Annotated in this window: 68 protein-coding genes, 1 pseudogene and 1 other annotated feature (1 of these 70 running past the window's edge); of the genes and pseudogenes, 4 read left to right on the top strand and 65 right to left on the bottom strand. The window is 38.8% G+C overall.

Going from position 1 to position 57,671, the window contains the following annotated elements:
* Positions 1-277: 277 nt before the first annotated feature.
* Positions 278-922: a hypothetical protein gene (locus H9632_RS10495; RefSeq protein WP_191704064.1), complete on the top strand. Its 645-nt coding sequence runs from the start codon at positions 278-280 to the stop codon at positions 920-922.
* A gap of 72 nt (positions 923-994) precedes the next feature.
* Here the strand turns inward: H9632_RS10495 and H9632_RS10500 are convergent, their stop codons facing one another.
* Positions 995-1,675: a KinB-signaling pathway activation protein gene (locus H9632_RS10500; RefSeq protein WP_191704065.1), complete on the bottom strand. Its 681-nt coding sequence runs from the start codon at positions 1,673-1,675 to the stop codon at positions 995-997.
* Positions 1,676-1,823: 148 nt separating this feature from the next.
* On the opposite strand from H9632_RS10500, the gene gerD reads away from it, so the two are divergent.
* Positions 1,824-2,429, top strand: a complete 606-nt coding sequence (gene gerD, locus H9632_RS10505) for a spore germination lipoprotein GerD (protein WP_191704066.1) — start codon at positions 1,824-1,826, stop codon at positions 2,427-2,429.
* A gap of 49 nt (positions 2,430-2,478) precedes the next feature.
* Here gerD and H9632_RS10510 read toward each other — a convergent pair whose 3' ends face one another.
* The 5 genes from H9632_RS10510 to H9632_RS10530 form a co-directional block, all read right to left on the bottom strand.
* Positions 2,479-3,534 carry a P-loop NTPase gene (locus H9632_RS10510; RefSeq protein ID WP_191704067.1) on the bottom strand — a complete coding sequence of 352 codons (1,056 nt, stop codon included), beginning with the start codon at positions 3,532-3,534 and terminating at the stop codon, positions 2,479-2,481.
* A gap of 73 nt (positions 3,535-3,607) precedes the next feature.
* Complete coding sequence (locus H9632_RS10515; protein WP_191704068.1) at positions 3,608-4,321, bottom strand: N-acetylmuramoyl-L-alanine amidase; 714 nt, start codon at positions 4,319-4,321, stop codon at positions 3,608-3,610.
* A 56-nt stretch (positions 4,322-4,377) separates the two neighbouring features.
* The gene (locus H9632_RS10520) at positions 4,378-6,186 is read right to left on the bottom strand and encodes an ABC transporter ATP-binding protein (protein ID WP_191704069.1); all 1,809 of its coding nucleotides are present in this window, start codon (positions 6,184-6,186) and stop codon (positions 4,378-4,380) included.
* Positions 6,179-7,918 carry an ABC transporter ATP-binding protein gene (locus tag H9632_RS10525; RefSeq protein WP_191704070.1) on the bottom strand — a complete coding sequence of 580 codons (1,740 nt, stop codon included), beginning with the start codon at positions 7,916-7,918 and terminating at the stop codon, positions 6,179-6,181. The genes H9632_RS10520 and H9632_RS10525 overlap by 8 nt, the downstream gene beginning before the upstream one ends.
* A gap of 32 nt (positions 7,919-7,950) precedes the next feature.
* The gene (locus tag H9632_RS10530; RefSeq protein ID WP_191704071.1) at positions 7,951-8,235 is read right to left on the bottom strand and encodes a 2-keto-3-deoxygluconate kinase; all 285 of its coding nucleotides are present in this window, start codon (positions 8,233-8,235) and stop codon (positions 7,951-7,953) included.
* Between the two features lie 167 nt (positions 8,236-8,402).
* Between H9632_RS10530 and H9632_RS10535 the strand changes: the two genes are divergently transcribed.
* Positions 8,403-9,440, top strand: a complete 1,038-nt coding sequence (locus H9632_RS10535; protein ID WP_191704072.1) for a C45 family autoproteolytic acyltransferase/hydolase — start codon at positions 8,403-8,405, stop codon at positions 9,438-9,440.
* A gap of 284 nt (positions 9,441-9,724) precedes the next feature.
* On the opposite strand, the gene rpsI is transcribed toward H9632_RS10535, so the two are convergent.
* From rpsI to H9632_RS10735, 40 genes are all read right to left on the bottom strand, one after another.
* A complete protein-coding gene (gene rpsI, locus H9632_RS10540) occupies positions 9,725-10,117 on the bottom strand; it encodes a 30S ribosomal protein S9 (protein ID WP_191701174.1) in 393 nt (130 codons plus the stop codon).
* Between the two features lie 25 nt (positions 10,118-10,142).
* Complete coding sequence (rplM, locus tag H9632_RS10545) at positions 10,143-10,580, bottom strand: 50S ribosomal protein L13 (protein WP_191704073.1); 438 nt, start codon at positions 10,578-10,580, stop codon at positions 10,143-10,145.
* A gap of 236 nt (positions 10,581-10,816) precedes the next feature.
* Entirely contained in the window at positions 10,817-11,560 is a 744-nt protein-coding gene (gene truA, locus H9632_RS10550; protein WP_191704074.1) for a tRNA pseudouridine(38-40) synthase TruA, read from the bottom strand.
* 13 nt (positions 11,561-11,573) lie between these two features.
* Positions 11,574-12,371: an energy-coupling factor transporter transmembrane component T family protein gene (locus H9632_RS10555; RefSeq protein ID WP_191704075.1), complete on the bottom strand. Its 798-nt coding sequence runs from the start codon at positions 12,369-12,371 to the stop codon at positions 11,574-11,576.
* The gene (locus tag H9632_RS10560; RefSeq protein WP_191704076.1) at positions 12,368-13,240 is read right to left on the bottom strand and encodes an energy-coupling factor ABC transporter ATP-binding protein; all 873 of its coding nucleotides are present in this window, start codon (positions 13,238-13,240) and stop codon (positions 12,368-12,370) included. Before H9632_RS10560 ends, H9632_RS10555 begins: the two co-directional genes overlap by 4 nt.
* A complete protein-coding gene (locus H9632_RS10565; protein ID WP_191704077.1) occupies positions 13,216-14,061 on the bottom strand; it encodes an energy-coupling factor ABC transporter ATP-binding protein in 846 nt (281 codons plus the stop codon). Before H9632_RS10565 ends, H9632_RS10560 begins: the two co-directional genes overlap by 25 nt.
* A 442-nt stretch (positions 14,062-14,503) precedes the next feature.
* Complete coding sequence (rplQ, locus tag H9632_RS10570) at positions 14,504-14,881, bottom strand: 50S ribosomal protein L17 (RefSeq protein WP_008406715.1); 378 nt, start codon at positions 14,879-14,881, stop codon at positions 14,504-14,506.
* A gap of 56 nt (positions 14,882-14,937) precedes the next feature.
* Positions 14,938-15,882: a DNA-directed RNA polymerase subunit alpha gene (locus tag H9632_RS10575; protein ID WP_008406717.1), complete on the bottom strand. Its 945-nt coding sequence runs from the start codon at positions 15,880-15,882 to the stop codon at positions 14,938-14,940.
* A 149-nt stretch (positions 15,883-16,031) separates the two neighbouring features.
* Positions 16,032-16,421: a 30S ribosomal protein S11 gene (rpsK, locus tag H9632_RS10580; protein ID WP_191704078.1), complete on the bottom strand. Its 390-nt coding sequence runs from the start codon at positions 16,419-16,421 to the stop codon at positions 16,032-16,034.
* A gap of 26 nt (positions 16,422-16,447) precedes the next feature.
* Complete coding sequence (gene rpsM, locus H9632_RS10585; RefSeq protein ID WP_008406720.1) at positions 16,448-16,813, bottom strand: 30S ribosomal protein S13; 366 nt, start codon at positions 16,811-16,813, stop codon at positions 16,448-16,450.
* A gap of 24 nt (positions 16,814-16,837) precedes the next feature.
* Complete coding sequence (rpmJ, locus tag H9632_RS10590; protein WP_000868344.1) at positions 16,838-16,951, bottom strand: 50S ribosomal protein L36; 114 nt, start codon at positions 16,949-16,951, stop codon at positions 16,838-16,840.
* A 37-nt stretch (positions 16,952-16,988) separates the two neighbouring features.
* The gene (gene infA / locus H9632_RS10595) at positions 16,989-17,207 is read right to left on the bottom strand and encodes a translation initiation factor IF-1 (protein WP_016839390.1); all 219 of its coding nucleotides are present in this window, start codon (positions 17,205-17,207) and stop codon (positions 16,989-16,991) included.
* Positions 17,208-17,623: 416 nt separating this feature from the next.
* On the bottom strand, positions 17,624-18,277 hold the full coding sequence (locus H9632_RS10600) for an adenylate kinase (RefSeq protein WP_191704079.1): 654 nt from the start codon (positions 18,275-18,277) through the stop codon (positions 17,624-17,626).
* A 62-nt stretch (positions 18,278-18,339) separates the two neighbouring features.
* A complete protein-coding gene (gene secY, locus H9632_RS10605) occupies positions 18,340-19,635 on the bottom strand; it encodes a preprotein translocase subunit SecY (RefSeq protein ID WP_191704080.1) in 1,296 nt (431 codons plus the stop codon).
* A complete protein-coding gene (gene rplO / locus H9632_RS10610; protein WP_191701166.1) occupies positions 19,635-20,075 on the bottom strand; it encodes a 50S ribosomal protein L15 in 441 nt (146 codons plus the stop codon). The genes secY and rplO overlap by 1 nt, the downstream gene beginning before the upstream one ends.
* A 33-nt stretch (positions 20,076-20,108) precedes the next feature.
* Positions 20,109-20,288 (bottom strand): 50S ribosomal protein L30, encoded by a 180-nt coding sequence (gene rpmD, locus H9632_RS10615; protein WP_008406936.1) that lies wholly within the window; start codon positions 20,286-20,288, stop codon positions 20,109-20,111.
* A gap of 14 nt (positions 20,289-20,302) precedes the next feature.
* Complete coding sequence (rpsE, locus tag H9632_RS10620; RefSeq protein WP_191701165.1) at positions 20,303-20,803, bottom strand: 30S ribosomal protein S5; 501 nt, start codon at positions 20,801-20,803, stop codon at positions 20,303-20,305.
* A gap of 21 nt (positions 20,804-20,824) precedes the next feature.
* On the bottom strand, positions 20,825-21,184 hold the full coding sequence (rplR, locus tag H9632_RS10625; RefSeq protein ID WP_191704081.1) for a 50S ribosomal protein L18: 360 nt from the start codon (positions 21,182-21,184) through the stop codon (positions 20,825-20,827).
* A gap of 41 nt (positions 21,185-21,225) precedes the next feature.
* Positions 21,226-21,765 (bottom strand): 50S ribosomal protein L6, encoded by a 540-nt coding sequence (rplF, locus tag H9632_RS10630; protein WP_191704082.1) that lies wholly within the window; start codon positions 21,763-21,765, stop codon positions 21,226-21,228.
* A 31-nt stretch (positions 21,766-21,796) separates the two neighbouring features.
* Entirely contained in the window at positions 21,797-22,195 is a 399-nt protein-coding gene (gene rpsH, locus H9632_RS10635; protein ID WP_008406947.1) for a 30S ribosomal protein S8, read from the bottom strand.
* Between the two features lie 30 nt (positions 22,196-22,225).
* A complete protein-coding gene (gene rpsN / locus H9632_RS10640) occupies positions 22,226-22,411 on the bottom strand; it encodes a 30S ribosomal protein S14 (protein ID WP_008406949.1) in 186 nt (61 codons plus the stop codon).
* A 21-nt stretch (positions 22,412-22,432) separates the two neighbouring features.
* Positions 22,433-22,972: a 50S ribosomal protein L5 gene (gene rplE / locus H9632_RS10645; protein WP_191701162.1), complete on the bottom strand. Its 540-nt coding sequence runs from the start codon at positions 22,970-22,972 to the stop codon at positions 22,433-22,435.
* A 28-nt stretch (positions 22,973-23,000) separates the two neighbouring features.
* Positions 23,001-23,309: a 50S ribosomal protein L24 gene (rplX, locus tag H9632_RS10650; RefSeq protein WP_191704083.1), complete on the bottom strand. Its 309-nt coding sequence runs from the start codon at positions 23,307-23,309 to the stop codon at positions 23,001-23,003.
* Between the two features lie 37 nt (positions 23,310-23,346).
* Positions 23,347-23,715 (bottom strand): 50S ribosomal protein L14, encoded by a 369-nt coding sequence (rplN, locus tag H9632_RS10655; RefSeq protein WP_008406955.1) that lies wholly within the window; start codon positions 23,713-23,715, stop codon positions 23,347-23,349.
* A 47-nt stretch (positions 23,716-23,762) separates the two neighbouring features.
* A complete protein-coding gene (gene rpsQ / locus H9632_RS10660; RefSeq protein ID WP_008406957.1) occupies positions 23,763-24,026 on the bottom strand; it encodes a 30S ribosomal protein S17 in 264 nt (87 codons plus the stop codon).
* 18 nt (positions 24,027-24,044) lie between these two features.
* Positions 24,045-24,245 (bottom strand): 50S ribosomal protein L29, encoded by a 201-nt coding sequence (rpmC, locus tag H9632_RS10665; RefSeq protein WP_008406958.1) that lies wholly within the window; start codon positions 24,243-24,245, stop codon positions 24,045-24,047.
* Positions 24,235-24,669 carry a 50S ribosomal protein L16 gene (gene rplP, locus H9632_RS10670; protein ID WP_191704084.1) on the bottom strand — a complete coding sequence of 145 codons (435 nt, stop codon included), beginning with the start codon at positions 24,667-24,669 and terminating at the stop codon, positions 24,235-24,237. Before rplP ends, rpmC begins: the two co-directional genes overlap by 11 nt.
* A gap of 1 nt (position 24,670) precedes the next feature.
* Complete coding sequence (gene rpsC, locus H9632_RS10675) at positions 24,671-25,327, bottom strand: 30S ribosomal protein S3 (RefSeq protein ID WP_191704085.1); 657 nt, start codon at positions 25,325-25,327, stop codon at positions 24,671-24,673.
* Between the two features lie 3 nt (positions 25,328-25,330).
* On the bottom strand, positions 25,331-25,675 hold the full coding sequence (rplV, locus tag H9632_RS10680; protein ID WP_191701159.1) for a 50S ribosomal protein L22: 345 nt from the start codon (positions 25,673-25,675) through the stop codon (positions 25,331-25,333).
* A 22-nt stretch (positions 25,676-25,697) separates the two neighbouring features.
* On the bottom strand, positions 25,698-25,976 hold the full coding sequence (rpsS, locus tag H9632_RS10685) for a 30S ribosomal protein S19 (RefSeq protein ID WP_004233637.1): 279 nt from the start codon (positions 25,974-25,976) through the stop codon (positions 25,698-25,700).
* A 60-nt stretch (positions 25,977-26,036) separates the two neighbouring features.
* Positions 26,037-26,867 (bottom strand): 50S ribosomal protein L2, encoded by an 831-nt coding sequence (rplB, locus tag H9632_RS10690; RefSeq protein WP_191704086.1) that lies wholly within the window; start codon positions 26,865-26,867, stop codon positions 26,037-26,039.
* 41 nt (positions 26,868-26,908) lie between these two features.
* Complete coding sequence (gene rplW, locus H9632_RS10695) at positions 26,909-27,193, bottom strand: 50S ribosomal protein L23 (RefSeq protein WP_008406966.1); 285 nt, start codon at positions 27,191-27,193, stop codon at positions 26,909-26,911.
* Positions 27,193-27,816 (bottom strand): 50S ribosomal protein L4, encoded by a 624-nt coding sequence (gene rplD / locus H9632_RS10700; protein WP_191701157.1) that lies wholly within the window; start codon positions 27,814-27,816, stop codon positions 27,193-27,195. The genes rplW and rplD overlap by 1 nt, the downstream gene beginning before the upstream one ends.
* A gap of 26 nt (positions 27,817-27,842) precedes the next feature.
* Positions 27,843-28,472, bottom strand: a complete 630-nt coding sequence (gene rplC / locus H9632_RS10705) for a 50S ribosomal protein L3 (protein WP_191701156.1) — start codon at positions 28,470-28,472, stop codon at positions 27,843-27,845.
* 54 nt (positions 28,473-28,526) lie between these two features.
* Positions 28,527-28,835, bottom strand: coding sequence for a 30S ribosomal protein S10 (rpsJ, locus tag H9632_RS10710; protein WP_008406970.1), 309 nt, complete (start codon positions 28,833-28,835; stop codon positions 28,527-28,529).
* 369 nt (positions 28,836-29,204) lie between these two features.
* Entirely contained in the window at positions 29,205-30,524 is a 1,320-nt protein-coding gene (locus H9632_RS10715) for a Na+/H+ antiporter family protein (RefSeq protein WP_191704087.1), read from the bottom strand.
* A gap of 125 nt (positions 30,525-30,649) precedes the next feature.
* A complete protein-coding gene (locus tag H9632_RS10720; RefSeq protein WP_191704088.1) occupies positions 30,650-32,632 on the bottom strand; it encodes an FtsX-like permease family protein in 1,983 nt (660 codons plus the stop codon).
* Positions 32,622-33,383 (bottom strand): ABC transporter ATP-binding protein, encoded by a 762-nt coding sequence (locus H9632_RS10725; RefSeq protein WP_191704089.1) that lies wholly within the window; start codon positions 33,381-33,383, stop codon positions 32,622-32,624. The genes H9632_RS10720 and H9632_RS10725 overlap by 11 nt, the downstream gene beginning before the upstream one ends.
* Before the next feature lie 96 nt (positions 33,384-33,479).
* Positions 33,480-34,451, bottom strand: coding sequence for a sensor histidine kinase (locus tag H9632_RS10730; RefSeq protein ID WP_191704090.1), 972 nt, complete (start codon positions 34,449-34,451; stop codon positions 33,480-33,482).
* Entirely contained in the window at positions 34,448-35,128 is a 681-nt protein-coding gene (locus H9632_RS10735; protein ID WP_191704091.1) for a response regulator transcription factor, read from the bottom strand. The genes H9632_RS10730 and H9632_RS10735 overlap by 4 nt, the downstream gene beginning before the upstream one ends.
* Before the next feature lie 102 nt (positions 35,129-35,230).
* Here H9632_RS10735 and H9632_RS10740 point away from each other — a divergent pair, with 102 nt between their 5' ends.
* A complete protein-coding gene (locus H9632_RS10740) occupies positions 35,231-36,118 on the top strand; it encodes a LysR family transcriptional regulator (protein ID WP_191704092.1) in 888 nt (295 codons plus the stop codon).
* Positions 36,119-36,157: 39 nt separating this feature from the next.
* On the opposite strand, the pseudogene H9632_RS19125 reads toward H9632_RS10740, so the two are convergent.
* The 19 genes and pseudogenes from H9632_RS19125 to H9632_RS10835 form a co-directional block, all read right to left on the bottom strand.
* Positions 36,158-36,469 (bottom strand): annotated as a pseudogene (locus H9632_RS19125) (methyl-accepting chemotaxis protein); the annotation flags it as partial.
* A 654-nt stretch (positions 36,470-37,123) separates the two neighbouring features.
* A complete protein-coding gene (locus H9632_RS10750) occupies positions 37,124-39,304 on the bottom strand; it encodes a malate synthase G (RefSeq protein ID WP_191704094.1) in 2,181 nt (726 codons plus the stop codon).
* Between the two features lie 190 nt (positions 39,305-39,494).
* Positions 39,495-40,682, bottom strand: coding sequence for an elongation factor Tu (tuf, locus tag H9632_RS10755; protein ID WP_191704095.1), 1,188 nt, complete (start codon positions 40,680-40,682; stop codon positions 39,495-39,497).
* 136 nt (positions 40,683-40,818) lie between these two features.
* Positions 40,819-42,897 (bottom strand): elongation factor G, encoded by a 2,079-nt coding sequence (gene fusA / locus H9632_RS10760; protein ID WP_191704096.1) that lies wholly within the window; start codon positions 42,895-42,897, stop codon positions 40,819-40,821.
* A gap of 82 nt (positions 42,898-42,979) precedes the next feature.
* The gene (gene rpsG, locus H9632_RS10765; RefSeq protein WP_191701146.1) at positions 42,980-43,450 is read right to left on the bottom strand and encodes a 30S ribosomal protein S7; all 471 of its coding nucleotides are present in this window, start codon (positions 43,448-43,450) and stop codon (positions 42,980-42,982) included.
* Between the two features lie 41 nt (positions 43,451-43,491).
* Positions 43,492-43,911: a 30S ribosomal protein S12 gene (rpsL, locus tag H9632_RS10770; RefSeq protein WP_191701145.1), complete on the bottom strand. Its 420-nt coding sequence runs from the start codon at positions 43,909-43,911 to the stop codon at positions 43,492-43,494.
* A gap of 100 nt (positions 43,912-44,011) precedes the next feature.
* Positions 44,012-44,263, bottom strand: coding sequence for a ribosomal L7Ae/L30e/S12e/Gadd45 family protein (locus tag H9632_RS10775; protein WP_191704097.1), 252 nt, complete (start codon positions 44,261-44,263; stop codon positions 44,012-44,014).
* A gap of 179 nt (positions 44,264-44,442) precedes the next feature.
* Positions 44,443-48,123 carry a DNA-directed RNA polymerase subunit beta' gene (gene rpoC / locus H9632_RS10780; RefSeq protein WP_191704098.1) on the bottom strand — a complete coding sequence of 1,227 codons (3,681 nt, stop codon included), beginning with the start codon at positions 48,121-48,123 and terminating at the stop codon, positions 44,443-44,445.
* Between the two features lie 152 nt (positions 48,124-48,275).
* On the bottom strand, positions 48,276-51,833 hold the full coding sequence (gene rpoB / locus H9632_RS10785) for a DNA-directed RNA polymerase subunit beta (RefSeq protein WP_191701142.1): 3,558 nt from the start codon (positions 51,831-51,833) through the stop codon (positions 48,276-48,278).
* A 253-nt stretch (positions 51,834-52,086) separates the two neighbouring features.
* Positions 52,087-52,689 (bottom strand): class I SAM-dependent methyltransferase, encoded by a 603-nt coding sequence (locus tag H9632_RS10790; RefSeq protein WP_191704099.1) that lies wholly within the window; start codon positions 52,687-52,689, stop codon positions 52,087-52,089.
* A gap of 199 nt (positions 52,690-52,888) precedes the next feature.
* Complete coding sequence (gene rplL / locus H9632_RS10795) at positions 52,889-53,248, bottom strand: 50S ribosomal protein L7/L12 (protein ID WP_191701140.1); 360 nt, start codon at positions 53,246-53,248, stop codon at positions 52,889-52,891.
* A 72-nt stretch (positions 53,249-53,320) separates the two neighbouring features.
* Positions 53,321-53,821 (bottom strand): 50S ribosomal protein L10, encoded by a 501-nt coding sequence (rplJ, locus tag H9632_RS10800; protein WP_191704100.1) that lies wholly within the window; start codon positions 53,819-53,821, stop codon positions 53,321-53,323.
* 32 nt (positions 53,822-53,853) lie between these two features.
* Positions 53,854-54,001: a sequence feature (ribosomal protein L10 leader region), on the bottom strand.
* 76 nt (positions 54,002-54,077) lie between these two features.
* On the bottom strand, positions 54,078-54,776 hold the full coding sequence (gene rplA / locus H9632_RS10805; RefSeq protein WP_191704101.1) for a 50S ribosomal protein L1: 699 nt from the start codon (positions 54,774-54,776) through the stop codon (positions 54,078-54,080).
* Between the two features lie 134 nt (positions 54,777-54,910).
* On the bottom strand, positions 54,911-55,336 hold the full coding sequence (gene rplK, locus H9632_RS10810) for a 50S ribosomal protein L11 (protein WP_008406998.1): 426 nt from the start codon (positions 55,334-55,336) through the stop codon (positions 54,911-54,913).
* Positions 55,337-55,511: 175 nt separating this feature from the next.
* A complete protein-coding gene (gene nusG, locus H9632_RS10815; RefSeq protein ID WP_191701137.1) occupies positions 55,512-56,051 on the bottom strand; it encodes a transcription termination/antitermination protein NusG in 540 nt (179 codons plus the stop codon).
* A gap of 178 nt (positions 56,052-56,229) precedes the next feature.
* A complete protein-coding gene (gene secE / locus H9632_RS10820) occupies positions 56,230-56,415 on the bottom strand; it encodes a preprotein translocase subunit SecE (protein ID WP_191704102.1) in 186 nt (61 codons plus the stop codon).
* Positions 56,416-56,456: 41 nt separating this feature from the next.
* A complete protein-coding gene (rpmG, locus tag H9632_RS10825; RefSeq protein WP_404829019.1) occupies positions 56,457-56,645 on the bottom strand; it encodes a 50S ribosomal protein L33 in 189 nt (62 codons plus the stop codon).
* Positions 56,646-56,680: 35 nt separating this feature from the next.
* Positions 56,681-57,304, bottom strand: a complete 624-nt coding sequence (gene sigH, locus H9632_RS10830) for an RNA polymerase sporulation sigma factor SigH (RefSeq protein ID WP_191704194.1) — start codon at positions 57,302-57,304, stop codon at positions 56,681-56,683.
* Between the two features lie 94 nt (positions 57,305-57,398).
* Positions 57,399-57,671 carry the 3' portion of an NYN domain-containing protein gene (locus H9632_RS10835; RefSeq protein WP_191701134.1) on the bottom strand. The gene runs 240 nt beyond the window's last position, so the window shows 273 of its 513 coding nt (coding positions 241-513); the start codon falls outside the window, past its right edge — the gene reads right to left on this strand; it ends in the stop codon at positions 57,399-57,401.

Consider the following 57,671-nt stretch of genomic DNA (forward strand, 5'->3'; position numbering starts at 1 on the left):
AGCCAGGATCAAACTCTCCATAAAAGTAGTTTGAAAGCTCATTTGCTTTGCTAGCGATTTAACTTAATTAAAAGTTAAAATCTATTGTTTGCTTCATTTAAGAAGCTTGTTTCATTAACGTTGCTTGTTCAGTTTTCAAGGTTCATTGTGTTTCGTTTGTCGCGTCATCTCTTGGCGACTCACTTATAGTAACATCCGCTTGTTATATCCGTCAACACTTTTTCATAAGTTTTTAATAGAATCATGTTTAAATCAATCGGAAAGTGGGTAATAAATCATGTTCAAAACGTTGGTATCACTAATTTTATGCTTATTTCTAGTATTCATTTATTTTGATGAAAAAAGTAGTGTTTTGCCTGTATTTCAACTAACAGAAACCCCAGCCATCATCACAAAAGGTCAGTTTGGGAAGAGTGTAATCATAGAACTCAGTTATTCTCATAAAGGGATGGAAGAATGGGTTACAAACCTTAAAGAACCTTATCCACTTATTTTAGCGGATAGTGACTGGCTATTACGAAGTCCCGATTTAGTAAAAATATTAAGAGAAAAGAATATTCGAGTTGGGTTGCTTGGTTCGATGAGTGATGAATACGTAGATGAATCGCTCTTAAAAAAGCAGCTCGCTATTTACGAAAAAACCTTTTACAAAAAGCCTCTCTGGTTTGCGACCGCCGATTACAAAGTGGATAACGCTATGCAAACAGCTTTACATGAACTTGGTATTAACATAATTGCTCCAACAGAAACCTTTCCTATAGTAGAAAGTAAAATTCCTGAAGGTTCATTTGTAAGTATTCCTTTACATCGTGAGGAGAAGGTTTCCTTTGATGCCATTAATCAATTTATAAATGAGCATATTTTTGTTTCAATTGAGCAAAATATATTTGGTTATGAAATTTCTACAAAACGCTTTCCATAATATTTATGAATCTATTATATAAAAAACAAAGGCGGTCACAAAAGTTATATCTTTTGTGATCGCCTTTTCTATTTAAGCTTTTGCCGTAGTAGTCGATTCTTTTCTTGCTTTGCGGCGTTCTTCCAATTTTTTTCGATCTGCTTCTGATTGTGAATTATATTTTGGCAACATTAAAATTTGGTATGCATTAACTGCCACTAGTGGGAACAATAATAATGCAACATATACATCAATATTATCTTGGCGTCCCATTAAAGCGATAATCCACTCTAATGAAGTTACAACAACCATAAAGAACATTGTGGAGATTAATACATGTGGCTTTTGCGTCATTTTTATTTTCTTTACTGCTGTTAATATGGCCGCTCCGACTAAAACTACAAGTAAAAATCCATAAATCAACCAATCACCCATTGTACTAGCACCTGGGGCAAAGCGGAAAATAACAATGTCGACTAAAACAATAATGATCAATAACATCTGTATCCAATTCCATAGCGTTAATGATCTAAATATATTAACACCAACTTGATGTAACGTTAAATAAGCAAAAAACCCTGCTTGGGCCATCACACTCATCGTCATGCCTAAAACGATATTCCAAATAATCGCAGCCAAAAATTCTGAAATTTCCCCGTTCGCTAAATATGGTTGGTAAAAGTCCCAACGAATAATTAACGAGGCAACTGCATTAACTAAACCACCAATTAACAATGCCCAAAAAGCAAATTTAACCCAGTTTCTTATCGTCACGAACAAATTCCCCCATTTTTTAATATACTTGTATATTTTATCAATTCACTTTGAAAAAAGCGACCTCTACTAAAAGTTGTTACATATATTTTGTTAAATTGTGAACAATAATCGAAAGCGCTTAAGTGAAGAAAGGAAGGAAGAAATAGTGAAACGTTTAATGATACTTGCCTTTTCCATCATTCTAATTGCTGGTTGTAGCGATTCAAAAGCAACGACACTTTCGTACGACGAAGTAAAGAAAATTATGGTTGATGCTATTCAAACAGAAGATGGAAAAAAGGCAATCAGACAAATATTTGAAGATAAGAGCTTCCGGGAGCTACTTATTTTAAATACCGAGGAAGTGAAAAAAGCGACCGAGGAAACAATGCTGTCAAAAGAAGCCATGGATTTTTGGGTAAAAACATTTGAAGATCCTAAGTTTAAAGAAAATTTTGCAAAGAGTATGGAGGATCAACAAAAGGATTTAATGAAAAATCTATTAAATGATTCTGCTTATCAAGAAGCATTAACATCATTTTTTGGTCAGCCAGATATGCAAAAGCAACTGGAATCGATTATGAAAGGTGCTGTAATGCGCAAGGAGCTAGAAAAAGTAGTGACGGAAACAATTGAAAATCCTCTGATGCAATCAAAATGGGAGGAACTAATTAAGAAAAGCGGTGAAGGTTCGTCTGAAAAAGAATCCGGATCTGGTGGTGGTGGGTCAGAGAAAGAAAGTGGTGGAGAAAAAAGCGGTGGCGGATCATAATAAAACAACCAGTCGTTCCATTTTGGGACAACTGGTTGAAAATATACACTTATTTATTTAACGCCGAAATAATTTCTTCAGCAATTTTTAAGTAAATCTGACCTGTTGGATGATTATCTGCATAGATGGATGGCGCAAAATCTTCTTCTGTCCAATCTGGTTGACCTAATGGAATTTGGCCGAGTAACTTTGTACGTAATTCATCAGCCAGCTTTGGACCGCCGCCTTGGCCGAATACAAATTCCTTTTCACCAGTTTTGCTTTCGTACCAAGCCATATTTTCAATTACACCTAAAATTTCATGGTTAGTTTGTAATGCCATGGCACCTGCACGAGCAGCTACAAATGCTGCTGTTGGGTGTGGAGTTGTGACAACAATTTCTTTTGAAGCCGGTAACATCTGATGAATATCAAGTGCTACATCTCCTGTTCCTGGTGGTAAGTCTAATAGTAGATAATCCAACTCGCCCCACTCTACATCACGGAAGAACTGGTCTAGCACTTTTCCAAGCATTGGACCGCGCCATACGATTGGTGCATTGTTTTCTACGAAGAAGCCCATTGAAATAACTTTTACACCAAGTCGATCAACTGGATAAATACGATCATCTTTTACGACCGGCATTTCTGTTACACCCATCATATCTGGAACAGAGAAGCCATAAATATCCGCGTCGATTAAACCAACTTTTTTTCCTAAGCGTGCTAAAGCAACTGCCATGTTGACAGATACAGTAGATTTCCCTACGCCACCTTTACCGGAAGCGATTGAAATAAATTGTACACTTGATAATGGTGATAAAATATCTTGTGCTTGTGATTCCGTCGCTTGTCCACGGAATGATTGTAAAACTTCCGCCGGCAATTCTTCAAATCGAATTCCCACCGAAGCAGCGCCATTTTCTTTTAACACTTCTACAATCTTCATTTGAAGTGTCATTTGTTCCGGTGTATTTACTTTCGCAATTGCAATACGAACACTAACATGTTCTTTTTCTGCTTTAATAGAAACGTTTGTTACACCTTTTGTTTCTGCTAATGTTTTATGTAAAAACGGATCCTGTAATTCGCCCAATAGTTCTCGAACTTGTTGTTCATTTAGCATATCAAACACTCCCCTGAATGAAATATCCATTGTTAGTATATCATACTAGTCCCGTATTGCTATTACATGTTGCCTAGTCAAATTTTACATGTATATAATTTTCAATTCCACGCGCAATGGCAAATGCCATCTTATCCTGATAACTTTCGGATGCCAGCAAGTCCCTTTCTTCTTCATTGCTTAGAAAACCCGTTTCTACCAATACTGCAGGTATTTCCACCTTCTTTAACAAATAAACATTTTTAATCGATAAAGCTTCCCTGTCCGTATTTTCCATTGTGGTACGAATTGATTGTTGAACTGCCTGTGCAAGTGCTTCACTCTTTTCATGACCTTCATGGTGATAAAACACTTGGGCTCCTCTCCATTTACTATTTGGAATTGCATTTGCATGAATCGTAATAAATAAATCCGGCTCATGTGTTTCCACTAATGTTTCGCGTAAAAAAATGTCCTGCTTCTTACGCTCACGCAGTGTTGGAAACTTCTCATTTGGTGCATGTTCACTTAATACATCTCCATCTGTTGAACGCGTTAATACTACATCTGCCCCTAAACGTGTCAATTGACGAGCTACTTTTTTTGTAATTGCCAGTGTCACGTCTTTTTCGACAACCTCACCATTTGAAGCACCACCATCAATTCCTCCATGACCAGCATCCAATACAATTTTCAACCCGCCTAATGGCTCGGGTAAAAAAAATCGCCGGTCGGAAGCATTTGTTTCATATACAACGACTAGCATTGAACAAAAAATAACGAATACAAGTGCAAGCCAACGCTTCAAAAAAACACCGCCCTTTTTGCCTACTATACGCAAAAGGGGCGGTGTTTATTACCTCATCAATTTGCCATTAATTGATTTTGAAGAGTTGCATAAAATCCTTGAGCATTTATTAAAGAATCGTGATTACCTTGTTCTAAAATTTGTCCATCTTTAATTACAAGAATTTGATCGGCATTTTCTATCGTTTTTAAACGGTGTGCAATCACGAAGCTTGTACGGCCATTCATTAAATTGTTCAGTCCTTTTTGGATATGCACTTCCGTCATCGTATCAACGCTCGATGTTGCTTCATCTAAAATTAAAATATCCGGATCTTCCAAAATTGCACGTGCAATGGCGATAAGCTGACGCTGCCCTTGACTTAAGTTTAAGCCGCCACTGGATAATACCGTATCGTATTGCTCCGGCAAGTACTTTATAAAATTATGTGCATATGCAATTTTGGCTGCTTGTTCTACTTCTTCATCTGTAGCACTCAGCTTGCCGAAACGTATATTTTCACGTACTGTCCCTGAAAATAAGTACGTATCCTGTAACACTACCCCTACGTGATCCCGTACATTATTCATTTTATAATGTACAAGCGGCTCATCGTCCAATAGTATTCGTCCTCCTGTAGCATCGTAAAAGCGCGTTAATAATTGAATAATGGTCGTTTTCCCAGAGCCGGTAGGACCAACAATAGCAATCGTTTCCCCGGCTTTCGCTTTAAAATTAATGCCGCGCAGCACTGGCTTCCCTGATTCATAGGCGAATTCGACATTTTCAAATGTGACATCCCCCTTAAATCGGGATTTTTCTATGGCATGTTCGATATCTTCTATTTCCCTTACTTCATCTAATACTTCAAATACACGTTCCGAACCAGCAATTGCCGACTGGAATGTGTTTAATAAGTTTGATAGCTGATTGATCGGCCGGAAAAATTGGCGTGTATACGTAACAAACGATGCAATGACCCCAATTGTAAGTCCGCTTGTCACGGCCATGACCGCACCTGTACCAATCACTAAACTTAACCCTAAGTTATTCATGAAGTTATTAACCGGTCCCATGAATCCAGAAATAATATCCGCGCGCATTGCAGAACCACGAAGTTTTTCGTTCGCTTCTTTGAATTCTACCAGTGTTGATTTTTCTTTACCGAAAAGTGTAATAATGTCTGCATTTGAGATTGTCTCTTCAATATAGCCATTTAAATTCCCCAGATCCCGTTGGCGTGCTTTATAATTTACACTGCTTCTTTTAATAATCTGTTTCGTAGCGTATACGATAAGTGGGATAATAATAAGTGTGACAAGTGCTAAACGCCAATCTAAATAAAATAGCGCAAATGCCGTACCTACAATCGTTAAAAAGCTCGATACAATTTGAATAACACTTTGTGACAATGCTGCATTTAAGTTTTCAATATCATTTGTCATTCGACTCATTAAATCACCCTGTTGCTTTTTATCATAAAAAGCTAATGGCAGTGACTGATATTGCTCAAAAAGCTGTTGACGTAAACGGCGAATCGTCTTTTGCGATACACGTATCATTACAAATGTTTGAATCCATGTAAGTACTGAGGATGCGATATACACTCCCGCTAAAATAAGTGCCATGCGAATTGTACCTGATATATCAAGCTTTACAATATAGTCATCAATCGTCTTCCCAATTAAAAATGGACCAACTAAACTTAAAATCGTACTTATAATGACAAAGATAACAACACTAATTAGTTCAACCTTTTGAATACGTAAATAACTCCATATACGGAGTAACGTCTCCTTTTGATTTTTCGGCTTTACAATCGGACCAGTAAACCGTCCTCCTGGATGTCCAATCGGATTTGGTGGTCTGCCTTGTTGTTTATTCACTTAAGGTCACCCCTTTTTCCGCTTGTGTTCTTGCCATTTCATTATATAATTCGCTCGTCTTTAGTAATTGCTCATGCGTCCCTTTGGCAATTATCTTTCCGTCATCCATTAAGAAAATTTGATTGGCATGGCGAACTGAGGAAATTTTAGAAGAAACGATAAATTTAGTTGCCCCATCAAACTGTTCATCAATTGCCCGTTGTATGGCCTTTTCAGATATATTATCAACAGCACTCGTTACGTCATCCAAAACTAAAATATTTGGTTTGCGTATAAATGCACGTGCCATTGCCAGCCGCTGCTTTTGTCCACCCGATAAATTCGTTGCCCCTTGTGTTAGCACATGCTCTGTCCCTGCCTCAAGTCGATCAACAAACTCTTGCGCATTCGCTGTTTGCAGTGCTTGTAAAATTTGTTGCTCCGTTGCATCTGACTTTCCATAACGGAGGTTGTCAGCTATTGTTTTTGAAAACAATGTCGCTTTTTGAGGAGCAAAACCTATGGACTGGCGTAGATGTTCAAGCCCGTAATGTCCTATTGGTAGCCCATCAATTTTTATCACACCACTATCGACATCAAACAATCTTGGAATCATCTTGACCAAAGTGGATTTGCCGCTCCCAGTCATCCCAAGAATGCCAACCGTTTCACCGGCATTTACATGGAAACTGATGTTTTTAAGTACTGATTCTGTTCCTTTTAAATAAGAGAAGCTAACATTTTCAAAACTTACACTTCCTTGAATCTTTTTCGACTCGGATACGGAAGAATTCGTTAATTCAGTTTTTTCTTCTAACACTTCTACAATACGCCCTGCACTTGGAACTGCACGGGCAAGCTGTACAAGTACCATCGAAGAACTCATCAGCCCTTGCATAACCATCATTAAATAGTTGATAAAGGCTAAAATAACCCCAACTTGCAAGGTGTTATTATCAACCTTGATTGCCCCCATCCATAATGCTGCAACAATTCCCATATTTACGACAAACATCGTCAATGGGGCTAGCACACCGATAATTTGGTCTGCTGACATAGAACGTTGCATTAATTGTGTATTTATATCAGCAAACTGATCAATTTGATGATTTTTTCGGTTGTACGCCTTAATAACACGGATACCAGCTAGATTTTCCTGTACTTTCGTATTTACTACGTCAACTACCTTCTGAACTTTATGGAAAAGCTTACCTGACAATGCTGTGAAGTAATACATACAAAACGCTAAAATCGGGACTACTACTAATAAAATGGGGAACAGCTCCCGCGCTGTAAAGAATACAATTACAATAGCCCCGACAAACATCATTGGACCACGAACAAATATTTTAAGCAGCATCGTTAATGCACGTTGAAGCATTTCAATATCACTCGTTAAATTCGTAACAAGCTTTCCGAGCGTAAATTTATCTTTACTGCTATTTGAAAAATACGTAATTGTTTCATATAAATCCTGCCGAAGATCGGTAGAAAAGTTAACGGCTGTCCGGGATGCATAAATCGAACACCCTATACCGCCGATTAAGCCGATCAAGGATGTTGCTATCATTAAGCCAAACATTTCCACTATATATGTCGTATCATTTTGAGCGATCCCATCATCGATAATATGCTGTAATATAGTAGGCTGTAGTAAGTCCATACTTACCTCAATAACCATCATTATGGGAGCTATGATTGCAAAAAGTATATATGGCTTAATATATTTTGAGAGTTTCCATACTGCTTGCATTAACCAAGTTCACTTCCTTATGTTGTGAAAAATTATTCTGCTTCTGTTGCTTGTGCTTCTTCCAACAATTCATTCAACTGAAATAAGCCTACAAAATCATTCATAATTGCTTCGGTTGCTTTCAACTCTCCAGCAATGACAGGATGAATCGATTGCAATTCTGCAGACTCCAACTGTTGTTTCAATGTTGAACGTTTCATTTCGAGTTGGCGATAAAACTCCAGTGCACGTCCGCGACGGAATGTTTGAGCACCCTTTGAACGGCGATTACTTTGTTCCTCTTCTCCTCGATGTCTCCCTCTACCTTCTGATCTCATACTTTTCATCCCACCTTTTTTGAATACCATTGTATACCAATGTATACAAAAATACTACTCCTGGGAAAGTATTTTGGAGGGGTACTGCTTTCCAAACCCTTTTATTTTGTTTGTCCATTAAAAATCGTTACTATGAAAAAAACAGTTTCATTAAAGGGGTACATAAAATGAAAAACGTGACGAGCGATATTATTCAATTTAGAGGATCGCATTATGAGTTTGGTATATACCAAGGGAAACTTTTAAAGAACTCCCCTCTTTTTTATAATAGAGAAGAACTTTATAAACAATTAGATCATAAATTTTCTATAGATAAATCATATGTTAAGCAACTTTTAAACCGGTTTGGTCCAGGAATTGAAGAGGAAATAGAAGGTCTTGCTTTTGCACTTGGTTATAAAGAAGAACAGGCTTTACTTCATTATGGTGGCTATTATGCAGTAAATAAAAAAAGCGGCTGTTCTATTACGACAAATCCGCTTTATATGATTCGCAACTATGACAATGACCCCCAAAGTTATGATGGGCGTTTCGTGTTATATGCCCCAACTGACGGTGGCTACGCGACAATCGGACCTTCCATGCAAATTACTGGCCGTATGGATGGAATGAATGAAAAAGGACTGGCCGTTGGTTATAACTTTGTAAATACGAAGAACAGGGCGGATGGCTTTGTTTGCAATATGATTGGGCGACTCTTATTGGAACATTGCTCAAATGTTGCCGAGGGGATTTCATTATTAGAAAACATCCCCCATAAGCATTCATTTAATTATGTATTACTTGATGCGGAGCAATCTATGGTGGTGGTAGAAGCATCTCCGCGCAATGTTGCCGTTCGGGATGCAACAGCCTGCACGAACCACTTTAAAGTTCTGACAGAAGAAAATCGTTACCGAATGGAAGATTCTTTAGCGCGCGAACACATTATTTCGAATGCCCAGGCAAATTCACTCTCTTTTGAAAATGCGTTTAAGTTACTGAATGGTATCGAAAATGGTGTATTTGCAACAAAATACGGCGCATGGGATGGTACTCTCCATACGATTGGCTATATACCAACTGAAGGGAAATGTATTTTCGCTTTAGGTGGAGATGCGTTGCCTGTAGTCATTGATTTTAATTCGTGGCTAAGCGGTAATCATTTGCCTCTTACAAAAATTAAAGGAAAACTTCATGCGACAAATGGCTTTGCGAATGAATAAGAACAAAAGCGCTAAAGCGCCCTCTTAGCCCCGAGTGGGCAAAACGCCACATCCATGTGGCATGCCCCCAATGATTCACGTCGTGTGGAGTAAACGTTTCACCACTTTCGACGTCGGGATCTAATGATGCGAGAGGCTGGCGCTTTAGCCTAAACTTTACAAGAGTTTATTTCAAAGTTATTCACAATGCGATATTTTATAGTTTCCTTAACAAAGAAAAACCCTTTCTCGGAACATGTCCTGAGAAAGGGTTTTGTAATTTCGCAAAATAGTAATCGTAAAGATTAACGTTTTGAGAACTGAGGTGCACGACGAGCGCCGCGTAAACCTGGTTTTTTACGTTCTTTCATACGAGAATCACGAGTTAAAAGACCTGCAGCTTTTAAAGCTGGACGGAAGTCTGGATCAACTTGTAATAATGCACGAGCGATACCGTGACGGATTGCTCCAGCTTGACCTGTGAATCCACCACCGTTTACGTTAACGTGAACGTCATAAGAACCTTTAGTTTCTGTAGCTACTAATGGTTGGTTGATAATTAAATGTAAAGTTTCGTATGGTAGGTAATCTGCAATTTCACGATTGTTGATTACTACTTTACCTTCGCCTGGTACTAAACGTACGCGAGCAGTTGAGCTTTTACGGCGACCTGTGCCGATGTATTGTACTTGTGCCAAAGTTATTTCCTCCTATTATAGTTTATTAACCACGTAGCTCGTAAGCTTCTGGTTTTTGTGCAGCATGTGGATGTTCAGAACCAGTGTAAACGTTCAGTTTAGTGAACATTTGACGACCTAAAGAGTTCTTTGGAAGCATACCCTTAATTGCTAATTCAAGCATTTGTGTTGGGTATTTTTCTTTCATTTCTCCAGCTGTACGTTGTTTTAAACCACCAGAGAATTGAGTGTGACGGTAGTAAATTTTCTTTTGTAATTTGTTACCTGTTAACTCAATTTTATCAGCGTTGATGATGATCACATGATCTCCTGTATCAACGTTTGGTGTGAAAGTTGGTTTATGTTTACCACGTAAGATAGAAGCTACTTCAGAAGCTAAACGACCTAATGTTTGGCCTTCTGCGTCAACTACTAACCATTTACGTTCTACTTCTTGACCTTTAGCCATGAAAGTTGTGCGCATGTTTGTATCCTCCTAATCGATATGAATTACCGTTATTTTTCATTATATACACTTTATAAGTTTCGGGGCTTATTATTGTGGTGGTAATGAAAATACCATACATCATCATATAATGTATCGCGTTTAAAGTCAAGATATTTAATTGAACACCTGGAGAGGTTGTTAATCCTTTTCACAAGGCTATTTCTCTCGTGTTTTTACAAAAATCATACAAATTTTTTTAGAAAATATATAAATTATTCATAAAAAACTTGTTCCAAATATAAACCATGCGCTGGGGCAGTCTTACCTGCCTGGGAACGATCCTTCGAAGCAATCATTTGGGATAAAGAACTTATTTCCCTTTTCCCCGTGCCTACCTCCCATAACGTACCCGCTATAATCCGTACCATATTGTACAGGAAGCCATTCCCGCTTATTGTCATATGCAATTCCTCACCATGCCAATTTAGCTCCAATGCATTGACTATACGCACCTTATCAATAACACTCGTATTCGCCGCGCAAAAACAACTAAAATCATGCTTCCCTATAATTGCCTGAGCCGCTTCTTGCATTGCTTCAACGTTTGGTTTTACTCCATTGGTCTCAACTGCATAATGACGTCTAAAAGGGCTTTGAATCATGCTGCAATCCCAAATATACCGGTAACGCTTACCTAGTACATCATAGCGTGCATGAAAATTATCCTTTACTTGCTCTACTTTCATTACTCGAATATCACGTGGTAACTGAACATTTAAAGCCTTTTGATATTTTTCTCTCGGAATGGATAAAGGTGTATCAAAGTGAATCACTTGGCCTGTAGCATGGACTCGCGCATCCGTACGTCCACTCGCTGTAATTTTCACCTGATTTCCTTTATGCATTGTAGCTAATACTTTTTCAATTTCAAGCTGGACTGTGCGCTCTCCCGGCTGAACTTGATAACCAGCAAATGCTGCACCGTCATAGCTTATCGTTGCTTTTAATCTGACCATCTCTATACCCCTTTTAACCTCTTAGCATCCATAGCAGGATCGCCATTATTACTAGTGCGACTAAAATAATCGTATCCTTCGCATGCCATTTCAACAAACGATATTTCGTACGCCCTTCTCCTCCGCGATAGCCACGTACTTCCATAGCCGTTGCAAGATCCTCTGCCCGCTTAAATGCGCTTATAAACAACGGTACTAGCAATGGTACCACGGCCTTTAAACGATCCTTAATCGGACCAGCACTTAAATCGGAACCTCGTGCCATTTGGGCCTTCATAATTTTATCTGTTTCATCCATTAGTGTTGGGATGAAACGTAGTGAAATAGACATCATGAGTGCAAGTTCATGCACAGGAAGCTTTATCTTCTTAAATGGGTTTAACAGTACCTCTAAGCCATCAGTAATGGAAATAGGGGAAGTTGTTAGCGTTAAGATGGAAGTCATAAAGACAAGCATTAAAAAGCGCATTGAAATATACACACCTTGGCGTAGACCTTCTTCATAAATTTTCATAAAGCCAAGATCAACCAGTACAGGCCCTTCTCTTGTCATAAATAAATGCAATATGAGTGTAAAGAGCATTAAAAAAATAACCGGCTTTAATCCATTAATTAAAAAGTAAAGTCGAATTTTTGATAGCAAAATTACGATTAAGGTAAAGGCTAATAATATTCCATACGTCAACGTATTATTGGCAAAAAAGACAACAATAATAAATGCAAATACAAAGAGTAACTTTGAGCGTGGGTCTAGCTTATGAACAAATGAATTCCCCGGAATATATCGTCCAAAAATCATTTTCTCCATCATTGTCCTTCACGCCCCTTAGGAATCGCTTGTCCAATTTCAAATGCGAGTTCTTCTTCAGTTAAGCAAACTTTCGATAAGGATTTATCTATCATTTTTTCAATCTGTCGCTGGAAACGGACAATGCGTGGTGGTTCTAAACGAAATTGTGCAAGTGTCTTGATATCACCGAAAATGTCTCGTGGATCCCCATTTAACACACAGCGACCTTCATGCATGATGGCAATTGAATCTGCATAACGGGCTGCATCTTCCATACTATGTGTAACAAGAATAGTTGTTAAGCCACGTTGTTTATGTAACTCATAAAATAAGTCCATAATCTCCTTTTGCCCTCGTGGATCTAAACCCGCAGTAGGTTCGTCCAACACAATTACTTCCGGATCCATTGCTAAAACCCCTGCAATCGCCACTCGACGCATTTGTCCACCTGACAAATCAAACGGAGACTTTTCCAAAATTTCTTCCGGCAGTCCCACAAGCGAGATTAACTCACGTGCACGCTTTTCCGCTTCTTCCTCTGACACACCGAAATTCATCGGACCAAACATAATATCCTTTAATACAGTCTCCTCAAACAGCTGATGCTCGGGAAATTGAAAAACGATTCCAACCTTTTGCCGCACTGATTTCAAATCTTTCGCCTTTTTCCCTGCTTCAATTAACCGGTCTCCAATCTTTACTGAACCGCTCGATGGCTTTAATAACCCATTAAAATGAAGAAGGATCGTTGACTTACCTGAGCCGGTATGTCCAATAATGGCTTGAAACGTTCCACTTTTAATCGTTAAATCAACTTCATGTAATGCAAATTTTTCAAATGGTGTGCCTTTTGCATAGGCATAGCTTACTTGTTGAAGTTGGATGTCCATAAATCATTCACCAGCTCTTCTTCTGTCATATGTTGCCCTACAAGCTGAACTCCCTGTGCTTGTAATAGCTTAGTCATCTTCATGGCAAAAGGCATATCAAGACCAAACTGAAGAAGTTTATCCCCTAATGAAAAAATTTCTGCAGGAGTACCTTCTTCATATTTCTTACCATCGTTCATAAAAATAATGCGGTCTGCCAAAAGTGCCTCTTCCAAATCATGCGTAATCGCCAAAACGGTTAAGTCAATCTCTTTTCTTAATGTTTCAACAAGCGTCAACACTTCTTCACGGCCTTGAGGATCCAACATCGAAGTTGCTTCATCCAATATCAGAATTTGTGGATGCATTGCCAATGCCCCAGCAATCGCTACACGCTGCTTCTGCCCACCTGACAAATGATGTGGCTCATGATTAATGAATGCCTCCATCTTAACTTGTTGAAGTGCCTCTTGTACCCGCTGAACCATTTCTTTATGTGGTACACCATTATTTTCAAGAGAGAAAGCTACATCATCCTGCACAGTAGCACCAACAAACTGATTGTCCGGATTTTGAAAGACGATACCAATTTGCGAACGAATCTCCCATAAATTTTCTTCTGTTAATATATTATGTTTTATGCGGACTTCCCCTTGCTGAGGTAATAGTAGCCCGCTCATTAATTTTGCCATTGTCGATTTTCCAGAACCATTGTGACCAACTATTGCAATCCATTCGCCTTTGTTAATTGCAAAGGAGACGTCCTCTACAGCATTTCGTGCATCTGGTTCTTCGGGCGTATATGAAAATGTTACATGATTAAATGATAAAATCTCATTCATCTCGGCTATTCTCCCCTTTGCCTTGAATGTATTACACCTATATATTAGGTAGTTTAAATTTCCCAGGAAATTATACATATATAAAAATAAAGCACGTTCTCAAACAAGTTCAGCTTTATGCCACCTATTTAAACGTACTTTATGTTTGCATATGTATGAGGAACATAGGGACTCAATCCTAGTATTCCATAAATAAAAAAGCGCGCACCTCATTCAGAGAAATGCGCTTGTCGTTACATTTACAAAATTTACGGGTGCTCAAGCCCGGAAATTCATTGAATGAGGTGCGGAGAGCTAAACGAGACGCCAGTAGTTGACTACTCCGCTCATCATAACGCTCAGCTTAATTATTGTCGTATAAAATCACAAAACCTATGAAAAAAGAGGGGTGCATGGGTTCAACCGGTGAACCGGACACCCCTCTTCACCTATTTCGTCAGAATTAAACTAATTCGATAACTACTACTGGTGCGCCGTCTCCACGACGAGGACCTACTTTAAGAATACGAGTGTAACCACCTTGACGCTCCGCATAACGAGGTGCGATATCATCAAATAATTTTTGAAGTGCGAAAACAGTTTTTTCTTCTTCGCCTTCTCCAACTGTTACTAACTCACGACGGATGAATGCTGCCGCTTGACGACGAGCGTGTAAATCACCGCGTTTACCTAAAGTAATCATTTTCTCAACTGCTTTACGTGTTTCTTTAGCGCGCGCTTCAGTTGTTTCGATGCGCTCGTTGATGATTAAATCAGTAGCTAAGTCGCGTAGTAATGCTTTACGTTGAGAACTTGTACGACCAAGTTTTCTGTAACCCATGGACGTTTCCCTCCTTTTAAATATATCTGATCTAGCTAAATTTTATAATTATTCGCTTAGTCTTCTTTACGTAATCCTAAACCAAGCTCTTCTAACTTATGCTTAACTTCTTCAAGAGACTTACGACCAAGATTACGTACTTTCATCATATCGTCTTCAGACTTATTAGCTAACTCTAATACCGTATTGATACCAGCACGCTTTAAGCAGTTGTAAGAACGAACAGAAAGATCAAGTTCTTCGATAGTCATCTCTAATACTTTTTCTTTTTGATCTTCTTCTTTTTCGACCATGATTTCAGCAGTTTGTGCCTCGTTCGTCATGCCTACGAAGATATTTAAGTGTTCAGTTAAAATTTTCGCTCCAAGTGAAATCGCCTCTTTAGGACCGATGCTTCCATCTGTCCATACATCAAGTGATAACTTGTCGTAGTCAGAATTTTGTCCAACACGAGTGTTCTCTACTTGGAAGTTGACGCGTGAAACTGGAGTGTAAATAGAGTCGATCGGGATCACGCCGATAGGAAGATCCTCACGTTTGTTTTGATCAGCAGGAGTATAACCACGGCCGCGTTGTGCGTACATACGCATACGTAAATGACCGTTTTTTGCGATTGTTGCGATATATAAATCTGGGTTTAATATTTCTACATCACTGTCATGTGTAATGTCAGCTGCAGTAACCGTTCCGTCACCCTTTACGTCAATCTCAATGACTTTTTCTTCGTCAGAGTAGATTTTTAAAGCTAGCTTTTTCACGTTTAAGATAATTGAAGCAACATCTTCTACAACGCCTTCTACAGTTGAGAATTCGTGTAATACGCCGTCAATTTGAATTGACGTTACAGCAGCTCCAGGTAATGAAGACAGAAGGATACGACGTAGAGAATTTCCCAAAGTATTACCATAACCACGTTCAAGCGGTTCTACAACAAACTTGCCGTATTTGGCATCTTCGCTAATCTCCACTGTTTCAATCTTTGGTTTTTCAATTTCGATCATTCCAATTTACCCTCCTTCAAAACATCTAATGTATAGGTTCTTATCATCATAGTTGTTAATCTGAGATAGACTATAAAATGCACAAGACTTTTGTACAAAGTAACATGATGTACATAGAAGTACGTAATTATACCTCTAAGCAGCACCCATTACACGCGACGACGTTTTGGCGGACGGCAACCGTTATGAGGAACTGGAGTAACGTCTTTAATAGCAGTTACTTCTAATCCAGCAGCTTGAAGTGCACGAACTGCAGCTTCACGACCAGAACCAGGACCTTTAACTGTTACTTCAATGCTTTTTAAACCATGTTCCATTGAAGTTTTAGCAGCTGTTTCAGCAGCCATTTGAGCTGCGAATGGAGTTGATTTACGTGAACCACGGAAACCTAAAGCACCAGCTGAAGACCAAGATAATGCGTTACCTTGCATATCAGTGATCGTTACGATTGTATTGTTAAATGTAGAACGGATGTGAGCAACACCAGATTCGATGTTCTTTTTCACACGACGTTTACGAGTTTGTTGTTTACGAGCCATGTTAAGAAGGAACCTCCTTTACTTAATTATTTTTTCTTGTTCGCTACTGTTTTACGAGGACCTTTACGCGTACGCGCATTGTTTTTCGTATTTTGACCACGAACAGGTAAACCACGACGGTGACGGATACCACGGTTTGAAGCGATTTCCATTAAACGTTTGATGTTTAAAGAAACTTCACGACGTAAGTCACCTTCTGTTTTGTATGAATCTAATTGTTCACGAATTTGGTTTAATTGATCTTCTGTTAAGTCTTTAACGCGAGTATTTTCGTCAATACCTGCACCTGCTAATACTTTTTGAGAAGTAGTTTTACCAATACCGTAAATGTAAGTTAATGAAATTACAACGCGTTTGTCGCGAGGAATATCAACACCAGCAATACGTGCCATTCGTTAGTGCACCTCCTTGATTAATTATCCTTGTTTTTGTTTGTGTTTAGGATTTTCACAGATTACCATTACTTTACCGCGTCGGCGAATTACTTTACATTTTTCGCAGATCGGTTTCACAGATGGTCTCACTTTCATCTAACCTAACCTCCTTAATAGTCCGGAGTGCAAAAGATTATTTAAAACGGTATGTGATACGACCGCGAGTTAAATCATAAGGAGATAACTCAATAGTAACCTTATCTCCAGGTAGGATACGGATAAAGTGCATACGAATCTTTCCAGAAACGTGTGCTAGCACAGTGTGCCCATTTTCTAATTCTACCTTAAACATCGCGTTTGGCAAAGTCTCAACAACTGTCCCTTCGACTTCAATTACATCGTCTTTCGCCATCTTCTCGTCTCCCTTCTATATGCTAATATCAAAAAACTCATGCGAGCTCTTGCAACTGTTTCTCCTAATTAAGAAGCAACTCGTTCCAACATATGTTTTGGATTGCATGAGAGATGTACAATAAGACGCTCGTCTGGTTTCGCTTCACACAATCCATGGAAACAGTATCCTTATTAAGGAACCGCATTCCTTATGTTAACACGATAGCCGGAATGTCTTGATGAGAGATTCAAACCCGTTACACAGATGCTTCCACGAAACCCATTATACGTTACAAAGATGTCATCACACGAATTTAGTGCTCAACCCTTATAGTATATACCGGGCATAATATGCTTTTGCAACTCTCAAAAAATTATGTTTCGTTGTTGCCTCCGCATGAATACCGCGGAAGCTGTCTAGCGCCCGGACGGATATCAGCTGCGGCTGCCCTGCAATAGAGCATCAAGATCAGCAAATACTTTAGAAATTTCTTGCTGTCCATTAATATTTTTAAGTACTCCCTTTGCTTCATAAAAATCAAGTAAAGGTTGTGCTTGGTTCATATTTACTTCAAGACGGTTTGTAACAGTTTCAGGATTATCGTCCGCACGTGTATATAACTCGCCGCCATCTTTATCACATTTGCCTTCCTCTTTTGGAGGATTGAACACTAAATGATACGATGTACCACAAGTCTTACATATACGACGTCCACTTAAACGTGCGATTAATTCTTCTTTTTCAACTTGAACATTAATTGTATGCTCAACTGGACGACCTAATTCACCAAGAATGCTATCTAAAGCTTCTGCTTGAGGAACTGTACGTGGGAATCCATCTAATAAGAATCCTTTTTCACAGTCATGTTGTGAAAGACGTTCACGAACAATACCAATCGTTACTTCATCCGGCACTAATGCGCCTTGATCCATAAACGATTTTGCCTTTAAACCTAATTCAGTACCATCTTTAATAGCGGCACGGAACATATCGCCTGTAGAAATATGAGGGATTGCGTACTTCTCAACAATTTTGTCAGCCTGAGTGCCTTTACCAGCACCTGGAAGACCCATTAAAACGATATTCATACGTAATGTTCCCCTTTACAACATAAGCCGGCAAGGAAACGTAAATGTTTCCTAGACCTGCATTATTTCATAAATCCTTTATAATGGCGTTTTACTAATTGAGACTCTAACTGTTTCATCGTTTCAAGTGCAACACCAACTACGATAATCATACTTGTTCCCCCGATTTGAGCCGAAGCTGGCAGGTTCATAAAGTTGATAAATAAGATTGGCATAATTGAAATAACTACTAGGAATAGAGCTCCAACAAATGTTAAACGATAAAGAACTTTTGTTAAGTAAGCTTGTGTGTCATTACCTGGGCGAATACCCGGAATATAAGCACCTTGCTTTTTCAAGTTATCTGCCACATTTTCCGGATTCACTTGAATGAATGCATAGAAATATGTGAAGGCGATAATTAACGCAACATAGATGATCATCCCAACAGGTTTAGTATAGTCAAACGTGTTAGTTATGAACGCAGTTACATTATTATCTCCAAAGAATGTTGCTAAAGTTTGTGGTGTAACAATAAACGCTATTGCAAAGATTACCGGAATAACCCCTGCAGCATTTACTTTTAACGGTAAATGCGTTTGCTGCGCCCCTACTTTAGGTGAATTCCCAGCAACTCGTTTTGCATATTGAATTGGAATTTTACGCAACGCTTGTTGAATATATATAACTCCAACTACAACAGCTAGTAGCACTAAAACTAGTAAAGCTAAGATAGCAATATTAATAAATAATTGGTCTCCAGCTCCATCAATTTGTTGTGCATACACTTGGTTTACTGCGTTAGGAATCGCAGCTACGATACCAGCGAAGATAATGATTGAAATACCATTACCAACACCATATGCAGTAATTTGTTCAGATAACCACAGTAGGAATGCTGTACCTGCTGTTAACACAACAGAAATCGTTAAGTACGATTGAATACTAGTATCCGTAATCAATGATCCTCCATAAAATTGGTTAAAACCAAAACTCATAGCGAAAGACTGAATAAATGCTAGCACAATTGTGAAGTAACGAGTGAATTGAGCCAACTTACGTCGACCTACATCACCTTGTTTCGCCCATTCTGCAAACTTAGGAACGACATCCATTTGAAGTAACTGGACAATAATTGAGGCTGTAATGTATGGCATAATCCCCATCGCAAAGATAGAGAAGTTTGCTAATGCACCACCGCCAAACGTATTAAGGAAACCTACTAAGCTAAACTCATCAGTTGCCTTTAATACATCTGCGTTAACATTTGGTACCGGGATGAATGTCCCGATACGAAAAATGATTAACATTAATAGTGTGAAGATGATTTTATTTCGTATATCTCGAACGCGCATAAAGTTAGAGATTGTCTGAAACATTAGATCACCTCAGTTGTTCCGCCAGCGTTCTCGATTGCTTCTTTTGCAGAAGCTGAGAATTTGTGAGCTTTGACATTAAGCTTAACGCTTAACGTACCATGACCTAGAATCTTGATTCCAGCTTTTTCGTTGCTCACGATACCAGTTTCTAGTAATAATGCAGGTGTTACTTCTGCACCATCTTCAAAACGGTTTAACGCATCAAGGTTAACGATCGCGTATTCTTTACGGTTAATGTTCGTAAAGCCACGTTTAGGTAAACGACGGAAAAGTGGGTTTTGACCCCCTTCAAATCCTGGGCGAACGCCGCCGCCAGAACGAGCGTTTTGACCTTTATGACCTCTACCAGAAGTTTTACCGTTACCAGAACCGATACCACGACCAACGCGGTTACGTACTTTACGTGAACCTTCTGCTGGTTTTAACTCATGAAGTTTCATTTGGGTGGCACCTCCTTGTTCGTATAATTGAAATTAAATTTCTTTAACAGTAACTAAGTGAGCTACTTTTGTAATCATCCCACGGATAGCAGCATTATCTGCTTGTTCCACAGTTTGGTTTAATTTACGTAATCCTAAAGCCTCAACAACTTTACGTTGGTTTGGTTTAGTACCGATGACAGATTTATTAAGGGTAATTTGTAATTTAGCCATTATAATTCCCCCCCTTATCCTAATAACTCTTCCACTGATTTACCGCGTAGTTTTGCTACATCTTCTACACGTTTTAATTCAGTTAAACCTGCTACAGTTGCACGCACCATGTTAATTGGTGTGTTTGAACCAAGAGATTTTGAAAGAATATCAGTAATACCAGCTAGTTCTAGTACGGCACGTACTGGACCACCAGCGATAACTCCTGTACCAGGAGCTGCAGGTTTAATTAAGATTGAACCTGCACCGAAGCGACCTTGCACTAAGTGTGGAGTAGTTCCACCCACGCGTGGTACTTCGATTAAGTTTTTCTTCGCGTCTTCAACAGCCTTACGGATTGCATCTGGAACCTCTTGGGCTTTACCAGTACCAAATCCTACATGACCATTTTTATCTCCTACTACTACTAGAGCAGAGAAGCGGAAGCGACGACCACCTTTAACAACTTTAGCAACACGGTTAATTGTAACTACGCGTTCTTCAAGTTCTAATTTGTTTGCGTCAATGCGACTCATGAAGTATGTCCCTCCTTCTTATTAAAATTCTAAGCCGTTTTCACGTGCAGCTTCTGCTAAAGCTTTTACACGTCCGTGATATAAGTAACCGCTACGGTCAAATACTACTGTAGTAATATTTTTTTCAGCAGCGCGTTTAGCGATTGTTTCACCGATTTTAGCAGCAGCCTCAATGTTTGCGCTCATACCTTCGAAAGCTTTTTCTTGAGTATTAGCAGAAACTAAAGTTACGCCAGCTACATCGTCGATTAGTTGTGCATAAATGTTCTTGTTAGAACGGAATACGTTTAAACGTGGACGTTGTGCAGTACCCGAAATTTTAGAACGAACACGCCCATGACGTTTTTTACGAACTTGATTTTTATCTTGTTTCGTAATCACAGTGGTCACTCCTTTCAATTATTAATGCGATTTAAGCCGCATTATTTACCTGTTTTACCTTCTTTACGACGAACGAATTCGCCTTCGTAACGAATACCTTTACCTTTGTAAGGCTCTGGTGGACGAACGTCACGAATGTTAGATGCTAATGCACCAACACGCTCTTTAGAAATACCTTTTACGATAATCTTAGTGTTTGAAGGAACTTCGACCTCTAAACCTTCTTCAGGTGTGAACTCTACTGGATGAGAGTAACCTACGTTCAATACAAGCTTGTTGCCTTGTAATTGTGCACGGTAACCTACACCGATAAGTTCTAGAGAACGAGTGAATCCTTCAGAAACACCAGTTACCATATTAGCTAATAACGCACGAGTTGTACCGTGGTTAGTACGGTGTTCTTTAGAATCAGAAGGACGAACTACAGAAAGAATGTTGCCTTCTTGCTCGATTTTCATATCTTGGTTGAATTGACGAGTTAATTCGCCTTTAGGACCTTTAACAGTAACAACGTTGTCAGTACCGATTTCGATAGTTACGTTTGCAGGAACCTCGATAACTTTTTTACCTACGCGAGACATTTATATTGCACCTCCGTTCTTTTCTTACTAATTACCAAATGTATGCTAAGATTTCTCCGCCAACTTGTTTAGCGCGAGCTTCTTTGTCAGTTAATAAACCGTTTGAAGTAGATACTAAAGCGATACCAAGACCGTTTAATACTTTAGGTACTTCGTTTGTTTTAGCATATACACGTAAACCTGGTTTAGAAATACGTTTAAGACCAGTAATAACACGCTCGTTCTCTTTACCATATTTTAAGAAAATACGGATGATACCTTGCTTGTTGTCTTCTACATATTCTACATCACGTACGAAACCTTCACGCTTTAAAATTTCAGCGATCTCTTTCTTTACGTTAGAAGCAGGAACTTCTAACTTCTCGTGACGTACCATGTTCGCATTACGAATGCGTGTAAGCATATCTGCAATCGGATCAGTCATTGTCATGAAAATTTACCTCCTTCCCAAATTAGGGGATTACCAGCTGGCTTTTTTAACGCCAGGAATTTGTCCCTTATATGCAAGTTCACGGAAACAAATACGGCAAAGTTTAAATTTGCGGTATACAGAGTGTGGACGGCCACAGCGTTCACAACGTGTATATTCTTGAACTTTAAATTTTTGCGTGCGTTGTTGTTTAACGATCATTGATTTTTTTGCCACGTCTTCGCCCTCCTTATTTAATTACTTTTGGAACGGCATTCCGAACTGTGTTAATAACTCGCGAGCTTCTTCGTCAGAATTCGCAGTAGTTACGATCACGATGTCCATACCGCGTACTTTTGAAACTTTATCGTAATCGATTTCTGGGAAAATTAACTGCTCTTTAACACCTAATGTATAGTTACCGCGACCATCGAATGCTTTTTTAGAAACACCACGGAAGTCACGTACACGTGGAAGTGCAACAGAAATTAATTTATCCAGGAATTCATACATACGCTCACCGCGTAATGTAACTTTAGCACCAATCGCTTGACCTTCACGTAAACGGAAACCTGCGATAGATTTTTTCGCTTTAGTTACAACTGGTTTTTGACCAGTAATTGTTGTTAATTCTTCAACAGCTACATCAAGAGCTTTAGAGTTTTGAACTGCGTCACCAACACCCATGTTAATAACAATTTTGTCTACTTTAGGCACTTGCATTACTGATTTATATTCGAACTTGCTCATAAGAGCAGGTGATACTTCATTTAAATACTTTTCTTTTAGGCGGCTCATGTGTGTACCTCCCTTCTCATTTTACTTATTAGTCGATTACTACACCTGATTTTTTTGCAACACGAACTTTTTTGCCTTCTTTGATCTCAATACCTACGCGAGTCGGCTCGCCAGATTTAGGATCGATTAGCATTACGTTCGAAACGTGGATTGCAGCTTCTTGAGATACAATTCCACCTTGTGGGTTAAGCTGGTTAGGTTTAACGTGTTTCTTAACGATGTTTACACCTTCAACAAGAACGCGGTCTTGTTTAGGGAAAGCAGCTAAGATTACGCCTTCTTTACCTTTGTCTTTACCAGTAATTACTTTTACTTTGTCGCCCTTTTTAACATGCATTATGTGTCGCACCTCCTTGATTGGTACTGTCATGAAATTAAAGAACTTCTGGAGCTAAAGAAACGATTTTCATGAAGTTGCCATCACGTAATTCACGTGCAACTGGTCCGAAAATACGAGTTCCGCGTGGTGATTTATCATCTTTGATAATTACGCAAGCATTCTCATCAAATTTAATGTAAGTACCGTCTTTACGACGAGCACCTGATTTTGTGCGAACGATAACAGCCTTAACAACGTCGCCTTTCTTGACAACGCCACCTGGTGTTGCTTTCTTAACTGTACAAACAACGATATCACCGATGTTAGCAGTTTTACGTCCAGAACCACCAAGAACTTTAATTGTTAAAACTTCACGTGCACCTGAGTTGTCAGCAACTTTCATACGACTTTCTTGTTGAATCACTTAGGTTACCTCCCTTCGGAAATTTTATTTTATTCCGAAATGTGTTATTAAATAATAACCGCTTTTTCTACAACTTCAACTAAACGGAAGCGTTTAGTAGCTGATAGCGGGCGAGTTTCCATGATACGTACGATATCACCGATATTCGCAGTGTTTAGCTCATCATGAGCCTTAAACTTTTTCGAGTATTTTACACGCTTGCCATAAAGCTTATGCTTTTTATGAGTTTCAACTAATACAGAAATTGTTTTATCCATTTTGTCTGAAACGACACGGCCCGTGTAAACTTTGCGTTGGTTACGCTCAGTCATACATAAAACCCTCCTTTATCAGTTATTTGCACTGATTTCTCTTTCACGAATCACAGTTTTCATACGTGCGATCGCTTTGCGAACTTCACGGATGCGAGCTGTGTTTTCTAATTGACCAGTCGCCAATTGGAAGCGAAGGTTGAAAAGCTCTTCTTTCAGTGATTTTACTTTTAATTCAATTTCATTAGTGGCAAGGTCACGGATTTCATTAGCTTTCATTAGATTCACCACCAGTTTCTTGACGTTTTACAATCTTACATTTCACAGGAAGCTTGTGTGATGCTAAACGAAGTGCTTCACGTGCGATCTCTTCAGATACACCAGCGATTTCGAACATTACTTTTCCTGGTTTTACTACTGCTACCCAACCTTCAGGAGAACCTTTACCAGAACCCATTCGGACTTCTAGAGGCTTTTTCGTGTAAGGCTTATGTGGGAAGATTTTGATCCAAACTTTACCGCCACGTTTCATGTAACGAGTCATTGCGATACGAGCAGATTCGATTTGACGGTTAGTAATCCAAGATGCAGTTGTAGCTTGTAAGCCAAACTCACCAAAAGATACTTCTTTACCGCCCTTCGCTTCTCCACGCATGTTACCACGGTGTTCACGACGATATTTTACGCGTTTAGGTAATAACATTTTATTTGCCTCCTTCCACAGAGTTCTTTTTAGTAGGAAGGACTTCACCACGGTAGATCCAAACTTTTACGCCTAGTTTACCATAAGTAGTGTCTGCTTCAGCATGTGCATAATCAATGTCAGCACGTAATGTGTGAAGCGGAACAGTTCCTTCGCTATAGTGTTCAGCACGCGCGATGTCAGCGCCACCTAAACGACCAGATACTTGTGTTTTAATACCTTTTGCACCAGCGCGCATTGTGCGTTGGATTGATTGTTTTTGAGCACGACGGAATGATACGCGGTTCTCAAGTTGACGAGCGATGTTTTCAGCTACTAATTTAGCATCAAGATCTGCACGTTTAATTTCAATAATGTTAATATGCACACGTTTAGCAGTTAAATCAGTTAAATGTTTACGTAAGTTTTCAACTTCCGTACCACCTTTACCGATAACCATACCTGGTTTCGCAGTGTGAATAGTAATGTTTACGCGATTTGCAGCGCGTTCGATTTCTACTTTAGATACAGATGCATCTTTAAGTTTAGTTTCGATATATTTACGTACTTTGATATCTTCGTGTAATAAGTTTGCATAATCTTTCTCAGCGAACCACTTAGATTCCCAGTCACGAATAATACCAACACGTAGTCCTATTGGATGTACTTTTTGACCCACGGATTAAACCCCCTTCTTCTCAGATACCACAATAGTAATGTGGCTAGTACGTTTGTTAATTGCCGATGCACGACCTTGGGCACGTGGACGGAAACGTTTTAATGTTGGACCTTCATCAACAAAGATTTCAGATACAACTAAGTTATTAATATCTAACTCGTAGTTGTGTTCAGCGTTAGCGACTGCAGATTTTAATACTTTCTCAACGACTGGAGACGCCGCTTTTGGAGTATGACGTAAAATTGCAACTGCTTCACCAATTTGCTTGCCTCGAATTAAGTCTACTACTAGACGAACTTTACGAGGAGCGATACGAACTGTACGAGCGATAGCTTTAGCTTGTGTCATTAGGATTTACCTCCTCTCAAAATTAGCGTCTTGTTTTCTTGTCATCTGCACCGTGACCTTTATAAGTACGTGTCGGTGCGAACTCACCAAGTTTGTGACCTACCATATCTTCTGTCACGTATACAGGAACGTGTTTACGTCCATCATATACAGCGATTGTTAAACCGATGAAGTTTGGGAAGATAGTAGAACGGCGAGACCAAGTTTTAATAACTTGTTTTTTCTCAGAAGCCTCTTGTGCTTCCACCTTTTTCATTAGGTGGTCATCAACAAAAGGTCCTTTCTTTAAGCTGCGACCCATTTAGGAACCTCCCTCCGTGATACGACCACGGCTCTCGAACTGAACCGTAGTATTACCACTTTATTTTTTACGTCCGCGAATAATAAATTTAGATGATTTATTTTTCTTTTTACGAGTTTTGAAACCAAGAGTTGGTTTGCCCCATGGTGTCATTGGTGATTTACGTCCGATTGGAGAACGTCCTTCACCACCACCGTGTGGGTGATCGTTAGGGTTCATTACAGAACCACGAACTGTTGGGCGTTTACCTAACCAACGAGAACGACCTGCTTTACCGATGTTGATAAGTTCGTGTTGTTCGTTACCAACTTGACCGATTGTTGCACGGCAAGTAGCAAGAATTAAACGTACTTCACCAGATTGTAAGCGAACGATTACATACTTGTCTTCACGACCTAATACTTGCGCAGAAGTACCAGCTGAACGTACTAATTGTCCACCTTTACCAGGTTTCATTTCGATATTATGGATTGTTGTACCCATTGGAATGTTTGCTAATGGTAAAGCGTTACCTACTTTAATATCCGCTTCTGGACCTGAATAAATAGTTTGACCTACTTCAAGACCTTTCGGAGCTAAGATATAACGTTTTTCACCGTCAGCATAGTTAATTAAAGCGATGTTCGCAGAACGGTTTGGATCGTACTCGATTGTAGCAACGCGTCCTGGAATGCCGTCTTTAAGACGTTTAAAATCGATAACACGGTATTGTTTCTTGTGACCGCCACCGTGATGACGAACAGTAATTTTACCCTGGTTATTACGACCAGCTTTGCGTTTAGTTGGTTCTAATAAAGACTTTTCAGGTTTATTAGTAGTGATTTCAGCAAAGTCAGATGATGTCATGTTACGACGTCCATTTGAGGTTGGCTTATACTTTTTAATCGCCATTTGTTTTCCCTCCTTCTTAAAGGTTCTTTATAAATTAGAAATTAGATTTCGAATAATTCGATTTCTTTTGAATCAGCAGTTAATTTAACAATCGCTTTACGACGTTTGTTAGTGTATCCACCGAATTTACCAACGCGTTTGAACTTACCTTTGTAGTTCATAACGTTTACTTTCTCAACTTTAACGCCGAAGATTTCTTCAACAGCATCTTTAACTTGAGTTTTGTTAGCGCGAGTGTCTACTTCGAAAGTATACTTTTTCTCTGCCATAATTTCTGAAGAACGCTCAGTAATGACCGGACGTTTTAAGATATCACGTGCTTCCATTATCCAAGCACCTCCTCAACTTTTTTTACAGCATCTTGAGTGAATACAACTTTATCGTGACCTAATAAGTCTAATACGTTGATTCCTTCAGCTGTTAACACTGTAACACCAGGGATGTTACGAGCAGATAAAATAGCGTTTTCGTTAACTTCAGAAGTTACGAATAATGCTTTTTTGCTGATTTCTAGTGCAGCTAATACTGCTTTGAAATCTTTAGTTTTTGGTGCATCAAATGATAATGCATCAAGTACTACTAAGTTTTGCTCTAATACTTTCGTAGATAAAGCAGACTTAATCGCTAAGCGACGAACTTTCTTAGGTAGCTTGTAAGCGTAACTACGTGGAGTAGGACCGAATACAACACCACCGCCACGCCATTGTGGAGAGCGGATCGAACCTTGACGAGCACGACCAGTTCCTTTTTGACGCCATGGTTTACGACCACCACCAGCAACTGCTGAACGGTTTTTAACTTTGTGATTACCTTGACGTAGTGATGCGCGTTGTGCAACAACTGCGTCGAATAATACAGCTTCGTTTGGTGTGATTCCGAAAATCGCATCGTTTAATTCGATTTCACCAACTGAAGCACCTGTTTGACTAAGTACTGAAACCTTTGTCATTCCTGTTTCCTCCTTTCTTGAGAAAATTATTTAGATTTAATAGCAGTCTTAACTGTTACTAATGCTTTTTTAGAACCAGGAACATTACCTTTAACAAGTAGTAAGTTGCGCTCTGCATCAACCTTAACGATTTCAAGGTTTTGAATAGTAACAACTGTGCCACCCATTTGACCAGGTAATTTCTTTTGTTTGAATACGCGGTTCGGAGCTACTGGACCCATTGAACCTGGACGACGGTGATAACGAGAACCGTGAGACATAGGGCCGCGAGATTGACCATGACGTTTAATAACACCTTGGAAACCTTTACCTTTTGTTACACCTGTTACATCGATTACATCGCCTTCAGCGAAAATTTCTACCTTGACTTCTTGACCAACTTCGTAAGCTGCAGCATCTAAGTTGCGGAACTCACGGATGAAGCGCTTAGGAGCAGTGTTTGCTTTAGCTACGTGTCCTTGCTCTGGTTTGTTAGAAAGCTTAATACGCTTGTCTTCAAAACCAAATTGGATCGCTTCGTAACCATCAGTTTCAACAGTTTTCTTTTGTAAAACTACGTTTGGAGCAGCTTCGATAACTGTTACTGGGATTAAATCGCCGTTTTCAGCAAAGACTTGAGTCATGCCAATTTTTCTACCTAAGATTCCTTTAGTCATTTGTCACACCTCCTGTAAATTTTGAAAAAAAGATTTTATATTGTGTTTTTACCATTAAAGTTTGATTTCGATATCAACGCCAGATGGTAAATCAAGCTTCATTAACGCATCAACAGTTTGTGGTGTCGGGTTAACGATGTCGATAAGACGTTTGTGTGTGCGCATTTCAAATTGCTCACGAGAATCTTTGTACTTATGAACCGCACGTAAGATCGTGTATACAGATCTTTCAGTTGGTAGTGGGATCGGACCCGATACTCCAGCACCTGAACGTTTCGCAGTTTCAACGATTTTCTCAGCAGATTGATCAAGGATACGGTGATCATACGCTTTTAAACGAATACGAATTTTTTGTTTTGCCATTACTTTCCCTCCTTCTCGCCTATTTTCTAGACATTCTCCACGAAAATTTCTCCTACACACCGCCATGGCAAAGCGGCCGGGTGTGTCGGCAACCTCTCGCTTCATCGCAGTCAAAGACCAACATTCAACATTATATACAATAAAAAAGAAGTTCGCAAGTCTTTTAGCAAAATTCTTTTTAATAATGTTTCGTTCTTTAGTTTATTTAAATGCGTTCGCTCTTTTTGAGCCGTTTTCTAGTATATAAGAGTATTAACTTGAAAGCAACTATTATGAGTGTAAACTATTTTAAATAAAATATTCAGAAAATAAGTCGACTGTTTTTAATTAAAAAGAAGCCACCTTCATTTATTTGAAAGTGGCTACTTACTATAGGAAGAAAACGACTGCAATCCATCCAAAAATGATTTGCGGTATATTATAGAACATGAATGTCGGAACACACGTATCCCAAATGTGATTGTGCTGACCATCTACATTTAACCCTGCTGTCGGTCCTAGTGTTGAATCGGAAGCAGGTGAACCAGCATCTCCTAATACCCCTGCTGTTCCAATTAAACAAATAATCGCTAGTTCGCTTAAACCTAGTTCTAAGGCTATAGGAACAAAAATTGCCGCGATGATTGGTATCGTAGCAAATGAAGAACCAATTCCCATTGTTACGATTAAACCGACAATTAACATAGTTAAAACAGCAATACTTACATTTCCATTAAAAACGTCCATTGCTCCGGAAACTAATGTTCCAACATCTCCTGTTGCATTAATTACTGCTGAGAAACCGTTTGCCGAAATCATAACGAAACCGACAAATGCCATCATGCGCATTCCATCTGAAAGAACCTCATCAGCTTCTTTCATCTTCAAAGTTCCTGTTATATATAAAATCATGATTCCGGCAATCGAACCTATAATCATTGAATCTGTTATTACTTGTATTATAATAGAAGCAATTAATGCGATTACAGCAAATACTAAGTGTGATATTTTTACTTCTTTATTTAAGTTATTCGTTGCTTCTACTTTTACATCTTCATATTGTCTTGGTTTACGGTAAGCAATAAATGCACCGACTAACCCTACTGCCATCCCAACTGCTACGATGGCCATTGCTTTTGGAACATCATTTAAAGCGATATCCATTCCGGCTAAAGCCATTTGTTCCACAATAATATTCTGATATATTAAACCGAAACCTGCAGGAATGAACATATAGGGCATAATTAAACCAAATGTTAAGATACATGCAATTAAACGACGATCAATTTGCAGCATATTCATTATTTTAATCATTGGTGGGACAATTAATGGAATAAAAGCAATATGCACAGGAATTAGGTTTTGCGACATAATTGCCATTGCTAGTAATACTAAGAAGATTAGTGCTTTTGCAGCACCTTTCTTTTGTGAATCGCCATCACGCTGTACTATTTTTAAAATAGCATTTACTAGCACTTCTGGTATGCCTGTACGGGAAATGGCCAATGCAAAGCCTCCAAGTAGTGCATAGCTCAAAGCAATAGTTGCACCGCCTCCTAGCCCCCCTACAAAGGCATTTATTGTTTCCGTTAAATTTAATCCTCCAGCAAGGCCACCGATGATCGCCCCTACTGTTAAAGATAAAACGACATTTATACGCAGTAAGCTCAAAATAAGCATGACCCCTACCGCTATTAAAACAGCATTCATGTTGTACACTTCACTTTCGTCTGCTAAATTACTAATGTGTTAAAGTTACAAGAAATCTACTATTGAGTCAACGTTTTAGGACAAAATAAAACCGTCAATTAAGAAAAAAATGACGGTTTGAAGGATTATAAAGCTTGTTTAATTATTTTTTTGTAATAACTGATTGTTAATGAGGCAAATACAATATACATCACAATATATAAAGTCATTGTAATCAGGAGTGGTGTTGTCATTTCTGTACCGAATAAAAACCATCCCGATCTAACAGCAAAATAGCTGTGCAGTAAGCCTATAAGCAATGGAACACCAAAATTAAATAGCTGCTTCATCATAATGCCTTTTAATAATTCATCTTGTGTGAAACCAATTTTACGGAGAATCCTATATGATTCTGCCTCTTCATCTGCCTCAGACATTTGTTTAAAGTAAAGAATACTACCTGTTGCAAGTAAAAAAGCCAAGCCTAAAAATGCTGTTGTAAAAATTGTTGTACCGAAAAGATTTAAATTGTATTCAACCGTTGACCGCTGTGAACTTAATTTATTCACTGTACTGCCTTCATGAGATTTAAATAATACATTCGCACCTGTCTGTTTATAAAGCTTTTCCACCTGCTTATATGTTTCCTCATCGGCATTAGTTAAATTAATCGATGTTTGCTCTTGTGTTGAATAACCAATTGCGTATTCACTATTTAATCGTTGCAGCTGATTAAAAACACTATCCTCAACAACAACAATAAATCCACCTGCCGTAACCCGCCAAGCTAGTACAGCAGTATCATTCACTTCTTTAATACGTAACGGGATTTCACTTTCCTGATGTAAAAGAGTTAAGTCAATCGGTGCTTCAATTGGCATTATATTTGATTGAAAGCCGCTAAAGCCTGTAATAATAGCCTCTCCTTTGTTGAGCTGTACCTTAGAATTAAGCTGATGATAATCCGAAAGCGGAATTATTAAGGCATCTGATAATGTATTACCTTGAAACATACCTATTACATCACCTGAAAATATTGTAGCCAAATCAAATTGTGCACTTGTTAATCTAAACGTTTTTTGTTCAAATGCGATACCTTCCTGCTTAAGCGCCTGAATGAATGGTTCTTCACGCCCATCTACCGCTATATAATCAGCCGGCATCTCATCTTCTGCAGAACTACTAGCTGAATAATAGCTAATATACGAAAGTGTTGTAATCGCAAGAGACACCGCTGTTAGTACTGTAATAAGCGTTAATGATTTAGCATTGCCCTTCATACGATGCATTATTGGTGTGAGTGCCAGTACATCCGTTAAATTTAGATGACCCTTTTTTGTAAGACGGAATAAATTCAACAAAAATGCTACCGAAAAACGGAAAACAAGATATGTGCCGCCAATTGTAGTTGCTAAAATAATGACCATACTTAAAAATAAATTTGTCGTTTGCCCTGTAAACAACACAGTACTTCTATAATATCCATAAATAATTAAGCCGAGGCCAATCGCCCCCATCATCATCGGAAATACACTAAAGCTTTTTACCCGCTCATCGGCTTGCTTTGATGCATTAAATAAAGATAATAAGGTTGTTTTACGAACCATAAACGCCATTTGAACTAAAATAATAACTAATAAAACCCCAAATACCATCAAAGTATTTACAACCGCTACTTTACTAAAAGTCATTGTCACTACTGCATCAAATTGCAAAAGTTTCAGCAAAATCATTGCGAACAATCGTGAGCTCAGTAACCCTAATACCATTCCGATACTTACTGCTCCGATAAATAGTAATATATTTTCAAAAGCAATTAAGCGTGTTACAAGTCCTTTTGTCATACCAATAAGCTGGTATAGTCCGATTTCCTTGCTCCGGCGCTTAATGAATAAGTGATTGGCATACAGCACAAAGAATAACACAATAAAATACAGCATATACGAAGCAGCTTCAAAACCCGATGATGCTGTGCCGCTCACTTTTGTCGCTGCAATGATGGATTCATTGTATTGTAATGTTACAAAAGAGAAAAAAAGCGTCACACTAAAAATTAGTGCAAAAAAGTATAAATAATAGTGACGCATGTTTTTTTGCATGCTTTTAAAAACGAGCTGACTAAGCTTCACCTTGCTCACCGCCTAAAACACTTTGCGTATTTAAAATTTGCTGGAAAAATTCTGTGCGGGATTTATCGCCCTTATACAACTCTGTATAGATTTGACCATCCTTTAAAAACAGTACACGTGAACAGAAACTTGCCGCGACTGCATCATGTGTAACCATCATAATCGTTGCATTTTTTGCTTTATTAATTTCCGATAAATTATCGAGCAGCGCAGTAGCTGTTTTTGAATCAAGTGCTCCTGTTGGCTCGTCGGCAAATACTAACGAAGGATTAGATATCAGTGCACGCGCAGCAGATGTACGTTGTTTTTGACCACCTGAAATTTCATTCGGATATTTCGATAAAATATCCGAGATACCTAAAATGGAGACGAGATCCTGCAATCGTTTTTCTGCAGCCGCTTTTGGGATAGTACTAAGCGATAACGGTAATAGAATATTTTCCTTCACTGTTAATGTGTCGAGTAAGTTATAGTCCTGAAATATAAAACCGAGCTCATCGCGACGGAATTTTGCTAATGTACGCTCTTTCATCCCTTGTAACTTTTGCCCATTAATCTCCACAAATCCATCTGTCACTTGATCTATTGAACAAAGTACATTTAATAACGTTGTTTTCCCCGAACCTGAAGGACCCATAATGCCAACAAATTCACCTTTTTCAACTTCTAAGTCAATTCCTTTTAGTACTTCCTGTGCAAGCGAACGCTTACCATATGTTTTTCGAACTTTACGTGCGATTAGAATACTCATTGTCCCCATCCTTTCTTGATATGTTCATTTTACAAGTTCTGCCCTATTTAATCGTTTGATTTACATGACAAAAACGCTCGGTAAATGACAAGTTCGTCACATTCCAAGCGTTTTATGATAACTATTCGGCTTTGGGAAAGTAATTTTTACGGAAGTACCGATATTTTCGGTTGATTCAATTGTGAGAAGAACGTGCAGTGAGTCGGCTGCCTGCTTAGCTAAATACAACCCCATTCCCGTTGCCGCACTTGTTTCCCGACCAATAGTTCCAGTATAGGATTTACGGAAAACACGAGGCAAATCTTCACTTTTTATTCCGATTCCGTCATCTTGAATTTCCAATACAACTTGTTCATCTATCATACGTGCTAGTACCCTGATTTCTCCTCCGACGTCACTATACTTTACTGCATTGGATAAAATTTGCCGTACGATAAATCCAAACCACTTTGCATCAGATTGAACTGTCATCTTTTCAATATCAAGCTCTATAGCTATTTGTTTTTCAAAGCACCAGCTACGAAGTGCTTTTATTTCTTGTATAATAACACTTTTCACGTCAACTTTTCCGATTCGATTGTCGAGTTCGATTGTCATCAGACGGGTTGCATGGAGCTGTTGATCTAATAATAAGTAAAGACGTAGCCATTCATTTTCAATACGTTCCTTTAATTCGCTATCCTCAACTTTTTCCATCAATAATTGCATAGCAGTTAAAGGCGATTTCATTTCATGTACCCATGCTAAAAACTCATCCTGTCGTTCAAGTACTAGCAGCTTTTGCTCTTGCACTTGAGCACTCCTTCTTGCTAGTTGTTCTTCATACTCTTCATGAATAACTGCCATGTAATTACCCTTGCGTTTTGCATAGGCCTTCATCGTTTGTCTATCTTTCATAAAACGCCAGCTAAAATAAACAGTTACTAGTGCAAGCCATACAATGTTTACATAAAAAAAGGAAACACCTTCGAAACCTTTATCGACAAATATAATTAAATTTATGATTAGCTGAAGTACAGTAACAAACAGTATGCTCGAAAAGTATTGTCTTATAAACAGTGGAATCATGCATCCACCGCCATGTAGCCCAGCCCTTTTTTAGTAATAATGCCCCCTAAAAGTCCAATATCCTCTAAACGTTGCCTTAACCGGTTTACATTCACAGTTAATGTATTATCATTTACGAATCGTTCATCATCCCACAATTTACGCATCAATTCATCTCGAGAGACAATCTGTCCTCTAGCCTTTACTAGTACCTTTAAAATAAACAATTCATTTTTTGTTAGCTCAACACGTTCACCCATATAATGAACCATCGCACGATCATAATGGATTTCCGCTCCATTCCATTTCTCCACATCACTCTGTATTGTTTCCTGGTAGTTATAAGCCCGACGTAGTAATGCTTGTACTTTAGCAATTAAAACTTCTGTATGAAATGGTTTTTGCACAAAGTCATCAGCACCCATTTGCATAGCCATAACCATATCCATTGGGTGGTCACGTGAAGAAAGAAACAAAATAGGAACATTTGATACTGCCCGAATTTCGCGACACCAATGAAAGCCATCAAATGCCGGAAGTTGAATATCAATAATAACGAGCTGTGGTTCCTCTTTTTTAAAAGTCCCCATTATATGCTGGAAATCTTCTGGACCGATTACTTCTATATTCCACTGGGCAAACCGCTCACAAATTACATCAAAAATTGAAACATCGTCTTCAATTAGTAGTACTTTCATCCAATTCACTCCTTTTACCTACTACCATTATACAAAAACTAATACACCACTACTTCTAAACTTTGCTATAATCAATTCAATTACACCAGAAGAGGTGAAGCTATGGATATACGCCAAATCGAATACTTTGTGGAAGTAGCAAAACATTTAAGTTTTACAAAAGCAGCTACTACTTTGCATGTATCACAGCCATCTATTAGTAAAGCAATTCAAAATTTTGAGGCTGAGCTTGGTGTTCCGTTATTTTACCGTTCATCAAAACAGCTCGAACTAACAGATGCCGGTCAAGCAGTCCTCATTAATTCAATGCAAGTGCTCGAATCCTTTCAAAACTTGCGCTCAGAACTAACCGATTTAATGCAACTAAAAAAGGGGCAAATTCGTATCGGCATTCCACCAATTGTCGGTGCAGAATTTTTCTCGAGATTAATTAGCTATTATAAGGAGCTTTACCCATACATTGAAATCTTATTAACTGAAGTAGGAACAAAGAGGATTCGGCAGGAAGTTGAATCAGGCGAGCTGGATATTGGTCTAGTATGTAGTGTGACATCGTCGAATGAAAATTTGGAAACAATTCGGTTTTTAAAAGATCCGCTACTTTTAATCGTACATGAAAGTAATCCACTGGCTCAAAAGAAAAAAGTACAACTAAGTGATTTAGCTAAAGAAAATTTTATTATATATCGGAAAGATTTTATTTTATACGACCGGATTATTGAGGAATGTTCAAAAAACGGCTTTTTCCCGATGATTGCATGCGAAACGACCCAAAAAGATTTTTTTATAGAAATGGTTCAGGCAAAGCTTGGCATCGCTTTACTTCCAGAAAAGCTTGCCGAAAAAATTCCTTACACATCCATAAAACGTATTCCCTTTCACGAGGAAGCAATTCATCTAGAACTCGGTATCACGTGGAAGAAAAATAAATACTTACCTTTTTCAGTACGCGAATTTATTAAACTTGCACATGAATATGTTTTACAATAAAACGGTTGCCTAGAAAAGTTCAAAATCTAGGCAACCGTTTTATAGTTTATTGGCATAATCATTTAACTGGGTAGACATTTCTTGAATTTCCTTCACAAAATCTGAAACTTGATGAATCGACTCTGTCTGTGAAGTACCAATACTGGAGATTTGAGCAATTGAATGGGCAATTTTTTGTGTTGCCTCATTAATTTGCGTCATCGTTTCTCTAATCTTTTGCGTAGATTCAATTGTCTCTTTTGAAAACTTACGGATTTCAGTTGCAACAACTTCAAAACCTTTTCCCTTTTCGCCTGCACGGGCAGCTTCGATAGCCGCATTTAAACCAAGCAAATTTGTTTGATCAGCCATCCGCTTCAATAACATTAGAATATCTGAAGTCTGTCGTACATTTTCTTCGGCTAGCTTAGATTGTACCAATAACTCATTTGCTGATTCTGTCAGTTTAGAAGAACCGTTCGCAATCTTACTAATTTGATTATTTGCCTGTGCTAAAGAACCGGTCATCGTGTTTGAGATTTCTATTAACTCGGTCTGTTTACGTACTTGTACTGCTATCCCACCAATTACCTTACCTGTTAGATCATGCAGTGGTGTAGCGGTGCCAATAAATTCAAAGCCATAAAAACCAGCAGGTATTACAGCCTCTAAACGGCTATTTTTCTTTAATGCAATCATTAATGGCTCTTCCATATGTAACTGTTGACCAACTTTTATTTTTAAGTTTATGTTTTTACCTGGAAAATACGCAACGAACTTTTCCAAATTGCATACGGCAATCGATAAATCGATTGGAATGGCTTTATTCATAACCTCTATCATTGAAATAAATGTCTCTAGTGATGTAATTTTATTTAACATTTCAAATCGCTTCTTTCATTATCTCTATATCGTGACTATTATACCACTTTTTTACTTTTAAATGTGTAGATTTTCCATTAATCTTTAACTAATAAACAAAAAAATACTGCTATTTCGTTAAAAATAGCAGTAACTCAGAAAATATTATGCGTTTACTTTTTGCTTTGCTTTTGCTTCAATGCGTTTTTTGTGTAAAATTGGCTCAGTATAACCGTTTGGCTGTTCGTAGCCTTTAAACACTAAATCGCTTGCTGCCTGGAAAGCTACAGATTCTTCATAGTTTACTGACATTGGCGTACATGACGGATCATCTGCATTTTGCTCATCTACTATTTTTGCCATGCGTCTTAATGTTTCTTCCACTTGCTCTTTTGTGCAAATACCGTGATGTAACCAGTTAGCAATATGCTGACTTGAAATACGTAAAGTTGCACGGTCTTCCATTAAGCCAACATTATTAATATCCGGCACTTTCGAGCAACCAACGCCATTCTCCACCCAACGTACCACATATCCTAAAATTCCTTGAGCATTGTTATCTAGCTCTTGCTGAATTTCTTCTGCTGTCCAGTCCGTATTTTCAGCAACCGGAATTTCTAAAATAGCATCTTGTAAATCTTCTGAAGTCGAAATACCTTTTTGAATGTCTTTTACATTTACTTCATGATAATGTGTGGCATGTAAGGTAGCTGCTGTAGGTGATGGTACCCATGCCGTATTCGCACCTGCTTGTGGATGATTAATCTTTTGCTCAATCATTTCCGCCATTAGATCTGGCATTGCCCACATTCCCTTACCAATTTGCGCACGACCTTGTAATCCCGTATTTAAACCAACGGCAACATTTGATTTTTCATAAGAAGTTAACCATGTAGATGTTTTCATTTCACCTTTGCGAATCATTGGTCCCGCTTCCATCGATGTATGAATTTCATCACCAGTCCGATCTAAGAAGCCTGTGTTAATGAATACAATACGATTTTTCACTTCACGGATACATGCTTTTAAGTTAAGAGACGTACGGCGTTCTTCATCCATTACACCAATCTTTAAAGTATGGCGTGACAGACCGATTAAATCTTCAATACGATCAAATAATTTATTAGCGAAAGCAACTTCTTTAGACCCATGCATTTTTGGTTTTACAATATAAATAGAGCCTTTTTGTGAGTTTTTAAATGGACCATTCCCTAGAATTTCATGCTTGGCAATTAAGCTCGTCAAAACCCCGTCCATAATTCCCTCAGGTACTTCGCCACCATCTTTATCGAGAATAGCTGGATTCGTCATTAAGTGACCCACGTTCCGAATAAACATTAATGAACGTCCATTTAAAGTAACTGTATCACCGTTTAAACCTGTATATTCACGGTCTGGATTTAAAGTACGCGTCACTGTTTTTGTACGTTTTTCAAATGTTGCCGATAAATCACCTTTCATTAAACCTAACCAATTTGAATATACTTCAACTTTACCTTCTGCATCTACTGCTGCAACAGAATCCTCACAGTCCATAATTGTTGTAATGGCAGACTCTAGGAAAATATCCTTTACACCAGCGGCATCATCTTTTCCTATTGGATGGTTACGGTCGATTTGAATCTCTATGTGTAAATCATTATTCTTAAGTAAAATTGCAGTTGGTTCTTCAGCAGTACCTTGGTAGCCAACTAATTTTTCCGGATTTGCTAATGTTGTTTTTTCGCCGTTATTTAATGTTACTCGTAATGTGCCTTCTACAATTGCATAATGAGTTGCTTCTTTATGTGAAGCACTATCTAATAACGGAACAGCCTGATTTAAGAAATTTTTTGCATACTCTATAACTTTGTTCCCGCGAATCGGATTATAGCCTTTCCCTGCAGTTGCACCATCTTCATCACTGATAACATTAGTCCCATATAATGCATCATAAAAACTTCCCCAACGTGCATTCGCTGCATTAATGGCGTAACGTGCATTACTTACCGGAACTACTAATTGTGGACCCGCTTGGAAAGCAATTTCTTCATCTACATTTTCTGTCTCTACACGGAAATCCTCAACCTTTGGCTCAACATAACCGATTTGCTCTAAGAAAGTTTTGTAACTAGCAAATTCAAAGTTTCCCTTGTTTTCTTTATGCCACTGATTAATTTTATCCTGCAATTGATCACGGTGTGCAAGTAACGCTTTATTTTCTGGTGCCAGCTCGTGAATTAGTTGATCAAAACCTTCCCAAAACGCTTGTTGCTCAACGCCACTGTCTGGTAACACCTGTTCATTAATAAACTGAAGCAATACGTCTGCTACTTGTAAATTCCCCACCTGTACATAATTTGTCATAAATATATCCCCCTTCATATCTAAAATTAAATAAGAATCCCCTGTTCTTGTTTTCATTATAATAGAAAGAGTGGGTATAAATGAAATACATAATTCGAATAAACATTATGCTTTTAAGTTATAATGCAAATAAAAAAACACCTTGCAAGCGTCCCTACAAGGTGTTTTAGAAATTAGCAATTAGCTAAAATTATTTTTGGATAGAAGCTACTACGCCAGCGCCTACAGTACGGCCACCCTCACGGATAGAGAACTTAGTACCTTCTTCTAAAGCGATTGGAGCGATTAGCTCTACAGTCATTTCGATGTTATCACCAGGCATAACCATTTCTACGCCTTCAGGTAACATACAAATACCAGTTACGTCAGTTGTACGGAAGTAGAACTGAGGACGGTAGTTAGAGAAGAATGGAGTATGACGTCCACCCTCTTCTTTTGATAAAACATAAACTTCAGCTTTGAAGTTTGTGTGTGGAGTAATTGAACCTGGTTTAGCTAATACTTGACCACGTTGGATATCTTCACGAGCAATACCACGTAGTAAAGCACCGATGTTGTCACCAGCTTCAGCGTAATCTAATAATTTACGGAACATTTCTACACCAGTTACAGTTGTAGTTTTAGCTTCTTCTTCGATACCGATAACTTCTACAACGTCACCAACTTTAACTTGACCACGTTCAACACGGCCAGTTGCAACTGTACCACGACCAGTAATAGAGAATACGTCCTCTACTGGCATCATGAATGGTTTGTCAGTTTGACGTTCTGGAGTTGGGATGTAGTTATCAACAGCGTCCATTAATTCAACGATTTTTTCTTCCCACTCTGGCTCTCCTTCAAGAGCTTTAAGAGCAGAACCTTTGATTACTGGAAGATCGTCGCCTGGGAAGTCGTACTCAGATAATAAGTCACGGATTTCCATTTCAACTAATTCTAATAATTCTTCGTCGTCTACCATATCACATTTGTTCATGAATACTACTAAGTAAGGAACACCTACTTGTTTAGAAAGTAAGATGTGCTCACGAGTTTGTGGCATTGGACCATCAGCAGCAGATACTACTAAGATACCGCCGTCCATTTGAGCAGCACCAGTGATCATGTTTTTAACATAGTCAGCGTGTCCTGGGCAGTCAACGTGTGCATAGTGACGAGTTTCAGTTTCATATTCAACGTGTGAAGTATTGATTGTGATACCGCGCTCTTTTTCTTCTGGAGCGTTATCGATGTCAGCGTAAGATTTAGCTTCTCCACCCATTTTTTTAGAAAGAACTGTTGCGATAGCAGCAGTTAATGTAGTTTTACCATGGTCAACGTGTCCGATTGTACCAACGTTAGCATGCGTTTTTGAACGGTCAAATTTTTCTTTAGCCATTAGAAAATGCCTCCTCAGAGATATGTTTTATTTTTTAAAATTTATTCTAAGATTGCTGACTATAAACGGGCCCCATCTATAGTCAGTCAATCATAGCTTACAAATTATTTATACTTGATGCAAGGTGAAATTTCAATTATTCACCTTTATTTTTTTTAACGATTTCTTCTGCAATTGATTTTGGTACTTCTTCATAGTGATCAAACACCATTGAGAATACACCGCGACCTTGAGTTGCAGAACGTAAAGTTGTAGCATATCCGAACATTTCAGATAGTGGAACCATAGCACGTACTACTTGTGAGTTACCACGAGCTTCCATACCCTCTACGCGACCGCGACGAGCAGTAATGTTACCCATAATATCACCAAGGTACTCTTCTGGAATTACAACTTCTACTTTCATCATTGGCTCTAAGATTACTGGGTTACATTTTTTAGCTGCTTCTTTAAGTGCCATAGATGCAGCGATTTTGAACGCCATTTCACTTGAGTCAACGTCATGGTAAGAACCGAATACTAATTTCGCTTTAATGTCGATTAGTGGGTAACCAGCTACTACACCGCGGTCAAGAGAGTCACGTAGACCCGCTTCTACTGCAGGGATGTATTCACGAGGTACAACACCACCAACGATAGCGTTTTCGAATTCGAAACCTTTACCCTCTTCGTTTGGAGAGAACTCGATCGTTACGTCACCGTATTGACCTCGACCACCAGATTGACGAGAGAATTTACCTTGAACTTTAGCTTCGCTACGGAATGTTTCACGGTAAGATACCATTGGAGCACCCACGTTAGCTTCAACTTTAAATTCACGTTTCATACGGTCAACTAAGATATCAAGGTGAAGTTCACCCATACCAGAGATGATCGTTTGTCCAGTTTCTGTGTCAGTGTGAGCACGGAAAGTTGGATCTTCTTCTTGTAATTTTTGTAAAGCTTGACCCATTTTATCTTGGTCAGCTTTTGATTTAGGCTCTACAGATAAAGAGATAACTGGCTCTGGGAAGTCCATTGACTCTAAGATAACAAGGTTTTTCTCGTCACATAGAGTATCACCTGTTGTAGTATCTTTAAGACCTACAGCTGCAGCGATATCACCAGCAAATACTTTAGCGATCTCTTCACGAGAGTTAGCGTGCATTTGTAGGATACGACCTACACGCTCACGTTTACCTTTAGAAGAGTTTTGTACGTAAGAACCTGCATCTAATGTACCTGAGTACACACGGAAGAATGTTAACTTACCTACGAATGGGTCAGTCATTACTTTGAATGCAAGAGCTGAGAATGGCTCTTCATCAGAAGAATGGCGGATGATTTCTTCTTCACCGTCAACATCTGTACCTTTAATTGCAGGAACGTCTGTTGGAGCTGGTAAGTAATCAACAGCAGCATCTAGCATTTTACGAACACCTTTGTGTTTGAATGCTGTACCACAAAGTACTGGGTAGAACTCTACCGCGATAGTAGCTTTACGGATAGCCGCTTTTAATTCTTCATTTGAAATTTCTTCGCCTTCTAAGTATTTTTCCATAAGCTCTTCATCAACACTTGCAACAGCGTCGATTAGCTTCTCACGGTACTCTTCAGCTTGTGCTTTATGAGATTCTGGAATCTCACCAACAGTTACATCAGTACCCTCTTCATTACCGTAGAACGTAGCGTTCATTTCGATTAAGTCGATGATAGCTGAGAACTCGTCTTCAGCACCGATTGGTAACTGGATTGGGTGAGCGTTCGCTTGTAAACGATCGTGTAAAGTTCCTACAGAATATAAGAAGTCTGCACCCATTTTATCCATTTTGTTGATGAATACGATACGAGGAACCCCGTACGTAGTAGCTTGACGCCATACTGTTTCAGTTTGAGGCTCAACACCAGATTGAGCATCTAATACTGTTACAGCACCATCAAGAACACGTAAAGAACGTTCTACTTCTACAGTGAAGTCTACGTGTCCAGGAGTATCGATGATGTTAATACGGTGACCGTTCCATTGAGCTGTTGTTGCAGCAGAAGTGATTGTGATACCACGCTCTTGTTCTTGCTCCATCCAGTCCATTTGAGAACCGCCATCGTGTGTTTCACCGATTTTATGAATCTTACCAGTGTAATAAAGGATACGCTCAGTTGTTGTTGTTTTACCAGCATCAATGTGAGCCATGATCCCAATATTACGTGTATTCTCTAGAGAGAATTCGCGTTTCATAGGAAATTTCTCCTTCCATATTGGGTTAGCTGTATAGGTGGTTAAAAAACCTAAGCTCTAGCAAGCTAGAGCATAGATCAAATTACCAACGGTAGTGAGCGAATGCTTTGTTCGCTTCTGCCATTTTGTGCATATCTTCACGTTTCTTAACTGAAGCACCTGTGTTGTTAGATGCATCTAAGATTTCGTTAGCTAAACGCTCTTCCATCGTTTTTTCTCCACGAAGACGAGCGTAGTTTACTAAATAACGTAAACCTAAAGTTGTACGACGTTCTGGACGAACTTCTACTGGTACTTGATAGTTAGAACCACCAACACGACGAGCACGTACTTCAAGTACAGGCATTACGTTGTTTAATGCAGCTTCAAATACTTCTAAAGCATTTTGACCCGAACGCTCTTGAACTAATTCAAAAGCTCCGTATAAAATCTTTTGAGAAGTACCTCTTTTACCATCAATCATCATTTTGTTGATTAAACGAGTTACTAGTTTTGAATTATAAATTGGATCTGGTAACACGTCACGTTTGGAAACAGGACCTTTACGAGGCATGTGTTTTCCTCCTTTCGAATCGTTGTTTATTTAAACTTAAATTATTTTTTTTCTTTTGGACGTTTAGTACCGTATTTAGAACGAGATTGTAAACGACCGTTAACACCAGCTGTATCAAGTGCACCACGAACGATGTGGTAACGTACTCCAGCTAAGTCTTTTACGCGTCCGCCACGGATAAGAACTACACTGTGTTCTTGTAAGTTGTGACCTTCACCTGGGATATACGCAGTAACCTCAAGTTGGTTAGTTAAGCGTACACGAGCATATTTACGTAAAGCCGAGTTCGGTTTACGTGGTGTCATTGTACCAACACGAGTACAAACTCCGCGTTTTTGAGGAGACTTAACGTCAGTTAAAGATTTTTTAAATGAGTTATATCCTTTGTTTAACGCTGGAGATTTTGATTTCGTGTTTTTAGATTGACGAGGCTTACGTACTAATTGGTTAATTGTAGGCATCGATTTGTCCTCCCTTCATTTTTTCCTTGTTTCAATACCACACATCCAGGTGGTTCATTTTTTGGGTAAAAACAAAGTCTTTGTGTATTTTACACAAAAACTACATCGCAGTAATCGCAACAACTGCAGCTCCAACATGAATGCCGCAAGCTTTACCAAGTTCTTTTCTTGAATCGACGTAATAAACTGGTACACCGATTTCTTTCGCGAGAAGAATGGCCGGATCGGTAACCCACTTGTCTGCATCGACTGCGACAAAAAGAGCTGATACTTGTCCAGCATACATTGCTTTCACTGCTTGCTTTATACCTATGATTGTTTTACTGGCCTGTTTTACTTGATCGTAAGACATTTACATATCCTCCTAAGTACAGACAGTTAACTATCAACCTTCAATATATTATCATTCCAAACTTATACTGTCAACCAATTTCTCATGAAAGAATATTGATTATTTGTTTGTTCGGGAATATTTATTAGAAAAACCCCGGCAGAGTGTGACCTCTACCGGAATCCATTGTTGATAGATTATTATTCCGCTGTTACAACGTCAGCTGAACCTTCTTGATCCATGCGAATTTGACGGTAACGTTGCATACCAGTACCAGCCGGAACTAGCTTACCGATAATTACGTTTTCCTTCAGACCTAGAAGTTCATCACGTTTACCTTTAATTGCAGCATCCGTTAACACACGAGTTGTTTCTTGGAATGATGCAGCAGATAAGAATGATTCTGTTTCAAGTGAAGCTTTTGTAATACCTAAAATGACTGGACGGCAAGTTGCTGGTGTTTTTCCGTTAAGAACGGCATCAACATTCGCCTCAGAGAATTGGTGAATATCAAGCAGTGAACCTGGTAATAGCTCTGTATCACCTGCTTCAATTACACGCACTTTACGAAGCATTTGGCGAACCATTACTTCGATATGCTTGTCACCGATTTCTACCCCTTGCATACGGTATACTTTTTGTACTTCTTTTAATAGATATTCTTGAACTGTCGATACGTCTTTAACTTTTAGTAATTGTTTAGGATCGATCGAACCTTCTGATAATGTTTGACCTGCAATAATTGTATCGCCTTCAGCTACCTTTAGGCGTGCATTATAAGGTGCTTGATATTTACGTGTTTCCACGTCACCTTGGATCGTAATTTCTTTTAGACCTTCACGAATTTCTTCGATTTCGATAACTGTACCAGTAATTTCAGAAATCACTGCCTGACCTTTCGGGTTACGAGCTTCAAAAATCTCTTGGATACGTGGAAGACCTTGTGTAATATCGTTACCTGCTACCCCACCTGTATGGAATGTACGCATTGTTAACTGTGTACCTGGTTCACCGATAGATTGAGCTGCGATAATACCTACCGCTTCACCAACTTCTACCTCTTCACCAGTAGCTAAGTTCATACCGTAACATTTTTTACATACGCCATGTTTTGTATTACATGTGAATGCTGAACGGATTGTAATTTCTTCGATGTTTGCATCTTCAATTGCACGAGCAACATCTTGTGTTACTAAACCATCACGCTCTACGATAACCGCTCCTGTTTCTGGGTGGCGAACTGTTTTCTTCACGTAACGACCAACAATACGTTCGTCTAACGCTTCGATCATTTCATTACCTTCCATTAAAGAACCGATTAATAAACCGCGATCTGTGCCACAGTCGTCTTCACGAACGATAACATCTTGGGCTACGTCAACTAAACGACGTGTTAAGTAACCTGAATCGGCAGTTTTTAGTGCTGTATCGGCAAGACCTTTACGCGCACCATGTGTAGAGATGAAGTATTCTAATACTGTTAAACCTTCACGGAATGAAGACTTGATTGGTAATTCGATAATTCGACCAGCCGGGTTGGCCATCAGACCACGCATACCTGCTAACTGAGTAAAGTTAGATGCATTACCACGGGCACCAGAGTCAGACATCATGAAGATTGGGTTTGTTTTTTGTAAAGATTTCATCAGCTTACCTTGAATTTCATCTTTGGCAGCTGTCCATACGTTAATAACACGGTTATAACGCTCTTCCTCTGTGATTAGACCACGGCGGAATTGGATCATTACTTTATCTACTTTACTTTGTGCTTCTTCTAAAATACCACCTTTATCAGGTAATACAACGATATCAGATACACCTACAGTAATACCTGCACGAGTAGAATATTTGAAACCTAAGTTTTTCATGCGGTCAAGCATCTTAGAAGTTTCTGTAATGTGGAATTCTTTAAATACTTCAGCAATGACATTACCTAAGAATTTTTTGCGGAATGGATCTACTACAGGAACATTCGTAAAGTGCTTCGCCAATATAGCACGACGTTGCGCTTCGATTTGTTCTGCTTCAGATAAATCTGCATATCCTTCAGTTGCTTCTATTTCTTTTAGTAATTCTTCATCAATTGTTAAATTTACGAAGTATTTCTCAGGCGTTTTTTGCTCTAAGTTAACTGAAGTTGGCTCATTAATATAAGGGAATGAGCTTGGTAAAATTTCATTGAAAATAACCTTACCTACAGTAGTTAATAAGAACATTTTATTTTGTTCTTCTGTAAATGTTGGGTTATTTAAAGAGCTCGCTTTAATCGCAATACGAGAATGTAAATGTACATGACCATTTTGGTAGGCAATTAACACTTCGTTTGAATCAAAGAATACAGAGCCTTCACCACGAGCACCTTCACGCTCAAGTGTTAAGTAATAGTTACCTAATACCATATCTTGAGATGGTGTTACTACTGGTTTCCCGTCTTTCGGGTTAAGGATGTTTTGAGCTGCCAACATAAGTAAACGAGCTTCCGCTTGTGCTTCAGCTGATAGTGGAACGTGCACGGCCATTTGGTCACCATCGAAGTCAGCGTTGTAAGCTGTACATACTAATGGGTGAAGACGGATTGCACGACCTTCTACTAATGTTGGTTCGAATGCTTGGATACCAAGACGGTGAAGCGTCGGTGCACGGTTAAGTAATACCGGATGCTCACGAATAACGTCTTCTAAAACGTCCCAAACTTCATTGTGTAAACGCTCAATTTTACGTTTTGCTGATTTAATGTTGTGTGCTAAGCCACGCTCAACTAGTTCTTTCATTACGAAAGGCTTGAATAATTCAATCGCCATTTCTTTTGGAAGACCACATTGATACATTTTTAAATTTGGACCTACTACGATAACCGAACGACCAGAATAGTCTACACGTTTACCAAGTAAGTTTTGACGGAAACGACCTTGTTTCCCTTTCAGCATGTGTGAAAGTGATTTTAAAGGACGGTTACCAGGACCTGTTACCGGACGACCACGACGACCATTATCGATTAATGCGTCGACCGCTTCTTGTAACATACGTTTTTCGTTTTGAACTATGATGCTTGGTGCACCAAGGTCAAGTAAACGTTTTAAACGGTTGTTACGGTTAATTACACGACGGTAAAGGTCATTTAAGTCAGAAGTGGCAAAACGACCACCATCTAATTGCACCATTGGACGAAGCTCTGGTGGAATTACCGGTAGTACATCTAAAATCATCCACTCCGGTTTGTTGCCAGAGTTACGGAATGACTCTACTACTTCAAGACGTTTAATTGCACGTGTACGGCGTTGCCCTTGTGCAGATTTTAACTCTTCTTTTAAAACTTGTGTTTCGTCTTCTAAATCGATCTTCTCTAAAAGACGTTTAATCGCTTCAGCACCCATTGCCGCTTCGAACTCGTTACCATACTTTTCACGGTATGCACGATATTCTTTTTCGGAAAGTAAGTCTTTATAGCCTAGAGACGTTTGACCTGTCTCGATTACTACATAAGAAGCGAAGTAAATTACTTCTTCCAGCGCACGTGGAGACATATCTAAAATAAGACCCATTCGGCTTGGAATACCTTTGAAGTACCAAATATGTGATACTGGTGCAGCAAGCTCAATGTGACCTTGACGCTCACGACGAACTTTTGCACGTGTAACTTCTACTCCACAACGGTCACAAACGACACCTTTGTATCGTACACGCTTATATTTACCACAGTGACATTCCCAGTCTTTTGTTGGTCCAAAAATACGTTCGCAAAATAGACCATCTTTTTCCGGTTTTAATGTACGGTAGTTAATTGTTTCTGGTTTTTTAACCTCTCCATATGACCAAGAACGGATCTTGTCAGGTGAAGCTAAACCAATTTTCATATATTCAAATTCATTAACATCGATCAAGGAGCCTACCTCCCTTTAGTTATAAGTCTTTCGTGACTTTATTGTAGCTCTGCACTTACAAATTTTCATATTAGGCCATAATGAAATTTGTATTTTCAAATAGTTATAAGAAAAATCGGGCAGGGCATATACCTGCCCGATTCAATTTGAAATTATTCAAATGATTCTACTGGGTCTTCTTCTTTATCATCAGATGGGCGTCCAGCTTCTGAAGCTGGTGGAGCTACTTCTTCCTCATCGTCAAGGTCGCGTAATTCTACTTCCTCGTCATTGATTGTAAGCATCTTCACATCCATACCTAATGATTGAAGTTCTTTAATTAATACTTTGAATGACTCTGGTACACCTGGTTCTGGAACACTTTCACCTTTTACAATAGCTTCGTATGTTTTCACACGACCTACAACGTCATCTGATTTTACAGTTAAAATCTCTTGTAACGTGTAAGCAGCACCGTATGCTTCAAGTGCCCAAACCTCCATCTCACCGAAGCGCTGACCACCGAATTGTGCTTTACCACCAAGCGGCTGTTGCGTTACTAATGAGTAAGGTCCAGTTGAACGTGCATGAAGTTTATCGTCAACCATGTGCGCTAGTTTAATCATATACATGACACCAACAGAAACACGGTTATCGAATGGCTCACCTGAACGTCCATCATACAGAATTGTTTTACCATCACGGTTCATACCAGCTTCTTCCATAGTTTCCCAAACATCGGCTTCGTTGGCACCATCGAATACTGGTGACGCCATATGAATACCTAAGTAACGAGAAGCCATACCTAAGTGTAGCTCAAGTACTTGTCCGATGTTCATACGTGAAGGTACCCCTAGTGGGTTAAGCATGATATCTACTGGTGTTCCGTCCGGCATGAACGGCATATCCTCTTCCGGTAAGATACGTGAAATTACACCTTTGTTACCGTGACGTCCGGCCATTTTGTCACCAACGCGGATTTTACGTTTTTGAACAATATAAGCACGAACTAATTGGTTTACACCTGGTGGTAATTCATCGCCGTCTTCACGGTTGAATACTTTTACATCTAAAATGATACCGCCAGCTCCGTGTGGAACACGTAGAGACGTATCACGTACTTCACGGGCTTTTTCACCGAAGATAGCATGTAATAAACGCTCTTCCGCAGTTAACTCTGTAACTCCTTTAGGCGTAACTTTACCTACTAGAATATCACCATCGCGAACTTCTGCACCTATACGGATAATTCCGCGGTCGTCCAAGTTACGAAGTGCATCTTCACCTACGTTTGGAATATCACGTGTGATTTCTTCAGGTCCAAGCTTTGTATCACGAGACTCTGATTCATATTCTTCAATATGAACAGAAGTATATACATCGTCTTTTACAAGGCGTTCGCTCATAATTACAGCATCCTCGTAGTTGAAGCCGTCCCATGTCATGAACGCAACAAGTACGTTTTGGCCAAGTGCTAATTCGCCTTTTTCCATTGAAGGACCATCAGCTAAAATATCACGAGGTTTTACACGGTCGCCAACTTTTACGATTGGGCGTTGGTTATAAGATGTACCTTGGTTAGAACGAATGAATTTTTGTAATTTATATTTAGTTAAGTCACCCTTAACTTCTTTACCATCTACTAACTCAATACGACGTACATGAATTGAACGTGCTTCTACATGTTCTACAATACCGTCATATTTTGCTACAACAGCAGCGCCTGAATCACGCGCGTCTACGTGCTCCATACCTGTACCAACGAATGGTGCATTAGGATATAGTAATGGAACAGCTTGGCGTTGCATGTTCGCTCCCATTAACGCACGGTTTGAGTCGTCGTTTTCTAAGAACGGGATACATGCTGTGGCAGCAGATACTACTTGTTTTGGTGATACATCCATATAGTCGATGCGATCTCTTGTAAATACTGTGTTATCGCCACGGAAACGTCCTACGACTTCTTCGTTAGCGAATGTACCATCATCATTTAAAATAGAGTTTGCTTGTGCAACTACATAGTTGTCTTCTTCGTCAGCCGTTAAATAGTGGATTTCTTTCGTTACAGCACCTGTTTCCGGATCAACACGGCGGTAAGGTGTTTCGATAAATCCAAATTTGTTAACTTTTGCGAATGAAGATAAAGAGTTAATAAGACCAATGTTTGGCCCCTCTGGTGTTTCGATTGGACACATACGCCCGTAGTGAGAGTAGTGAACGTCTCGTACTTCCATACCTGCACGCTCACGAGTTAAACCACCCGGTCCTAATGCAGATAGACGACGTTTGTGCGTCAACTCTGCCAACGGGTTTGTTTGGTCCATGAACTGAGATAATTGAGAGCTACCAAAGAACTCTTTAATTGATGCAATAACCGGACGAATATTGATTAACTGTTGCGGTACGATTGCTGCTGTATCATTAATTGACATACGCTCACGTACAACACGTTCCATACGAGATAAACCGATACGGAATTGGTTTTGTAATAACTCACCAACAGAACGTAAACGACGGTTACCTAAATGGTCAATATCATCTGTGTTACCAACGTCATATAATAAATTGAAGAAGTATGATACAGAAGCCAATACATCAGCTGGTGTAATATTTTTAACTTCTTCATCTACATAAGCGTTTGAAATAACATTAATTTCTTTTTGTGCTTCATCATTTGGTGCAAAGATTTTAACCGATTGAATCGTAATGTCATCTTCCAATACGCCACCAACTTGGTTTAACGTACGGAATCCTACACCACTTTCTAAATAAGGGATTAGCTTATCTAGATTACGACGGTCTAATAATGTACCTGCTTCAACAATAATTTCCCCTGTATCAGGATCTACTAATGTTTCTGCAATCGTTTGGTTGAATAAACGATTTTTGATGTGAAGCTTTTTGTTCATTTTGTAACGACCGACATTCGCTAAATCATAGCGTTTTGCATCAAAGAAGCGAGAATATAATAGATTCTTCGCAGATTCAACTGTCGGTGGTTCACCTGGACGTAAACGTTCATAGATTTCAAGAAGCGCCTTTTCAGTACCTTCTGTGTTATCCTTTTCTAACGTGTTACGTAAGTACTCATTGTCACCAATGATATCTAAAATTTCTTGGTCCGAGCCGAAACCTAATGCACGTAAAAGTACCGTTACTGGTAATTTACGTGTACGATCGATACGTACATAGACAACGTCTTTTGCATCTGTTTCATATTCTAGCCATGCACCACGGTTAGGAATAACTGTTGCGCCAAAGCCTTTTTTACCGTTTTTATCCGTTTTTTCGTGGAAGTATACACTTGGAGAACGAACTAACTGAGACACGATAACACGCTCAGCACCATTAATAATAAATGTGCCTGTTTCTGTCATTAACGGGAAATCACCCATAAAGACATCTTGCTCTTTAACTTCGTTTGTTTCTTTGTTGTGCAAACGTACTTTCACGCGCAGTGGCGCAGCATAAGTAACGTCACGTTCTTTACATTCGTCCACTTCATACTTAGGTTCACCTAAAGTATAGTCAACGAATTCTAATGAAAGATTACCTGTAAAATCCTCGATTGGAGAAATGTCGTGGAACATCTCGCGCAACCCTTCTTCAAGGAACCACTCATAAGATGCTGTTTGGATTTCGATTAAATTCGGAAGTTCCAGCACCTCACTAATACGCGCAAAGCTTCTACGCTGGCGGTGTTGTCCGTACTGAACTAGTTGACCTGTCAACTCATTCACCCCTCAATAAAGCGATAATAGGTCTTTGCAAAAACATACAAATGGTGTATGATTTCGAAAGACAAAAAGAAAACGAGACTTTTTTAAAACCTCATTTTCGGTTAAACTTAACTTATTCTTAGCAAGTATACCCGTAAATTTGATTAAATAATGCAAAAGGGCATACTACCTCAAAATAATAATTTTGCATTTTATTATGTTATCACACTCAATTTGTCAAGTCAATATTTGATATAGATCTTACTTATTTTTTTGCACGAATGATCCAATATCCTTTTTTCTTCTCAACAACATCTACTTCTGAAAACATTTCTTCTAAATGGCTCATTGTCGATGGAGCACCTTGCTTCTTCTGAATAACAATCCATAGCTCACCATTCTCCACAAGCAGCTCATATGCGCGGTCATAAAACTTAAAAACCGTTTCTTTTCCTGCACGGATTGGTGGATTTGTTAATACTGCCGCTACTTTTGAATTAGTATTTACAGCATCCAATCCATCACTTTCAAAAATACGTACATTTTGAACCCCGTTAAGTTGGGCATTTTTTTGAGACAAACTAACTGCACGCGAATTAATATCCATCATGAATACTTCACGGTCAAGGTTGTTTTTTGCAATCGACAATCCGATCGGTCCATAGCCACAGCCTACATCAAGTAAAACACCTTCAACTTCAGGCATTTCAAAAGCATCGATTAGCACACGGGAACCAAAATCTACTTCGCTTTTACTGAATACACCCGTATCCGTTTCGAATGTAAATATATTGCCTAATAAAGTGAATTTCCATTGGCGTGGTTTACTTTCAGATTGAGGCTTATTTGAATAATAATGTTCAGACATCGATACGCCCCCTTAGAAAAACACATTTGCGCCAAACAGTGCGAAATGCTGTCTTTTTTCCTTATGTGGATTTCTTCTAAAAATTATACATTCTCATCCACTAAAAGTTAAATAAAGAAAAGCCCGCCGCAAAATTGTGACGAGCTTTCCTTATTAAGCTAAGCAATAGGCATAGCTATTAAATATAGTTAAACTAAAATTATTTAACTTCTACTGAAGCGCCAACTTCTTCAAGTTTAGCTTTGATAGCTTCAGCGTCATCTTTAGAAACGCCTTCTTTAAGAGCTTTAGGAGCGTTGTCAACAACCTCTTTAGCTTCTTTTAAACCTAATCCAGTGATTTCACGAACCACTTTGATTACTTTGATTTTTTCTTGACCAGCAGATGTTAATACTACGTCAAATTCAGTTTTTTCTTCAGCTGCAGCAGCACCGCCAGCAACTACTGCTACTGGAGCAGCAGCTGTTACACCGAATTCTTCTTCGATTGCTTTTACTAAGTCGTTTAATTCTAGAACTGTCATAGCTTTGATAGCTTCTAAGATTTGCTCTTTGTTCATTTTAATTTCCTCCTATGGAATGTTTTATTAGTTTAGGCGATTTGCCTGATTGTTGAAGTTAAGAGGCTAATATTAAGCGCCTTGCTCTTCTTTTTGATCTGCAACAGCTTTTGTTGCAAGTGCGAAGTTGCGCACTGGAGCTTGAAGTACAGATAAAAGCATTGATAATAGACCTTCGCGAGATGGAAGTTCTGCAAGAGCTTTAACGTCTTCAACTGATGCCACAGTACCTTCGATGATACCAGCTTTAATTTCTAACGCTTCATTTTTCTTAGCGAATTCGTTAATAATTTTAGCAGGAGCTACTACGTCCTCGTTAGAGAATGCGATAGCATTTGGACCAGTTAAGAATTCATTAATTCCTTCTAAACCAGCAGTTTCAGCAGCACGACGAGATAAAGTATTTTTATATACTTTGAACTCAACACCAGCTTCACGTAATTGCTTACGTAATTCTGTTACTTGCGCTACAGTTAAACCACGGTAATCCACTACTACTATAGAAGCAGCAGCTGAGAATTTATCAGCGATTTCTTGAACTTGAACTTTTTTTGTTTCGATTGCTTTGCTCATGATGACACCTCCTATTAGAATGAGTCATTTATACCGACAAAGAAAAGCCTCTATATCAAAATAGACATAGAGGCTGAAAGTACATCATCTTAAAAAGAATCCGAACTCCGATGTCCTCGGTAGGCTCATTAAGTGCAATATTGGCACCCCTACTGTCTACGGTACAAATGGATGATTCACAACAGCATTCATCTTATCAAGTAAGAGATGCGTTGTCAACAAATTTTATTGAACGATTTTAAAAAATCGGAATGAATTATTTGATAGATACGTTAGCAGCGTCAACTTTTACAGCAGGACCCATTGTAGTTGTAACATTTACAGACTTCATGTAAGTACCTTTTGCTGCAGCTGGCTTAGCTTTTTGAACTACTTCAAAAACAGCTAAGAAGTTTTCTACTAATTTGTTTGTATCGAAAGAAACTTTACCGATTGGTGCGTGGATAATACCAGACTTTTCAGCACGGTATTCTACTTTACCAGCTTTAATTTCTTCGATAGCTTTTGTTACGTCAAATGTAACTGTACCTGTTTTAGGGTTTGGCATTAAACCTTTAGGACCTAATACACGACCTAATTTACCAACTTCACCCATCATGTCAGGAGTTGCAACGATTACATCGAAATCAAACCAACCTTGTTGGATTTTTTGGATGTATTCTGCATCGCCTACATAATCAGCACCAGCAGCTTCTGCTTCTTTAATTTTTTCGCCTTTAGCGAAAACTAAAACGCGTTGAGTTTTACCAGTACCGTGTGGTAATACTACTGCACCACGGATTTGTTGGTCATTCTTACGAGTGTCGATACCTAATTTGAATGCTACTTCTACAGTTGCATCAAAGTTTACTGAGCTTGTTTTTTGCGCTAATGCTACTGCTTCTTCAACAGAGTATAAAGTTGCGCGGTCGATTAATTTAGCTGCTTCTTGCAGTTTTTTACCTTTTTTAGCCATTATAATTTCCTCCTTGATTGTGGTTGTAACGGATTTGGACCTCCCACGAATAAAGGTTGCGCACTCATCAAACTAGTATCAGAGTGCAGCAACCTTCCAAAAAACAAAAACATCATCAAGTGTTGAAGATGGGATTAGTCTTCGATCGTAATGCCCATGCTTCGTGCAGTACCTTCAACCATTAACATAGCAGCTTCAACTGAAGCAGCGTTAAGGTCTGGCATTTTTTGTTCAGCGATTTCGCGAACTTTATCACGTTTAACCGTTGCAACTTTCTTACGGTTTGGTTCACCAGATCCAGATTGGATACCAGCCGCTACTTTAAGTAACACTGCTGCAGGTGGAGTTTTCGTAATGAAAGTAAATGAACGATCTTCGAATACTGAAATTTCAACTGGAATAATAAGACCAGCTTGATCAGCAGTACGAGCGTTAAATTCTTTACAGAATCCCATGATGTTAACACCTGCTTGACCTAATGCAGGACCAACCGGTGGCGCTGGGTTTGCTTTACCAGCAGGGATTTGAAGTTTTACAACTTTAATAACTTTTTTAGCCACGAGACACACCTCCTTAAGTCCGTGATGTGGTAATAGGGTTGCCCCTCCCACTCAATATCTGTTCGTCAGCTAAGCCGATAACATTAAAACTAATTAAAATCAAACATCATAAGTAAGACAGTCTGACCTATGAAATGATAACACTTTTAAATTGCTTAATCAAGTCTAAATAATTCTATATTTTTTGTACTTGGTTGAAATCTAGTTCCATCACTGTTTCGCGACCAAACATATCTACTAAAACTTTTAGTTTTGCTTTGTCTACATCTACTTCTTCTACGCGACCTTGGAAATGTGCAAAAGGTCCTTCAAGAACTTCGACAACCTCACCAACAGAAATTTCAACTTCACCTAATTGAGATTCGTTCATGCCCATTTGTGCAAGTAAACGTTCTGCTTCTTCCGGCAATAACGGCGTCGGTTTAACCCCACCGCCTGAAGAACCGATAAATCCAGTTACACCCGGTGTATTACGAACTACATACCAAGCGTCATCCGTCATAATCAATTCTACTAGAACATAACCTGGGAAGATTTTACGCATTACCGCTTTTTTCTTGCCGTCTTCTTTTACATCAATTTCCTCATGCTCGGCTACAATTACTCTGAAAATCTTATCTTGCATGCCCATTGTTTCAACACGTTTTTCAAGATTAGCTTTCACTCGATTTTCATAACCAGAATACGTATGAACTACATACCAATTTTTCTCCATATAGGTAGGACTAAATCGTCCGTCCCTCCTTTACATTATTGTGTTAAGGTTATATTTCCCCGTTCACAAAACTTCAATAATCTATTTCTTTAAACAAGCTATTAGATATTTTTTAACAAATGAAAAAACCCGTTATTTGAAATTGACGGGCTATTTCGAAATATTAACATGATATAGCTTATAGAGACAAGAACCAACGCAATAATTCTGAGATTCCTAAATCAGTCACCGTAAAGAATAATGCCATAACGATAACTGTTGAAATTACTACTACTGTATATTTCGTTAACTCTTTGCTTTTTGGCCAGCTTGTTTTACGCATTTCCGAGCCGACTTCTTGAAAAAAGTTTGTTACCTTACTCATTTTTGCCCAACCCCCGAACAACGAATTAATCTATTTTTTATTTATAACGTTTGTTTATGCGTTGTATGCTCATTGCAATGCGAGCAAAATTTCTTCAATTCTAAGCGCTCGGTCGCTCCATCTTTTTTCGGAACGCTGTAGTTTCTTGAACCACATTTTTCACAGCTTAAAACGACTTTCTTTGCCATGTATATCACCTTTTCGGCAGTTTGTCCTTTAAAGACTAACACCTAAATTTCCCACTGTCAATAAAGGCTGTCAGTGTTTAAGTTATTTCTTTTAGTTCAAGATGCCGCTCCAATTTACGCTTTACCCGTTGCAGAGCATTGTCGATTGATTTAACATGGCGGTTCAATTCTTCAGAAATTTCATTGTAGGATTGACCCTCTAGATAGCGGACCAATACTTGCTGCTCAAGCTCACTTAATACCTCTCCCATCTTCTGTTCGAGATAAACGTAGTCTTCACGGTTAATCATCAAATACTCTGGATCATCAGAAATCGGACTCGTAATAATATCCATTAATGTCCGCTCGGATTCTTCATCATAAATCGGCTTATCCAAGGACACATAAGAATTTAGAGGGATATGCTTTTGACGTGTAGCCGTTTTAATCGCTGTAATAATTTGCCTTGTTATGCACAGCTCAGCAAATGCACGGAACGAAGCAAGCTTATCCTCTTTAAAATCCCGGATGGCCTTATATAATCCAATCATACCCTCTTGAATAATATCTTCTTTATCGGCCCCAATTAAAAAATATGACCGTGCTTTTGCTTTAACGAAAAGCCGGTATTTCGAAATCAAAAAATCTAACGCATCTGTATTGCCTAGATGCACTTGCTCCACAAGCCCTTCATCTGTCAAACGTTCTAAATGCAGTACCATTTGTAACTTCTCACTTTTAAGCAACGAAAATCACCTCAGCTACGCTAGAATTATTAGGAATAGTATAACTTAATTGGAAATTGCGGGCAAACTATTACTTAATCCCTCGTCTCCACTTTTCAAATTGTAGTTCTACTTCTTTCGATAATTTAATTCTTGAGGCTGGCTTTTCGTCAGTCGATTCTTTTACTTTGGAGGAGATTTTCGACTGAATGATTTGCATCTCAATTTCAAGCTCACGTGCGGACTTCCTTAAAGCTCCGTGACCGAATACGACATTTTGCTCTGTCATATCGGAAGTTGCCACATGGATTTGAATTTTACGCCCTTTCAACTCGGTTGAAAGCTTTTCAATGCGCTCATCTGC

The sequence above is a fragment of the Solibacillus merdavium genome (assembly GCF_014836935.1).
In the GTDB taxonomy this organism is placed as follows: Bacteria; Bacillota; Bacilli; order Bacillales_A; family Planococcaceae; genus Solibacillus; species Solibacillus ferritrahens.

Excerpts from the sequence above, each read along its gene's own strand:
- H9632_RS10495 (WP_191704064.1), top strand. The coding sequence starts at position 278 with ATGTTCAAAACGTTGGTATCACTAATTTTATGCTTATTTCTAGTATTC.
- H9632_RS10510 (WP_191704067.1), bottom strand. The coding sequence starts at position 3,534 with ATGCTAAATGAACAACAAGTTCGAGAACTATTGGGCGAATTACAGGAT.
- H9632_RS10525 (WP_191704070.1), bottom strand. The coding sequence starts at position 7,918 with ATGCAAGCAGTATGGAAACTCTCAAAATATATTAAGCCATATATACTT.
- H9632_RS10530 (WP_191704071.1), bottom strand. The coding sequence starts at position 8,235 with ATGAGATCAGAAGGTAGAGGGAGACATCGAGGAGAAGAGGAACAAAGT.
- H9632_RS10535 (WP_191704072.1), top strand. The coding sequence starts at position 8,403 with ATGAAAAACGTGACGAGCGATATTATTCAATTTAGAGGATCGCATTAT.
- rplM (WP_191704073.1), bottom strand. The coding sequence starts at position 10,580 with ATGCGCACAACTTTCATGGCTAAAGGTCAAGAAGTAGAACGTAAATGG.
- truA (WP_191704074.1), bottom strand. The coding sequence starts at position 11,560 with ATGGTCAGATTAAAAGCAACGATAAGCTATGACGGTGCAGCATTTGCT.
- H9632_RS10555 (WP_191704075.1), bottom strand. The coding sequence starts at position 12,371 with ATGATGGAGAAAATGATTTTTGGACGATATATTCCGGGGAATTCATTT.
- H9632_RS10560 (WP_191704076.1), bottom strand. The coding sequence starts at position 13,240 with ATGGACATCCAACTTCAACAAGTAAGCTATGCCTATGCAAAAGGCACA.
- H9632_RS10565 (WP_191704077.1), bottom strand. The coding sequence starts at position 14,061 with ATGAATGAGATTTTATCATTTAATCATGTAACATTTTCATATACGCCC.
- rplQ (WP_008406715.1), bottom strand. The coding sequence starts at position 14,881 with ATGGGTTACAGAAAACTTGGTCGTACAAGTTCTCAACGTAAAGCATTA.
- H9632_RS10575 (WP_008406717.1), bottom strand. The coding sequence starts at position 15,882 with ATGATCGAAATTGAAAAACCAAAGATTGAAACAGTGGAGATTAGCGAA.
- rpsK (WP_191704078.1), bottom strand. The coding sequence starts at position 16,421 with ATGGCTCGTAAACAACAAACTCGTAAACGTCGTGTGAAAAAGAACATC.
- rpsM (WP_008406720.1), bottom strand. The coding sequence starts at position 16,813 with ATGGCACGTATTGCTGGTGTTGATATTCCTCGCGACAAACGCGTTGTA.
- rpmJ (WP_000868344.1), bottom strand. The coding sequence starts at position 16,951 with ATGAAAGTGAGACCATCTGTGAAACCGATCTGCGAAAAATGTAAAGTA.
- infA (WP_016839390.1), bottom strand. The coding sequence starts at position 17,207 with ATGGCGAAAGACGATGTAATTGAAGTCGAAGGGACAGTTGTTGAGACT.
- H9632_RS10600 (WP_191704079.1), bottom strand. The coding sequence starts at position 18,277 with ATGAATATCGTTTTAATGGGTCTTCCAGGTGCTGGTAAAGGCACTCAG.
- secY (WP_191704080.1), bottom strand. The coding sequence starts at position 19,635 with ATGTTTCAGACAATCTCTAACTTTATGCGCGTTCGAGATATACGAAAT.
- rplO (WP_191701166.1), bottom strand. The coding sequence starts at position 20,075 with ATGAAACTTCATGAGTTAAAACCAGCAGAAGGTTCACGTAAAGTACGT.
- rpmD (WP_008406936.1), bottom strand. The coding sequence starts at position 20,288 with ATGGCTAAATTACAAATTACCCTTAATAAATCTGTCATCGGTACTAAA.
- rpsE (WP_191701165.1), bottom strand. The coding sequence starts at position 20,803 with ATGAGTCGCATTGACGCAAACAAATTAGAACTTGAAGAACGCGTAGTT.
- rplF (WP_191704082.1), bottom strand. The coding sequence starts at position 21,765 with ATGTCTCGCGTAGGTAAAAAAGTTATCGAGGTTCCTGCAAACGTAACT.
- rpsH (WP_008406947.1), bottom strand. The coding sequence starts at position 22,195 with ATGACAATGACTGATCCGATTGCAGATATGCTTACACGCATTCGTAAT.
- rplE (WP_191701162.1), bottom strand. The coding sequence starts at position 22,972 with ATGAGCCGCCTAAAAGAAAAGTATTTAAATGAAGTATCACCTGCTCTT.
- rplX (WP_191704083.1), bottom strand. The coding sequence starts at position 23,309 with ATGCATGTTAAAAAGGGCGACAAAGTAAAAGTAATTACTGGTAAAGAC.
- rpsQ (WP_008406957.1), bottom strand. The coding sequence starts at position 24,026 with ATGACTGAGCGTAACCAACGCAAAGTTTACACGGGCCGTGTCGTTTCA.
- rpmC (WP_008406958.1), bottom strand. The coding sequence starts at position 24,245 with ATGAAAGCTAATGAAATCCGTGACCTTGCCACTAATGAAATTGAATTA.
- rplP (WP_191704084.1), bottom strand. The coding sequence starts at position 24,669 with ATGTTATTACCTAAACGCGTAAAATATCGTCGTGAACACCGTGGTAAC.
- rplV (WP_191701159.1), bottom strand. The coding sequence starts at position 25,675 with ATGACACAAGCTAAAGCTATCGCTCGTACAGTTCGTATCGCTCCTCGT.
- rpsS (WP_004233637.1), bottom strand. The coding sequence starts at position 25,976 with ATGGGTCGCAGCTTAAAGAAAGGACCTTTTGTTGATGACCACCTAATG.
- rplB (WP_191704086.1), bottom strand. The coding sequence starts at position 26,867 with ATGGCGATTAAAAAGTATAAGCCAACCTCAAATGGACGTCGTAACATG.
- rplW (WP_008406966.1), bottom strand. The coding sequence starts at position 27,193 with ATGGAAGCACGTGATATCTTAAAACGTCCGGTCATTACTGAGCGTTCT.
- rplD (WP_191701157.1), bottom strand. The coding sequence starts at position 27,816 with ATGACAAAGGTTTCAGTACTTAGTCAAACAGGTGCTTCAGTTGGTGAA.
- rplC (WP_191701156.1), bottom strand. The coding sequence starts at position 28,472 with ATGACTAAAGGAATCTTAGGTAGAAAAATTGGCATGACTCAAGTCTTT.
- rpsJ (WP_008406970.1), bottom strand. The coding sequence starts at position 28,835 with ATGGCAAAACAAAAAATTCGTATTCGTTTAAAAGCGTATGATCACCGT.
- H9632_RS10715 (WP_191704087.1), bottom strand. The coding sequence starts at position 30,524 with ATGAATGCTGTTTTAATAGCGGTAGGGGTCATGCTTATTTTGAGCTTA.
- H9632_RS10725 (WP_191704089.1), bottom strand. The coding sequence starts at position 33,383 with ATGAGTATTCTAATCGCACGTAAAGTTCGAAAAACATATGGTAAGCGT.
- H9632_RS10730 (WP_191704090.1), bottom strand. The coding sequence starts at position 34,451 with ATGATTCCACTGTTTATAAGACAATACTTTTCGAGCATACTGTTTGTT.
- H9632_RS10735 (WP_191704091.1), bottom strand. The coding sequence starts at position 35,128 with ATGAAAGTACTACTAATTGAAGACGATGTTTCAATTTTTGATGTAATT.
- H9632_RS10740 (WP_191704092.1), top strand. The coding sequence starts at position 35,231 with ATGGATATACGCCAAATCGAATACTTTGTGGAAGTAGCAAAACATTTA.
- H9632_RS10750 (WP_191704094.1), bottom strand. The coding sequence starts at position 39,304 with ATGACAAATTATGTACAGGTGGGGAATTTACAAGTAGCAGACGTATTG.
- tuf (WP_191704095.1), bottom strand. The coding sequence starts at position 40,682 with ATGGCTAAAGAAAAATTTGACCGTTCAAAAACGCATGCTAACGTTGGT.
- fusA (WP_191704096.1), bottom strand. The coding sequence starts at position 42,897 with ATGAAACGCGAATTCTCTCTAGAGAATACACGTAATATTGGGATCATG.
- rpsG (WP_191701146.1), bottom strand. The coding sequence starts at position 43,450 with ATGCCTCGTAAAGGTCCTGTTTCCAAACGTGACGTGTTACCAGATCCA.
- rpsL (WP_191701145.1), bottom strand. The coding sequence starts at position 43,911 with ATGCCTACAATTAACCAATTAGTACGTAAGCCTCGTCAATCTAAAAAC.
- H9632_RS10775 (WP_191704097.1), bottom strand. The coding sequence starts at position 44,263 with ATGTCTTACGATCAAGTAAAACAGGCCAGTAAAACAATCATAGGTATA.
- H9632_RS10790 (WP_191704099.1), bottom strand. The coding sequence starts at position 52,689 with ATGTCTGAACATTATTATTCAAATAAGCCTCAATCTGAAAGTAAACCA.
- rplL (WP_191701140.1), bottom strand. The coding sequence starts at position 53,248 with ATGAACAAAGAGCAAATCTTAGAAGCTATCAAAGCTATGACAGTTCTA.
- rplJ (WP_191704100.1), bottom strand. The coding sequence starts at position 53,821 with ATGAGCAAAGCAATCGAAACAAAAAAAGTTCAAGTTCAAGAAATCGCT.
- rplA (WP_191704101.1), bottom strand. The coding sequence starts at position 54,776 with ATGGCTAAAAAAGGTAAAAAACTGCAAGAAGCAGCTAAATTAATCGAC.
- nusG (WP_191701137.1), bottom strand. The coding sequence starts at position 56,051 with ATGGAGAAAAATTGGTATGTAGTTCATACGTATTCTGGTTATGAAAAT.
- secE (WP_191704102.1), bottom strand. The coding sequence starts at position 56,415 with ATGAGTAAGGTAACAAACTTTTTTCAAGAAGTCGGCTCGGAAATGCGT.
- sigH (WP_191704194.1), bottom strand. The coding sequence starts at position 57,304 with ATGGTACTGCATTTAGAACGTTTGACAGATGAAGGGCTTGTGGAGCAA.